General features: G+C 58.5%; 52 protein-coding genes (2 of these 52 cut by a window edge). 28 read left to right on the plus strand and 24 right to left on the minus strand.

What is annotated here, in order from left to right; all coding sequences use genetic code 11:
- From ppc to NLU14_RS17160, 7 genes are all read left to right on the plus strand, one after another.
- Positions 1-1394, plus strand: partial view of a phosphoenolpyruvate carboxylase gene (gene ppc, locus NLU14_RS17130; protein WP_275708760.1) — the 3' portion only. Its footprint begins 1252 nt before the window's first position; the window shows 1394 of its 2646 coding nt (coding positions 1253-2646); its start codon lies off the left edge, out of view; it ends in the stop codon at positions 1392-1394.
- Between the two features lie 24 nt (positions 1395-1418).
- The gene (locus tag NLU14_RS17135; RefSeq protein WP_275708762.1) at positions 1419-2789 is read left to right on the plus strand and encodes an HDOD domain-containing protein; all 1371 of its coding nucleotides are present in this window, start codon (positions 1419-1421) and stop codon (positions 2787-2789) included.
- 220 nt (positions 2790-3009) lie between these two features.
- Positions 3010-3663: an adenylate kinase gene (adk, locus tag NLU14_RS17140; RefSeq protein ID WP_275708764.1), complete on the plus strand. Its 654-nt coding sequence runs from the start codon at positions 3010-3012 to the stop codon at positions 3661-3663.
- A gap of 4 nt (positions 3664-3667) precedes the next feature.
- Entirely contained in the window at positions 3668-4363 is a 696-nt protein-coding gene (gene tsaB / locus NLU14_RS17145; protein WP_275708766.1) for a tRNA (adenosine(37)-N6)-threonylcarbamoyltransferase complex dimerization subunit type 1 TsaB, read from the plus strand.
- Positions 4364-4396: 33 nt separating this feature from the next.
- Positions 4397-5194, plus strand: a complete 798-nt coding sequence (locus NLU14_RS17150; protein WP_275708768.1) for an undecaprenyl-diphosphate phosphatase — start codon at positions 4397-4399, stop codon at positions 5192-5194.
- Between the two features lie 86 nt (positions 5195-5280).
- On the plus strand, positions 5281-5643 hold the full coding sequence (locus tag NLU14_RS17155) for a UDP pyrophosphate phosphatase (RefSeq protein WP_275708770.1): 363 nt from the start codon (positions 5281-5283) through the stop codon (positions 5641-5643).
- Entirely contained in the window at positions 5643-6452 is an 810-nt protein-coding gene (locus NLU14_RS17160; RefSeq protein WP_275708772.1) for a class I SAM-dependent methyltransferase, read from the plus strand. The genes NLU14_RS17155 and NLU14_RS17160 overlap by 1 nt, the downstream gene beginning before the upstream one ends.
- 18 nt (positions 6453-6470) lie before the next feature.
- Here NLU14_RS17160 and plsB read toward each other — a convergent pair whose 3' ends face one another.
- Positions 6471-8939 carry a glycerol-3-phosphate 1-O-acyltransferase PlsB gene (plsB, locus tag NLU14_RS17165; RefSeq protein WP_275708774.1) on the minus strand — a complete coding sequence of 823 codons (2469 nt, stop codon included), beginning with the start codon at positions 8937-8939 and terminating at the stop codon, positions 6471-6473.
- A 142-nt stretch (positions 8940-9081) separates the two neighbouring features.
- Here plsB and nudC point away from each other — a divergent pair, with 142 nt between their 5' ends.
- Positions 9082-9921 (plus strand): NAD(+) diphosphatase, encoded by an 840-nt coding sequence (gene nudC, locus NLU14_RS17170; RefSeq protein WP_275708776.1) that lies wholly within the window; start codon positions 9082-9084, stop codon positions 9919-9921.
- Positions 9918-10772 carry a glutamate racemase gene (gene murI, locus NLU14_RS17175; protein ID WP_275708778.1) on the plus strand — a complete coding sequence of 285 codons (855 nt, stop codon included), beginning with the start codon at positions 9918-9920 and terminating at the stop codon, positions 10770-10772. Before nudC ends, murI begins: the two co-directional genes overlap by 4 nt.
- Here murI and NLU14_RS17180 read toward each other — a convergent pair.
- The 4 genes from NLU14_RS17180 to NLU14_RS17195 all read right to left on the minus strand — a co-directional run bounded on the left by NLU14_RS17180 (position 10750) and on the right by NLU14_RS17195 (position 16887).
- On the minus strand, positions 10750-11757 hold the full coding sequence (locus tag NLU14_RS17180; protein ID WP_275708780.1) for a DUF2156 domain-containing protein: 1008 nt from the start codon (positions 11755-11757) through the stop codon (positions 10750-10752). The two genes, murI and NLU14_RS17180, sit on opposite strands and share 23 nt — an antisense overlap.
- A 49-nt stretch (positions 11758-11806) precedes the next feature.
- Positions 11807-12460 carry a class I SAM-dependent methyltransferase gene (locus NLU14_RS17185; protein ID WP_275708782.1) on the minus strand — a complete coding sequence of 218 codons (654 nt, stop codon included), beginning with the start codon at positions 12458-12460 and terminating at the stop codon, positions 11807-11809.
- 248 nt (positions 12461-12708) lie between these two features.
- The gene (locus tag NLU14_RS17190; protein WP_275708784.1) at positions 12709-14883 is read right to left on the minus strand and encodes an EAL domain-containing response regulator; all 2175 of its coding nucleotides are present in this window, start codon (positions 14881-14883) and stop codon (positions 12709-12711) included.
- A 24-nt stretch (positions 14884-14907) separates the two neighbouring features.
- On the minus strand, positions 14908-16887 hold the full coding sequence (locus NLU14_RS17195; RefSeq protein WP_275708786.1) for an HDOD domain-containing protein: 1980 nt from the start codon (positions 16885-16887) through the stop codon (positions 14908-14910).
- 319 nt (positions 16888-17206) lie between these two features.
- Between NLU14_RS17195 and NLU14_RS17200 the strand changes: the two genes are divergently transcribed.
- The 4 genes from NLU14_RS17200 (at position 17207) to NLU14_RS17215 (ending at position 23276) form a co-directional block, all read left to right on the plus strand.
- Entirely contained in the window at positions 17207-18523 is a 1317-nt protein-coding gene (locus tag NLU14_RS17200) for an AAA family ATPase (protein ID WP_275708788.1), read from the plus strand.
- A gap of 261 nt (positions 18524-18784) precedes the next feature.
- Positions 18785-20320 carry a fatty acyl-CoA reductase gene (locus NLU14_RS17205; RefSeq protein WP_275708790.1) on the plus strand — a complete coding sequence of 512 codons (1536 nt, stop codon included), beginning with the start codon at positions 18785-18787 and terminating at the stop codon, positions 20318-20320.
- A 299-nt stretch (positions 20321-20619) separates the two neighbouring features.
- Positions 20620-22566, plus strand: coding sequence for an acetate--CoA ligase (acs, locus tag NLU14_RS17210; protein WP_275708792.1), 1947 nt, complete (start codon positions 20620-20622; stop codon positions 22564-22566).
- Positions 22567-22610: 44 nt separating this feature from the next.
- The gene (locus NLU14_RS17215; protein ID WP_027831250.1) at positions 22611-23276 is read left to right on the plus strand and encodes a LuxR C-terminal-related transcriptional regulator; all 666 of its coding nucleotides are present in this window, start codon (positions 22611-22613) and stop codon (positions 23274-23276) included.
- 128 nt (positions 23277-23404) lie between these two features.
- Here NLU14_RS17215 and NLU14_RS17220 read toward each other — a convergent pair whose 3' ends face one another.
- Positions 23405-24385, minus strand: a complete 981-nt coding sequence (locus tag NLU14_RS17220) for a D-2-hydroxyacid dehydrogenase (RefSeq protein ID WP_275708795.1) — start codon at positions 24383-24385, stop codon at positions 23405-23407.
- Positions 24386-24557: 172 nt separating this feature from the next.
- On the opposite strand from NLU14_RS17220, the gene NLU14_RS17225 reads away from it, so the two are divergent.
- The 3 genes from NLU14_RS17225 (at position 24558) to NLU14_RS17235 (ending at position 26657) form a co-directional block, all read left to right on the plus strand.
- Entirely contained in the window at positions 24558-25784 is a 1227-nt protein-coding gene (locus NLU14_RS17225; RefSeq protein WP_275708797.1) for a pyridoxal phosphate-dependent aminotransferase, read from the plus strand.
- A 5-nt stretch (positions 25785-25789) separates the two neighbouring features.
- Positions 25790-25981 carry a CPXCG motif-containing cysteine-rich protein gene (locus tag NLU14_RS17230; RefSeq protein ID WP_275708799.1) on the plus strand — a complete coding sequence of 64 codons (192 nt, stop codon included), beginning with the start codon at positions 25790-25792 and terminating at the stop codon, positions 25979-25981.
- A 106-nt stretch (positions 25982-26087) separates the two neighbouring features.
- Positions 26088-26657: a YceB family lipoprotein gene (locus NLU14_RS17235; protein ID WP_275708801.1), complete on the plus strand. Its 570-nt coding sequence runs from the start codon at positions 26088-26090 to the stop codon at positions 26655-26657.
- Here NLU14_RS17235 and NLU14_RS17240 read toward each other — a convergent pair.
- Positions 26644-27810 (minus strand): isocitrate/isopropylmalate dehydrogenase family protein, encoded by a 1167-nt coding sequence (locus NLU14_RS17240; protein WP_275708803.1) that lies wholly within the window; start codon positions 27808-27810, stop codon positions 26644-26646. The genes NLU14_RS17235 and NLU14_RS17240 overlap by 14 nt on opposite strands.
- A 204-nt stretch (positions 27811-28014) precedes the next feature.
- Here NLU14_RS17240 and NLU14_RS17245 point away from each other — a divergent pair, with 204 nt between their 5' ends.
- On the plus strand, positions 28015-28371 hold the full coding sequence (locus NLU14_RS17245; protein ID WP_275708804.1) for a hypothetical protein: 357 nt from the start codon (positions 28015-28017) through the stop codon (positions 28369-28371).
- Here NLU14_RS17245 and NLU14_RS17250 read toward each other — a convergent pair whose 3' ends face one another.
- Positions 28372-29265, minus strand: coding sequence for a LysR family transcriptional regulator (locus NLU14_RS17250; RefSeq protein ID WP_275708806.1), 894 nt, complete (start codon positions 29263-29265; stop codon positions 28372-28374).
- 119 nt (positions 29266-29384) lie between these two features.
- Here NLU14_RS17250 and NLU14_RS17255 point away from each other — a divergent pair, with 119 nt between their 5' ends.
- The 5 genes from NLU14_RS17255 to NLU14_RS17275 all read left to right on the plus strand — a co-directional run bounded on the left by NLU14_RS17255 (position 29385) and on the right by NLU14_RS17275 (position 34500).
- Entirely contained in the window at positions 29385-30596 is a 1212-nt protein-coding gene (locus tag NLU14_RS17255; protein WP_275708809.1) for an acyl-CoA dehydrogenase family protein, read from the plus strand.
- Between the two features lie 390 nt (positions 30597-30986).
- Positions 30987-31802 (plus strand): SDR family oxidoreductase, encoded by an 816-nt coding sequence (locus NLU14_RS17260; RefSeq protein WP_275708811.1) that lies wholly within the window; start codon positions 30987-30989, stop codon positions 31800-31802.
- Positions 31803-31959: 157 nt separating this feature from the next.
- A complete protein-coding gene (locus NLU14_RS17265; protein WP_275708813.1) occupies positions 31960-33024 on the plus strand; it encodes a phosphotransferase family protein in 1065 nt (354 codons plus the stop codon).
- Positions 33024-33713, plus strand: a complete 690-nt coding sequence (locus NLU14_RS17270; protein ID WP_275708815.1) for a histidine phosphatase family protein — start codon at positions 33024-33026, stop codon at positions 33711-33713. Before NLU14_RS17265 ends, NLU14_RS17270 begins: the two co-directional genes overlap by 1 nt.
- Before the next feature lie 16 nt (positions 33714-33729).
- Entirely contained in the window at positions 33730-34500 is a 771-nt protein-coding gene (locus NLU14_RS17275) for an SDR family oxidoreductase (RefSeq protein WP_275708817.1), read from the plus strand.
- 157 nt (positions 34501-34657) lie between these two features.
- Here the strand turns inward: NLU14_RS17275 and NLU14_RS17280 are convergent, their stop codons facing one another.
- The 3 genes from NLU14_RS17280 to dacB form a co-directional block, all read right to left on the minus strand.
- The gene (locus tag NLU14_RS17280; protein WP_275708819.1) at positions 34658-35473 is read right to left on the minus strand and encodes an OmpA family protein; all 816 of its coding nucleotides are present in this window, start codon (positions 35471-35473) and stop codon (positions 34658-34660) included.
- Between the two features lie 26 nt (positions 35474-35499).
- Positions 35500-35874 (minus strand): DUF4398 domain-containing protein, encoded by a 375-nt coding sequence (locus tag NLU14_RS17285; RefSeq protein WP_275708821.1) that lies wholly within the window; start codon positions 35872-35874, stop codon positions 35500-35502.
- Positions 35875-36182: 308 nt separating this feature from the next.
- Positions 36183-37772, minus strand: a complete 1590-nt coding sequence (gene dacB / locus NLU14_RS17290) for a D-alanyl-D-alanine carboxypeptidase/D-alanyl-D-alanine endopeptidase (RefSeq protein ID WP_275708824.1) — start codon at positions 37770-37772, stop codon at positions 36183-36185.
- 265 nt (positions 37773-38037) lie between these two features.
- Here dacB and NLU14_RS17295 point away from each other — a divergent pair, with 265 nt between their 5' ends.
- A complete protein-coding gene (locus NLU14_RS17295) occupies positions 38038-38961 on the plus strand; it encodes an aldo/keto reductase (protein WP_275708826.1) in 924 nt (307 codons plus the stop codon).
- Complete coding sequence (locus tag NLU14_RS17300) at positions 38961-39647, plus strand: DUF6064 family protein (RefSeq protein ID WP_275708828.1); 687 nt, start codon at positions 38961-38963, stop codon at positions 39645-39647. Before NLU14_RS17295 ends, NLU14_RS17300 begins: the two co-directional genes overlap by 1 nt.
- On the opposite strand, the gene dkgB is transcribed toward NLU14_RS17300, so the two are convergent.
- Positions 39616-40425, minus strand: a complete 810-nt coding sequence (dkgB, locus tag NLU14_RS17305; protein ID WP_275708830.1) for a 2,5-didehydrogluconate reductase DkgB — start codon at positions 40423-40425, stop codon at positions 39616-39618. The two genes, NLU14_RS17300 and dkgB, sit on opposite strands and share 32 nt — an antisense overlap.
- A gap of 123 nt (positions 40426-40548) precedes the next feature.
- Here dkgB and NLU14_RS17310 point away from each other — a divergent pair, with 123 nt between their 5' ends.
- Positions 40549-40962 (plus strand): GFA family protein, encoded by a 414-nt coding sequence (locus NLU14_RS17310; protein ID WP_275708832.1) that lies wholly within the window; start codon positions 40549-40551, stop codon positions 40960-40962.
- 10 nt (positions 40963-40972) lie between these two features.
- Here the strand turns inward: NLU14_RS17310 and NLU14_RS17315 are convergent, their stop codons facing one another.
- The 8 genes from NLU14_RS17315 to NLU14_RS17350 all read right to left on the minus strand — a co-directional run bounded on the left by NLU14_RS17315 (position 40973) and on the right by NLU14_RS17350 (position 50447).
- Positions 40973-42100: a PQQ-dependent sugar dehydrogenase gene (locus NLU14_RS17315; protein ID WP_275708834.1), complete on the minus strand. Its 1128-nt coding sequence runs from the start codon at positions 42098-42100 to the stop codon at positions 40973-40975.
- A gap of 317 nt (positions 42101-42417) precedes the next feature.
- Positions 42418-44445 (minus strand): Fe(3+)-hydroxamate ABC transporter permease FhuB, encoded by a 2028-nt coding sequence (gene fhuB / locus NLU14_RS17320; RefSeq protein WP_275708837.1) that lies wholly within the window; start codon positions 44443-44445, stop codon positions 42418-42420.
- Complete coding sequence (locus NLU14_RS17325) at positions 44435-45367, minus strand: iron-siderophore ABC transporter substrate-binding protein (protein ID WP_275708839.1); 933 nt, start codon at positions 45365-45367, stop codon at positions 44435-44437. Before NLU14_RS17325 ends, fhuB begins: the two co-directional genes overlap by 11 nt.
- A complete protein-coding gene (locus NLU14_RS17330) occupies positions 45357-46130 on the minus strand; it encodes an ABC transporter ATP-binding protein (RefSeq protein WP_275708841.1) in 774 nt (257 codons plus the stop codon). The genes NLU14_RS17325 and NLU14_RS17330 overlap by 11 nt, the downstream gene beginning before the upstream one ends.
- Positions 46131-46229: 99 nt before the next feature.
- The gene (locus NLU14_RS17335; RefSeq protein WP_275708843.1) at positions 46230-48020 is read right to left on the minus strand and encodes an ABC transporter ATP-binding protein; all 1791 of its coding nucleotides are present in this window, start codon (positions 48018-48020) and stop codon (positions 46230-46232) included.
- Between the two features lie 119 nt (positions 48021-48139).
- Entirely contained in the window at positions 48140-48799 is a 660-nt protein-coding gene (locus NLU14_RS17340) for a NirD/YgiW/YdeI family stress tolerance protein (protein WP_275708845.1), read from the minus strand.
- Between the two features lie 159 nt (positions 48800-48958).
- The gene (locus NLU14_RS17345; RefSeq protein ID WP_275708847.1) at positions 48959-49921 is read right to left on the minus strand and encodes a hypothetical protein; all 963 of its coding nucleotides are present in this window, start codon (positions 49919-49921) and stop codon (positions 48959-48961) included.
- A gap of 73 nt (positions 49922-49994) precedes the next feature.
- Positions 49995-50447, minus strand: a complete 453-nt coding sequence (locus NLU14_RS17350; RefSeq protein WP_275708849.1) for a YaiI/YqxD family protein — start codon at positions 50445-50447, stop codon at positions 49995-49997.
- Positions 50448-50721: 274 nt separating this feature from the next.
- Here NLU14_RS17350 and NLU14_RS17355 point away from each other — a divergent pair, with 274 nt between their 5' ends.
- Positions 50722-51306: a histidine phosphatase family protein gene (locus tag NLU14_RS17355; RefSeq protein ID WP_275708851.1), complete on the plus strand. Its 585-nt coding sequence runs from the start codon at positions 50722-50724 to the stop codon at positions 51304-51306.
- On the opposite strand, the gene NLU14_RS17360 is transcribed toward NLU14_RS17355, so the two are convergent.
- From NLU14_RS17360 to NLU14_RS17375, 4 genes are read right to left on the minus strand one after another with little or no spacing between them, the layout of a single operon-like run.
- Positions 51303-51944, minus strand: a complete 642-nt coding sequence (locus NLU14_RS17360; protein WP_275708853.1) for a tellurite resistance TerB family protein — start codon at positions 51942-51944, stop codon at positions 51303-51305. The two genes, NLU14_RS17355 and NLU14_RS17360, sit on opposite strands and share 4 nt — an antisense overlap.
- Before the next feature lie 4 nt (positions 51945-51948).
- Positions 51949-53256: a sensor histidine kinase gene (locus NLU14_RS17365; protein ID WP_275708855.1), complete on the minus strand. Its 1308-nt coding sequence runs from the start codon at positions 53254-53256 to the stop codon at positions 51949-51951.
- Entirely contained in the window at positions 53253-53957 is a 705-nt protein-coding gene (locus tag NLU14_RS17370) for a response regulator transcription factor (RefSeq protein ID WP_275708857.1), read from the minus strand. The genes NLU14_RS17365 and NLU14_RS17370 overlap by 4 nt, the downstream gene beginning before the upstream one ends.
- A gap of 16 nt (positions 53958-53973) precedes the next feature.
- On the minus strand, positions 53974-54978 hold the full coding sequence (locus tag NLU14_RS17375) for a glycosyl transferase family 90 (protein ID WP_275708859.1): 1005 nt from the start codon (positions 54976-54978) through the stop codon (positions 53974-53976).
- Positions 54979-55084: 106 nt separating this feature from the next.
- Here NLU14_RS17375 and NLU14_RS17380 point away from each other — a divergent pair, with 106 nt between their 5' ends.
- Both NLU14_RS17380 and NLU14_RS17385 read left to right on the plus strand, forming a co-directional pair.
- Positions 55085-57040, plus strand: a complete 1956-nt coding sequence (locus NLU14_RS17380; RefSeq protein WP_275708860.1) for an alkaline phosphatase D family protein — start codon at positions 55085-55087, stop codon at positions 57038-57040.
- 87 nt (positions 57041-57127) lie between these two features.
- A protein-coding gene (locus tag NLU14_RS17385) for a copper chaperone PCu(A)C (RefSeq protein WP_275708862.1) crosses the window boundary here: on the plus strand, positions 57128-57464 show its 5' portion. 167 nt of this gene lie beyond the right edge of the window; only the first 337 of its 504 coding nucleotides appear in the window; the start codon lies at positions 57128-57130; its stop codon lies beyond the right edge, outside the window.

Here is a 57464-nt window from a genome sequence, read left to right on the forward strand (position 1 = left end):
CCTGGTCGGAACAGGAACGCCAGGAATTCCTGGTGCGCGAACTCAAGGGCCGGCGCCCATTGGTTCCCAGAAACTGGCAGCCCTCGGAAGAAGTCGCCGAGGTGTTGGCAACCTGTGAAGTGGTGGCGCAACAGACACCGGAGGCCCTGGGTTCCTACGTTATCTCCATGGCCAGCAAACCCTCGGACGTGCTGAACGTGATACTGCTTCTCCGCGAAGCGGGTATGAAGAACCCGATGCGGGTGGTGCCGCTGTTTGAGACCCTCGACGACCTGCGTGGTGCCCCGGACAGCATGGCGGCACTCTACAATGTGGACTGGTACCGGGAGTACTGCGAGGGCCGCCAGGAAGTAATGATCGGCTACTCGGACTCCTCCAAGGACGCCGGCCAGATGATGGCGGCCTGGGCCCAGTACCAGGCCCAGGAACAGCTCACCGAAGTGGCCAACCAGCACGGGGTCCACCTGACACTGTTCCACGGCCGCGGTGGCACCGTTGGCCGTGGTGGCGGCCCCGCCAATCGTGCAATCCTGTCCCAGCCTCCCGGGTCGGTCAACGGCAGTTTCCGCATTACCGAGCAGGGGGAAATGATCCGCTTCAAGTTTGGCCTGCCCCGGCTGGCGGAACAGAGCCTGACGCTGTACACCACCGCCGTGGTGGAAGCCACCCTGGCGCCACCTCGTGGCCCCGAGCCGGAATGGCGTGAAGTCATGGACTGGCTGACGGAGCGGTCCCTGAAAGCCTACCGCGACGTGGTTCGGGATAACCCGGATTTCGTGCCCTATTTCCGCCAGGTCACTCCCGAGCAGGCCCTAGGCAAACTCGCCCTGGGCAGCCGCCCTGCACGTCGCAAACCCGGCGGCGGCGTGGAAAGCCTGCGGGCTATTCCCTGGATTTTCGCCTGGACCCAGATGCGCCTGATGCTGCCAAGCTGGCTGGGCAGTGACGTGGCGTTGGCGGAAGCCTTCCGCAATGACCGTGTGCCGGTGTTGCGGGAAATGATGCAAAAATGGCCGTTCTTTAAAACCTACGTGGATATGCTGGAGATGGTACTGGCAAAATCCGACCTGCGAATTGCCAGCTATTACGAGCAGACACTGGTAGATGATCCGAAGCTGCTGGCACTGGGCAAAGACCTGCGCGAACGCCTGCAGGGTTGTATCCGCCACTTGCTGGAACTGAAAGAGCAGGACACACTCCTGGAACAGGAACCTGTATTTGCCCATTCCATGCGTGTACGCAATCCGTATACTGACCCGCTACACTATCTACAAGCCGAACTGTTGAAGCGCGACCGCGAAAGTGAAGGGAAGGGTGAAGTGCATGACAGGGTAGAACGTTCCCTGAAGGTCACTATGGCGGGTATCTCGGCTGGCATGCGTAATACTGGCTAGTAAACAAAAAACAGGAGTAGAGCCGTGGCGTTAGCGGCAAGATTGGAGCGCTTTCTGACTCGAAAGGGCATCGCATATCGGGAACTGGCAATCGATCAGGTGCTCAACTTTGATGCCGCGGTTATGGCATCCGCCCGGCCCCAGGACGAGTTTATCCGGGCTACACCATTGATTGATATTAGCGGTGTGGTCATGGCTGTCCATGGATATAACACAAGCCTGGACATGGAGCTGGTGTTCAAGCTGACCGGCAGGCGCCTGCAACCGCTGACTGCTCGTCAGTCTGCCCGGCTTTTCGCAGACTGCGATCCGGGCTTTCAGCCCCCAGTCGGGGCCGCCTATGACATACCGGTTCTGGTAGACGAAGATGTATTAGGCTACCCACGCACCTTGATGTGCTGCGGTACCGACAACACCCTGCTGGAGCTGGACCGTACTTCGCTGGCCAGGGCGTTGGCCGATGCGACACAGGGGCACCTGGTAATCCGTGGGCAGAACAATGAAGAGCGCGAGGCCCTGACACTGGAAGAAGTGGCCGACAAGCTGCAGAAACTGTATCGCCTGCCGCCCATGCCGGCGTTGGCGCTGCGCCTCCTCAGGCTAACCGCCAATACCGAAGCCACGGCGCGGGAACTGGCGGAACTGATTGAATTCGACCCCAGCCTCACAGCCCAGATCATGCGCTATGCCCGTTCCGCACTGTTCAATTACCCCGGCCAGATCAATTCCGTTCAGGAAGCGGTAACACGGGTTCTCGGCTTTGACCGCGTGGCACACATTGCGCTGGGCATTGTCTCGGTGCGGGCTTTCGAAGTGCCCCGCCATGGCATGTTGGGTATGGACCAGTTCTGGCGGCACTCGCTGTATTGTGCCTTCCTGTGTCAACGTATGGCGCCCAAGTGCAACTCCGACAAGGGCCTGGCGTACCTGTGTGGATTGCTTCACAACTTTGGTCTGCTGTTGATTGGCCACCTGTTTCCCCAGGAGTTCGAGGAACTGAATACCCTGCGCGAAGCCAATCCGGAAGCCAGTATGCACTCTCTGGAGCAGCAGGTGTTTGGTGCCGGTAACGACCAGCAGATGCTGGCGGTCGGCCATGGTGCCATTGGCGGTATCCTGCACCGTTTGTGGGAGCTGCCGGATCCGGTGGTGAAAGCTGCCGGCATGCACCAGCAGGATGGCTATCATGGCGAGCATGAAAATTATGTGCTGATGGTTCAACTGGCCAACGGGCTGTTGAAAGAAAAGGGCATCGGGGATGAATTTAACCCGGACGACCTGTCCTCCCTGGCATCCCCCCTTGGGCTTTCGGATGAGGATGTCATCAGTCTGAGCGACGAGATTGACAGCGTTTCCGGAGATCTGGACGCACTGGCGCTTTCCCTGTCATCCTGACACCCTTTCACCCTGGGCCCTACGGGGTAGTGGCCCACAGCCTGATGTAACCTTTTGGTGCATGCTACGGAGGTCCACTTTCTATGAGGGGGCTGAGTTCGTATAATGCGCCTTCCTTGGCAGGGGCTGCAGGCTCGTTGCTGCCGAGAAGCTGTCGCAAAGCCGCGGGGTTTTGCCACAGCTTTTCAAATGATAATGACTACAACGGGAGCACAGCGTTATGAGAATCATCATGTTAGGCGCGCCAGGCGCAGGCAAGGGTACGCAGGCCCAGTTCATCACTGAACGGTTTGGTATTCCCCAGATTTCCACCGGCGACATGCTGCGCGCGGCGGTGAAGGCCGAGTCAGAGCTTGGCAAGCAGGTCAAGGAAGTGATGGCCTCTGGTGGCCTGGTGTCTGATGACATTATCATTGCGCTGATCGAAGAGCGGGTTAAGCAGTCGGACTGCAAGAATGGTTTCCTGCTGGACGGCTTCCCGCGCACCATTCCCCAGGCCGAAGCCCTGAAAGACCAGGGAATCGTGATCGATTACGTGGTTGAAATTGCCGTTGATGACGAGGAAATCGTAAGCCGTCTGTCCGGGCGTCGTGTGCATGAAGGCAGCGGTCGTATCTATCATGTGAAGTACGATCCCCCCAAGACCGAAGGCAAGGACGACGATACGGGTGACGCGCTTATCCAGCGTGAGGACGACAAGGAAGAGACGGTTCGCAAGCGCCTGAAAATCTATCACGAGCAGACTGCACCGCTGGTCGGCTACTATCAGGACTGGGCGAAGAAAGATCCCGCAGCCGCCCCGAAATATGTGCGTGTTGAAGGTGTAGGTAGCCTGGATGACATTCGCGACCAGATCCTTACCCAACTGAAGTAACCCCGTGAAACTACTGGCACTGGATACCTCATCGGAGGGCTGCTCGGCGGCCCTGCTGGTGGACGATAGCGTGGCGGAGCGGTTTGAACTGGCTCCCAGGGGCCACACCCGCCTGCTGATGCCGATGATCCGCGAGCTTCTCGCAGAACAGAATCTGGTGCCGGCGGACCTGGACGCGCTGGCGTTTGCCTGTGGGCCGGGTTCTTTCACCGGTCTTCGTATCGCCACTGGCGTTATCCAGGGCCTGGCCTATGGCCTCGATATTCCTGTCATTCCGGTTTCCTCCCTGGCAGCGGTTGCGGAGGATGCGATCGCGCAGCAGAACCTGGCGGATGGCGACGGCCTGGCGGTGGCATTTGATGCCCGCATGGGAGAGGTCTACTGGGCCAACTATGTCTGTCGCGGCGGCCAGCCGGAGCTGATGGGGGGCGAACAGGTGTGTACCCCCGGGTCGGTTACCCTGGCGCCGGGTGTTTCCCGCTGGTTTGGGGTTGGCCAGGGTTGGAGTCTGAGAGAGGGCTTCCCCAAGGGCGTGACTGGAGCCATGGAAACGATTGACGACACGTTGGTGCCGAGGGCCTCCAGAGTCGCGGGAATCGCTGCACGGGCGTTCCGCGCGGGTGCTGGCGTAGCGGCCGAACAGGCGCAACCGGTTTATATTCGTGATGAAGTGGCCTGGAAGAAATTGCCCGGCCGTTGACAACCTCCTTGCTACCACCCGGAATCACTGCCCATGGAACTGTGGCAAATTATTGTATTGGCCATTATACAGGGGCTGACGGAGTTTCTTCCGATCAGCAGTTCGGCCCACCTGATCCTTCCTTCACAGGTACTTGGCTGGCCGGATCAGGGGCTGGCATTCGATGTGGCTGTCCACGTGGGCACCCTGGCCGCTGTAGTCTGGTATTTCCGCAGTGAGGTGTTTCGCCTTACCGCTGCCTGGGCCGGGGATACCGTCCGTGGCCGTGTGGGGCAGGACAGTGGCCTTGCCTGGGCAGTGATTGCCGGTACCGTTCCGGCGGGGCTGGCGGGCCTGTTGCTCAATGATTTCATTGAAACCTCCTTGCGCTCCGGGCTGGTGATTGCGGTATCAACCATTGGCTTTGGCCTGGTGCTGTGGTGGTCCGATGCCGTGGGTCGCCGCAACAGGGAGCTTCCGGCCCTGACCATGAAAGACGCACTGATCATAGGTGTGGCGCAGGCATTGGCATTGATTCCCGGTACGTCCCGTTCCGGAATCACCATTACCGCGGCATTGTTTCTCGGTTTTGGTCGGGAGGCGGCTGCGCGGTTTTCCTTCCTGTTATCCATCCCCCTCATCCTTGCGGCTGGCCTGCTGAAAACCCTGGAACTGGTCGGGCAGGGTGGCGCAACCGACTGGGCCGCCATCGCTCTGGGTGCCGCGCTGTCTTTTGTCAGTGCGGTGATCTGTATTCACCTGTTCCTGACATTCCTGGAGCGCCTCGGCCTCATGCCGTTCGTGATCTATCGCATGGTGCTGGGTGTGTTGCTGCTTTTCATGCTTTGGTAGGATAAAAATTGATCGATTTGCTTTAAAATTAGTGTGGGATCTTCCATAATCCGTGTTCAGTAGTCCTCTAATCCGGTGTGTCCTGAATGATTGGTGGTGTTAACCCGAACAGCGGTCTTCCTTTCCAGTCCGGCAACAATAGCCCGGTCCGCGAGCGCAGTGATGTGGCTCGCGCGCCCGCGTCCGCACCGGATAACGACAGCCAGTCGGTACGCCGGGATCTCACCGACGCTCGTTCTCCCAATGCCGAGCAGCGGCCGGTTCCCTCGGCCGAGTCACTGGAACGCCGGATCGAGGCCCGTCAGGCAGCAGAAGATGTACGCCTGGAGCGTTTTCGCGCCGATGAAATCCCTCTGAATACTTCCCGAGCCCTGTCTACGTTTGCCGATGTGGCTGCCCGCGGCGATGTTGCTGATGCCGGTCTTTCCGGTATTGATATCCTGGTTTGATGCTCCCTGAATACAACCTGTCCGGGCTGGCGGTTGCCTGTAGTCCCCTCGGGGATCTTCACGCTGCGCGATCACTGGCGGAAGCTTTGTCATTGCCTTTTCTGGGTAAGGTTCGGCCCCGGGATGTGCGGGAGTACCCGGTGTTGCTGTTTTCGGACGAGAACGGCCTGGGCCTGCAACTGACTGGCAAGGGGGCCCCGGGGCCGGTCAGGTCGGAATTCGTTACCGGCAAGGCGGGATACCGCAGGGAGCATGGTGGCGGGACCGGCCAGCTAATCGCAAAGGCGGTTGGCCTGCAGAAAACCCGGCAGCCTCTGCACGTTCTGGATGCGACTGCCGGTCTTGGGCAGGATGCGTTTGTACTGGCTTCCCTCGGTTGCCGGGTAACCCTTTTCGAGCGGTCGCCAGCCATTCACGCATTGCTCAGTGATGGCCTTGCCAGGGCGGCCATGAACGAACAGAGCGCACCCCTGGTTGCCCGCATGGCGCTGCAGCCGGGTAACAGCATTGACTGGCTGGCACAGGCCGGGGCGGGCGCCGCGGACGTTATCTACCTGGACCCCATGTTCCCCCACCGCGACAAGTCAGCGCTGGTGAAAAAAGAGATGCAGGTCTTCCGTACCGTAGTGGGTGATGACGATGACTCACCAGAGCTGCTGTCAGCGGCGTTGGCCGTGGCAACCTACCGGGTCGTGGTCAAGCGCCCCCGCAAGGCAGAACCGGTCAGCGGCCCGGAGCCCACCACCCGTATCGAGGGTAAGAGCAGCCGCTATGACGTCTATTCCATCAAGGCGCTGCCCACCGGATAATCGGTCTTGTGAGGGCAATCAGGCCCCGAGCATGGTGACTTGCTGGATGGCCTGGCGTTTTTCCACGCTCAGCACCAGCCTTGCATCTTCCGCCACTTCATCCAGACCTTCGCTATAACACAGCAACCCGTTCTCATCCGTGGTGATAACCCCGTTGTGCTGCATGTTGGCAATGAAGTTGCGGAACAGGGTCTTGTCGAAAAATTCCGGGGCGTTCAGGCCAAACAGGATCGACATGCGCTCCGCCAGCAGGGTGCTCTGTTCTTCCAGTTCGCCGGCAGTGATTTTGCCGGAGCCGTACTTGCGCAGGATGCCGATGGCGATGTGATAGCGCTCCAGGGTCTGGATGATAAACCGGGACAGCACCCGCAGGCGCAGCATGGCGTCGGTGCCTTCCTCCGGGCGGCTGATCCGGTCGTCCTCTTCCTCGAACAACAGCCCCTTGGAAACCAGGACATCAATCCACTGGTTGATCACCCCGGCGATCTCTTCGGTATCGTATTTGAGGAACAGTTCCGACTTGAGGTAGGGGTAGGCCACGCTGGCCAGGAATTCAATCTTGTCCCGGCGCAGGGAGTCCTTGTTCTCGAACAGGCTGGCAATCAGTGATGGCAACGCAAACAGGTGCTGTATGTTGTTGCGGTAATAGGTCATCAGGATGGCGTTGCTGCCTTCCAGCGCAATGATGTCCCCCAGTTTTTGAGGTTGGCGGGTGATCAGCCCCATGTTTTCGCAGTAGTCGACCCAATCCTTGCCGCTGCCTTCCGGAAGGGTAATGGTTTCGGCGTAGGGGAAGGCTTTCAACAGGTCCGCATACTGGTCCATCAGGCGGATAAGCTGGCCCTCATCCATGGCCAGGCGGTCGGTGCCGAGCAAGGCTGTGGCCGTCATGCCAATGGGGTTGACCGCTACCGATGCGTTGATGTGAGACGCCACCCGATTGGACAGTTCGGACACGGCGTTGTTGAGCCAGTGTGGGCGATAATCGGGATCATAGGCTTCGTCCTTCCAGCTTGGATGCACTTCATCGAGCACGTCGGCGAGGGGGATGGCCTCGCCAAAGTTGACGGCTACCCGGCCAAAAGAATTGCTCAGCTTCCGAACTGTCTTGGCAATTGCGAAGATGCTTTCTTTCTGCTTTTTCTTGCCACGCAATTCACCAAGATAGGAGCGACCCTCCATCACCTTCTCGTAGCCAATGTACACCGGCACGAACACGATCGGCTTACGATGGTCGCGCAGGTAGCTGCGCACGGTCATCGAGAGCATGCCGGGCCTTGGCTGCAGCATGCGTCCGGTGCGGCTGCGCCCGCCTTCAACAAAGTATTCAACGGAGTAGCCCCGCGAGAACATCACGTGCATGTATTCGTTGAACACAGTGGCGTACAGCGGATTGTCGCGGAAGCTGCGGCGCATGAAGAAGGCGCCGCCACGCCTCAGAATGGGGCCGACAAGGGGCATGTTCAGGTTGATGCCCGCAGCAATGTGTGGCGGCATCAGCCCGTTTTTATAGAGCACATAGGACAGCAGCAGGTAGTCAATGTGGGAGCGATGGCAGGGAACGTAGACCACGGCGTTGTCCTGGGCCACTTCCTTGGCAACCCGGATGTTGTTGATGGCAATGCCGTTGTAGATACGGTTCCATAGTCGGGACAGCACCACTTCCAGGACACGGATGGTAACAACAGACATGTTTGCGGCGATCTCATCCGCGTACTTGTAGGCCTTGGCGCGAACCTTTTCCGGAGGAATGTCGTCCTTGCGGGACGTTTCCCGGATGGCTTCCTTGACCGCCTGGGTACGAACCAGGCCGCCGACGAGCGTGCGGCGATGGGACAGGTCCGGGCCAAGCACCGCCTGGCGCACGCGGCGGAAATGGGTGCGGAGAATCCGCGCGAGTTTGCGGTTGGCGCGTTCCTCGCTGTGGCGGTATTCATCAATCACCTGCCGCAGGGACAGGGGCTGATTAAACTGCACGTAGGTACTGCGACCGTGAACCATGATGATCAGGAATTTCTGCAACCGTCCGGCTACCGACCAGGTGTCGGATAACAGCAGCTTGACCAGCGACCTTTCCTTGTCTGGTGAGCGCCCCCAGAACAGCGACACGGGGATAATCTGCACATCCTGTTCCGGGTGTTCCAGGCCGTAGCGAACCAGTGCACGGAATTCATTGGTGGGAACGGGGGTCTGACGGCGCCGGAACAGCCCTCCAATCCGGCGGTACAGGAAAAAGAACGAATGGTTGGGGCCATTCTTGACCGGCAGTGAGGATTCGGCACCGGGCAGGCCGGCTCTCAGCACTTCCTGTTCCAGCACCAGGCGGCTGGAAAGCGAACTGTACTGGAGTACGTAGCAAACCGGCTTTTCCGGGTCCACTCCCAGGGCTTCCGTGCTGTTACCGCTGACGTCTGTCCGGACCCACAAAAACAGGATCTTGCGAAAAAGGGTCAGGATCAGGCTGCGAAGGCCCAGGAAAAAACGCATAAATGGTCGCTCCGGTTCACAAAACAGGCGCTAAGTTTACTTGGTTGCGCACGGTGCGGAAAGCCGCGCGGCCGTTCTGTTGTGTTGCACCGCTGTGATACATTTCCGACAGTGCTTTTATAATAGCTTCTGGATCCGGAATATGACGTTATGGACACCCGGCTGGTCTCCAAAAGGGCCCGGCAACAACGATTTTGTGCTGGCCATTGCCGGTGATGCGGTACTGAAGCCTGATAACGGCTGGCTGAGGCCCTGGCAACAGGTTTCTCCGTTTGTACGCGGCGATACCGGCCCGGTTTATGTTGGCCTTCTGGACCAGAAGCCCGTGTACGTCGCCGAGGCTGATGCGGATGCCCTGGCAGGGTCAGCCGAGCCAGTGCCCTTGCGGGAAGCCATCCTGATGATGGAGGACGCGCCTGCGGAAATGCTGGGCACGGCGTTTCAGGTTCACCAGTGGTGGCGGGATCACCGGTTCTGTGGCCGCTGTGGAGAAGTGACCGGCCTACACCCGCTGGAGCGGGCAAAGTGGTGTGAAGCCTGCGGCATTCCGTGGTATCCGCGAGTGGCCCCCTGTGTGATTGTGGTTATCCGCCGTGATGACCGGATGTTGCTGGCGCGCTCGTCGCGGGTGAAGCGCCGCTTCTTCAGTCTGATTGCGGGTTTTGTAGAGCCGGGTGAGAATGTCGAGGCAGCCGTTGCCCGGGAGGTGAAAGAGGAGACCGGTCTTGAGATCAGCGGAATCCGCTACCACTCATCCCAGCCCTGGCCTTTCCCCCACCAACTGATGCTCGGCTTCTTTGCGGATTACGCCGGTGGCGAGTTGGTTCTGCAGGAAGACGAAATTGCGGAGGCAGACTGGTTCCTGCCCGGAGACATGCCACCGGTTCCGCCAGTGACGACCATATCCGGAAGCCTGATTCAGGCCATGGTGAAGGAGATTGAAGGGGTGAAGGAAGCTGAAGGGCAGGGAGCGCGGCCATGACAACGCCGAGGGTGCTGGTCTTTGATTCCGGTGTCGGCGGGTTGAGTGTCGCAGACTGTATCCACCGGAAACTGCCGGGGGTGAGGCTGGTATACCTGGCCGACAATGCGGGCTTCCCCTACGGCGGACAACCGGAATCGGTGGTGATCGAGCGTAGCCAGTCGCTGATCAGTCAGGCCTTGGCAGAGCTTCCCTGCGATGTGATCGTGGTGGCCTGCAATACCGCCAGTACGGTGGTGCTGCCGCATTTGCGCGCGATGACACCAACGCCGGTGATTGGTGTGGTCCCGGCGGTAAAGCCGGCCGCCGCAGTGTCTGAAAATCGCCGTATCGGTGTGCTGGCAACCCCTGCCACTGTCCGGCGCCCCTACCTTAACGATCTGATCAACGAATTTGCCAGTGACTGTGCGGTTGAGCGGCTGGGGGTTCCTGACCTGGTTCAGTGGATCGAGAACCTGGTCACCGGTACGCCGGTCCCTGAGCAGGCGCTGTCCAGGGCATTGCAGCCGTTCCGGGATGCCGGTGTGGATACCGTGGTACTCGGTTGCACCCATTACCCCCTGATAAAAGATCTGTTGCAGCGCCACCTGCCAGAGGTAAAGCACTGGGTTGATTCCGGGGAAGCGATTGCCCGCCGGGCGGCCTGGTGGCTTGATCAGCAGGGACATCCTCTGGACAGCCTGTTATCAAACGCCAGCGATGCAGGCGAGCCGGTTGATGCGGCCCTGTTTTCCGGTGACACGCCCGAGGGTGCCGTACCCTTCATGGAGCGGCTGGGGCTGGGTGCTGTCAGAACCCGGGGGCACTGGCCTGTGCCGGCAGCAGGTTTTACAGCAGCCGGGTCAGTTTGAACATGGCCAGGAATTCCAGTGCTGGTAATGATCGGCGGTGGCAGCAATAGGTCTTGAAATTGTCACCGCGGAAACGCGACTTGGTGAATTCCAGCCCTTTGAAGTTGTAGAGGAAGTTACCCCGCTGATACAGGCCGTGCATAATGCGCTTCAAAAGCCGGCTTTCCTGGTGTTCAGTCGCCTGGTCCAGAGACAGGGGGATGAGACCCAGGTCCAGGTAGGGCACGCCCTCGGCCTTGAATTCGCTCATGGCATGGGCCATCAGGGTGTAGAAAATACCCTGGCGAAAGTCTGCATTGGCCCGTGAAATATTGGGTACGTAGCTGATAATCTCGTTGTTGCGATAGATGGGGTCAAAGTAGATAAAACCCACCGCCTTGCCATCCTGGTAAGCGTAAAAATGGCGCTCGTTCTCTCGATATTCCATTTCCATGGGGCGAATCAGGAAACGAATTTCCTTACTCTTGCACTTGCGGGTGCGAATCCAGGCATCGGAAATTTCCCGTGTGTGGTCATCGCTGAAGCGCTCCATCACGGTAATGCCGTTCTTCTCGGCCTGATTAAGGGCGGTGCGCAGGATTTGCTTCTTTTTACCGCTCAATGACCAGTTTTTCAGGCTGATTCGGGATTCGCTGCCAAACTGTGTGCCGAACAGACCAAAGCGGCGGTAAAGGTAGTCCACCACCGGTTTGGAAACCTGGATATAGCAGGCGTTGGGGAAGCGCTGGTGAAACTGTTCCAGAATAGTCTCGAAGTGCTCTGGCGCGGTGACCGGGTCCGACAGCACAAAAGTGCCTCCCCACTTGCGCATATACGCCAGATAACCCATGCCGGGAACATCGAAGTACTGCATTCCCGGTTGCAGTGTCGAAAAGGACTGGGAGTGGGTGCCGTACTTTTTCAGGTAACTGATTCGCTCGGGGAAGGTAAAGGCGCCTTCTTCCAGTGAGCTAATACTGTCGAGTGAAAGGATCTGGTCTGACATTGTGTAACTCCCCCGTTTATTGTTTTAGAGCCGGCGTGAGATCCCGTGTCTATGCCTGTTTCCGTCCCAGGATTGACCAGTAGCAATTCATGTTCAGCAGCTTGAAGTGCTTTTTCTCGGTCACCTGCAGGCCGAGGCGCTGCATGTGCTCGGGGTAGTTGTAGATCTTGTGGAAGGCGTTGTTGGCGAACAGCCAGAAGATAAACACGGCCATATACCAGTACATTTTCTTGAACAGACGAGCCACGATGTTGCCGGTGGGGTAGCAGAAGTCGCCCACCACAACCCTGGCGTCAGCCTTGCCCAGACGGATCAGGTGCTCCAGAACCCGCACCATCATGTCCTCATCGAACACGTTGAGGAAAAAGTTGGCCACCACCATGTCGTAGTGCTCGAACTCTTCCACCTTCATGATGTCGCTGTGGATGCGGCGGATGGTCAGGTGCGGGGCTTCTTTTTCCTGGGCTTCGGCAAACTTGCGCAGCATGGTTTCGGACAGGTCCACAACGGTAACGTCTGCGCCCAGTTCAGCAGCGCGGATCGCATCGCGGCCATGGCCAACGCCGGCGAACAGGATGCGGGCTCCGGGCTTCACGGTTTCCACGTCCAGCATGGCGGTCTTGCATCGATGGATGTTCTTGCCGCTATAGAGGTTGCTCAGAAAATCGTAAACCGGACCAATGTATTTGTATTTATCGCGCATGGTGCCTTTCGCCTGTCCAGATCCTGTGGATGCCGCCATCATTTTTGTGATTGTTGGTTCACCCGAAGGTGATCTGATGGAAGCGCCTTATGGATTTGAGCTTAGAGAAGGCGAGGGGGGAATTATGTGCAGTAACGCGCATTTCCAGATACACAAAGTAACGAACTGAAACACTTTGCAAACCAGATCAACATTTTAGATCTGACTGTCAGACAATGGAGTATCGAAAGATAAGGAGGGGTAAGGATTCAGAAGGCGACAGCGCGCACTGGCACATGTCCGAGGGTCTTGGCGATCACGTCGGCGGGTCTTGCCGGGCCGTAGAAGAATCCCTGTACCTGATGGCAGCCCAGGCTTTTGAGGTAGGCCAGTTGTTCATCCGTTTCCACGCCTTCGGCTACAATTTCCAGCTTCAGGCCATGGGCCATGGCAATAATGGCGTTAACGATACAGGCGCCATCCTCGCCACTGCGGATGGCTTTCACAAACGACTGGTCCACCTTCAGGGTGTGGATGGGCAGCCGGTGGATGTAGTTCAGGGACGAATAGCCGGTGCCGAAATCATCAATGGCAATCCTGACACCGAATGAAGCCAACTCCCGGAGTTTCTGACTGATCTGCTCAAGATCGTTCATGATCACGTTTTCCGTGATCTCGATTTCCAGGTTCTGGGGTGGGAATCCGTGGGCGTGGATCTGTCCCATCAGGGTTTCCACGAAACGGGGATGTTCCACCTGAACGGGTGACAGATTGACGGCCAGGCGCAGGTCGCTGTGGCCTTCGCGAATCCACTGGCCGACGTCGTGGCAGGCCTGGTCCAGTACGCATTCACTGAGCTTGGCGATCAGCTTGGTTTCTTCGGCCAGTGGCAGGAAGTCCCGCGGATAGAGCAGTCCCCTTTCCGGGTGTTGCCACCGTACCAGGGCCTCCAGGCCGACGACGCGATTGGTGGAGGAGCAGACCTGGGGCTGATAGAACACCCGCAGCTCGTCACGCTCCAGCGCCAGCCGCAGGTCCCTTTCCAGGCTCAGGCGATTGGCGGTATCAATGCTCATGCTCTCGGAGTAGAAACGGTAGCCGTCCTTGCCCCTGGCCTTGACGTGGTACATGGCGATGTCGGCATTCTGGATCAGGTGATCCATGGATTCGCCAGCGTCCGGGTAGATGGCAATGCCGATGCTTACACCAACGAAGACCTCATGTTCGCCTAACTGGAAAGGCGCACGCAGGGCCTTGATCAGCTTTTTCGAGATCTGTCGCGCGTCCTCGTGGTTGTGAATGGAGGGCAGCAGCAGGGTGAACTCATCACCACCGAAGCGGGACAGGGTGTCGCCCTTGCGAAGGCAACGTTCCAGTCGCTGTGTGACTGCTTGCAGCAGGCGGTCGCCCATGGCATGGCCTAGGGTGTCATTGATGACCTTGAAGCGGTCCAGATCGAGGAACATCACCGCCAGCTTCTGGTCGCTGCGACGGGCATGGGTAATGGCCAGATCCAGCCGGTCCTTGAACAGGGCGCGGTTCGGCAGTCGGGTCAGCAGGTCGTGGTAGGCCTGGAAATTGATAAAGGCTTCTGCTTCCTTACGCTCGGTGACATCGCGGGCGGTGCCGTAATATCGGGCGTCGCGACCGCTGTATTTGCCATCCTCGTCGTTGGAATGGGGCCAGGTTTCCGGATCAATGGGAAAGGCGGTGATTTCGAAATGCCGGGTGGCCTTGCGGCTGCCCCGGGTTTTCAGGCGCACTTCCAGTGTACGGGGGTTGTCTGCTGTTATGTTGGGGCCCTTGAGGGCATAGGTGCCCCGCGCAATGTCCCGGTCATCCAGTATGTGACGAAAGTGACGGCCACAGAGTTCAGCGGGCTGGTAGCCAAGCAGGCTTTCGATCTTGCTGTTCACGAAGCAGAAATGGCCATCGCCATCGAGCATGAACACAATATCGGGTGAGCTGTTGACGATGTAGCGGTGAAGTTCTTCCGACTTCTCCAGGCGCATGCGAATGTGTTCGTGGGCGCGGATCAGTGATCGCTTGCCGAGAACGCCGTCGACGGTCGCCAGCAGTTCTTCCGGGTCGAAAGGTTTGCGGATGTAGTCCAGCGCCCCCCTTCGCAGGGCGCGGCTGACGGAACTGAACGAGCTCTCCCCGCTGACAACGATCACTCCACAGTCGGGTTGCCCGGAAGAGAGGCGTTCCATGACATCGAATCCGTCCACATCGGGCATGCGCAGATCCAGCATTGCCAGGTCGAAGGATTCCTCCTCAAGAATGCGGCACGCCATGCGGCCACCTTCTGCTTCGGTGACTTCATATCCCTTACTCCTGAGCAGTGATGCCAGGCCGGATAGCAGTCTCGGGTCGTCATCGACGACAAGGATACGTGCCGTTGCTCCGTTACCGGAAGTCCATTCGGTGCTCGCAGGTTTCATGTCAGTATGCCCGTCGCTTCTTCGTCATTCGTCATCGTTTTTTTTATTTGCCGCCGCGGGGAACAGTATTCTGAACGCTGTCCCTCCACGCCCTGTGCGGCAATTAATGATGCCCTCCATGTCATCAATAAGCTGTTTGACTACGCTCAGGCCCAGGCCGCTATGGCCCTTGCCCTTGGTGGACCGAACCGGCGAAAACAGGTTTTTGCGAACGTCGGCAGGAATTCCATTGCCTGTGTCCGACACCTCCAGTTCAACCCAGGTTTTTCCGCTTTGCCAAACTGGGGCGAGCGTGTGAATAGACACTTCGCCACCTCTGGCAAGGCACTCTGCCGCATTGCGAACCAGGTTAATAACCACCTGCCGGATGACCGCGCCAGGCACGGCGACATCGGTCGGGTCTTCGCAAAGCTCCAGTTCCAGCGTCTTTTCCTCTCCACTGAACAGGCTGTCTTCCAGCAGGTCCCTCAGAATTCGCAGTTCGTCGTTAAGATTGCAGACACCAGTGGGCTCCGCCATGTCATGGTTTGGCGAGCGACTGATCTGCAGCAGCAGATCTCCGGCCCGGTCTAGCTCGTCCCGTATGACGTCCAGTTCTTCCTGTACCTCGTCATCGTCCAGGCGGTTGCGCAGCTGATAGATATACTGGCGAATGATGGTCAGCGGGTTGCTTACCTCATGGACCTGGCGACGGATGGCCTGTCGGGCCAGCTCTGCCTCCATGCCGTCCTGGTTGCTTCCGCTATCGGACAGCGTGGCAGCCACGGCTGCGGACAGTTTTTCACTGAACAGACGCCCCAGCTCTTCCGTCTGCCCCGAGCTTTCACTGTCAGTGCCCACGATAAACACGCCGGCGCATTGTTCTTCGCCATTCACCGGGATGGCCACCAGTGAAGGGGTTTTCAGTAGCGAAAGCAACTGGCGGTCGAGTACCGTTGGTGAGCGGTCGTCGAGGCACAACGTGTTACCGCTGCTGAATGCCTCGGTCAGTACGCTGTCGGCTGGCCCGCTGGCCACTGTGAGATCGGGAATATCGCCATTGCTGGCGGACAGCAGCGTGAGCCCATCTCCGGCCTGGCCAAAATAGAGGGCCGGCAGGCCGGTGATCAGTGTCAGGCTGCTGACGGTTGCGGCCAGGCATTCCTGGGCGCTGCCACGGATCGGCGACAGTTCCAGCGCCTGGCTCGCCATGGCCTGCTTAAGAATGGTCTGCTTGAGCTTGTGGTTGGAGTGGCTGGCGTCGTATTCCTCGGACAGCGGAATACCCAGCGATTCGGCCACGCCGCTTACTTCCTGGTCGATGCGGCGGTTGATTTCCCGTGTCAGCTCTTCGTTGAGGCCAAATATCGTTCCGGCCGCAGCAATACCGGCAGCATCGGACAGTGCCAGTCGAGTCGCCAGGCTGATCAATTTAACCAGATGCCCCGCATCGCGGATTTCAGTGGGCATGGCCTGCTGGTAACGCATGGCATCAACCGCCATTGGGCCCAGGCCCCAGGAGTTGACCAGTTCCGCGGCAATGTCGGACTGGTGGTCAAAATAGAATTGTTGGGTTTCTCCCGGCGGAGTTTTGAGTGCAATCAGTTCACCAACGTTGTGAAGCATACCCAGCATGAAGGCCTGATCGGGCTCCGGGTAGCGTGTCAGTGTTGCCAGGGCTCTTGCGGTGAGGGCGGTGGTCAGGGAGTGGCGCCAGAAATCCCGTAGCTGTTGCCACTGGTCCGCCCCGAGTTCGTAAAGGATCTGGCGCAGGGCTGCTGTCAGTACCAGGGTATGGAAGCGTCGTGTACCCAGCCTGAGCAGGGCCTGGTCGATGGATCGGATTTGGGCGGCGGGGCCGTAAAGTGCCGAATTGGCCAGTGCGAGAACCCGTGTAACCAGGGCGGTGTCTGCGGAAACAATGTCACTTATCCGGCGATAGCTTTCCTCCTGATGACAGGCTTCCAGCGCCCTGAGAGTAACCTCCGGGAGACTTGGTAGCTGTATGTCAGGGGCAATATGCATAGGCTTGCCTGTGTGCCGTGTCAGATAAGTCGTCAGTTTCTGACGGTTTGTTCATAAACACTGATCGGAATGAGCTTAGACAATAAGCCGCATTTATTAAATAGTTATTGTTCCTTTTTTAGGCAAAGTATTACCTGTGTTGTGATGTGTGTAAACTTTTTACAGGTTAAATGTCGTCAATTCACCCATGATTGGTCGGCCAAACGGCATGTTTTTGTCTACAGTTAGAACCCTGTCCGGGTTACACTTTGACACAGTACTCAAATTTCCACCCGGATTACGTGTTAGTCAACGGACCAGACAGCGCCTATAAGCATTCATGACGGACTCCCGCACTTCCAGGCACATTCCGAAACAGCCCAGGACACTGGCCATTACCGGTGGCAAGGGTGGCGTCGGTAAAACATCGGTGGCCCTGAATCTTTCCCTGACACTTGCAAGGGAGGGTTACAGGGTTTTGTTGCTGGATGGTGACACCGACCTGGCCAACGTTAGTATCATGCTGGGGCGCTATCCGGAACGCACCCTCGCCAACGTTATGGCAGGCGATTGCGGGCTGCGGGACGTGATCATGGAGGCCGAGTGGGGGTTGCATATCATTCCCGGTGCATCGGGGGTTGAGCAATGCGTTGACATGGCCGCGGAGGAAAGCCTTCGGGTGCTCAAGGCGCTCTCCCGGCTGGAGAAGGATTACGATTATGTGATCACGGATACCGCCTCCGGTTTGCAGAAGACCGGTATGCACATGATCGCTGCGGCGGAACTGGCCTGTGTGGTGGTGACGCCAGACCCCGCTTCGCTGACCGACGCTTTCTCCCTGATCAAGCTGCTGATTCGCCGCGGCTATCGCAGAACGCCCAGTGTGCTGGTGAATATGGCCCAGGGCGCCAGCCAGGCCCGTTCGGTATTCCAGCGCCTTGACGCAGCCGCGCAGCGGCACTTGGGATTGCAGTTACACTATCTTGGCGCGATCTGGCGGGACGAAACCCTGCGCCAGTCGGTACTGAACCAGCGCCCGGTAGCACTGATGCCGGCCTCCGATCCGTCCAGCCGTCAGTTTCGCACACTGGCCGACATGCTGAACGTGAGGCTGCGCCAGTTGCCACCGCGCAAGGCCGGGATTGCAGCATACTGGCACCGGGTGTCTTCCGGGGCTACGGAACAGGTGCAATCAACTGGCAGTAAACAACCGAAAGTGCCGGTGGACCCGGCACAGGAATGCAAGCGGCTGACTGCGGAACTCGGCGAAATACTTGCAGGGAGTAATGATAAGCCTCTGCTGCGTTATGAAGCGTTTCAGGGGCTGTTTGCACTGTTGGGGCGCAGGATGGATGCGGATACAATTGAGATCATCCAGACCGGCCTGGGGTCCCTTGACTGGGATAAACTGGATAAGGAACAAAGGGAGCATATGGCGACCCATCTCCGCCATCTGGCAGCCCAGGTCGCCCCCGGGGTTGCCCGGCATGAGGCAGAAGAACCCGCAAGACCCAGGAAAGAGCGGGAACCCTATTACGATCGCATCAGCTTTGGTGAGCAGAGCCGTTTGATCAGGGCGCTCAAGGAACAGCCCTCCAACATCTCCCTGGACCAGCTCCTGCGCTCTCTGGCGGGCACGGACAAGAACGGCTCCTGACTGTTTTTTACCTGCTTTTCACCCACTTTTTTTCACTTCCTTTTTCCGTGCCGAGTCACCTTATTTAATTGTCATATTATTGATGCAATTTGTAGCGTAACTTTGCTCTATGTCACCGCACTGTCATTCCGTCTGTGCAAAAATTAGCCTTATTCCCGGAATCGTGGCCCGCAAAATGCAGTGGTCAGGCGAAGCAGTTTCTAACCTGAAAACCGACTGCACTTGATGGCTACACAGTAAATTTGAGAAGGAGTTCCCGCCATGGCACAACAGCAGCAATACGGAGCGTCAGCGTCCGGTGTTCTTGAACAATTACGCGGAAAGCACGTGCTGATAACCGGTACCACCGGATTTCTTGGCAAGGTGGTGCTGGAAAAACTGATTCGCACGGTGCCGGATATTGGTGGTATTCACCTTTTGATCCGTGGCAACAAAAGATACCCCGGAGCACGGGAGCGGTTCCTCAATGAGATTGCCAGTTCTTCGGTTTTTGAGCGTCTTCGACACGACGACAACGAGGCGTTTGAAACCTTTCTCGATGAGCGCGTCCACTGCATTACCGGCGAGGTGACCGAGCCCCGTTTCGGGCTCGTGCCGGATCGATTCCGGGCGCTTGCCGGCCAGGTGGATGCATTTATCAATTCCGCGGCCAGTGTGAATTTCCGTGAAGAGCTCGATAAGGCCTTGAAAATAAACACCCTGTGCCTTGAGAACATTGCCGCACTGGCTGAGCTCAACAGCAGGATGGCGGTTATCCAGGTGTCCACCTGCTACGTGAATGGCAAGAATTCCGGCCAGGTTACCGAGTCCGTGATCAAACCGGCTGGCGAGACCGTTCCCCGTAACCCTGATGGCTACTATGAAATTGAAGAACTTCTGCATCTGCTGCAGGACAAGATATCCGATGTCCAGGCCCGATACTCCGGCAAAGTGCTGGAAAAGAAACTGGTGGACCTGGGGATTCGCGAAGCCAACACCTACGGCTGGAGTGACACCTACACCTTCACCAAGTGGCTGGGTGAGCAATTGCTGATGAAAGCGCTGGCGGGTCGTTCCCTGACGATAGTGCGCCCGTCCATAATTGAGAGCGCACTGGAAGAGCCTTCTCCGGGCTGGATAGAAGGCGTGAAGGTGGCCGACGCCATTATCCTCGCTTATGCCCGAGAGAAAGTGTCGTTGTTCCCGGGTAAACGCAGCGGCATCATTGACGTCATTCCCGTGGACCTGGTCGCCAACACCATCGTTCTGTCGCTGGCCGAAGCCATTTCCCAGTCGGGACAACGTCGCATCTATCAATGCTGCAGTGGCAGTTCCAACCCGATTTCACTGGGGGAGTTCATTGACCACCTGATGGCGGAGGCCAAGTCCAACTACGCCGAGTACGACCAGTTGTTCTATCGCCAACCCACCAAACCCTTTATTGCGGTAAACCGCAAACTGTTCGATGTTGTGGTTGGCGGAATGCGTGTGCCATTGTCGATTGCTGGCAAGGTGCTAAGGCTGGCTGGCCAGAACCGGGAACTGAAAGTGCTGAAGAACCTCGATACCACCCGGTCACTGGCAACCATATTTGGCTTCTACACGGCGCCGGACTATATCTTCCGCAACGATAAGCTGATGGCGCTGTCTTCCCGGATGGGCGAACTGGACCGGATGTTGTTCCCGGTGGATGCGCGCCAGATCGACTGGCAGCTATACCTGCGCAAGATCCACCTTGGTGGCCTTAACCGTTATGCCCTCAATGAGAGGAAGCTGTATAGCCTGCGCACCACCCAGGCTCGCAGGAAAGCTGCGTAACACTCGGTCATTCGGCTCTCGGTTCATCCGGCCCCCCTGGCCCCAGGGGTCGGTCTTCCACTTGTTGTTTCTGTCAGTGGGGCTATCCTGTAAGTCAGGCCCCAGCTCAACAGGGTTACCCCTCGTGAAACCGTCATTTTGGCTAAAAGTGCTGGCATGTTAGGACGTTAGTCTAATTCATTGTTCACTGGCACGCATGTTGAACTATGGGTATCCGTCTTCAGGGCTTTTTTTGCCCGGCACGCTCTTTATTAAAAAACCGATAATGACAACAGACTCTGACTATAAGGGGGAGCACAATGACTGATAAACAGGTTTATCCGGTAACTCCGGACGTGGCCAAACGGGCCCTGCTAAACCGGGATCAGTACGAGAAGATGTATAACCAGTCGGTGGAAGACCCGGAAACCTTCTGGGCCGAACACGGTAAGCGGCTGGACTGGATCAAGCCTTTCTCAAAGGTGAAGAACACCACTTACGATTACGACAACCTTTCCATCAAGTGGTTTGAAGACGGCCAGCTGAACGCCGCCGCCAACTGCCTGGACCGTCACCTGGAAAAGCGTGGCGACCAGACGGCGATTATTTTCGAAGGTGACGATCCCGCCGATTCCCGCAATGTGACCTACCGCGAACTGTATGAAGAAACCTGTAAGTTCGCCAATGTCCTGAAATCCCAGGGTGTGAAGAAAGGCGATGTGGTCACCATCTACATGCCGATGATCGTTGAAACGGGTGTTGCCATGCTGGCCTGTGCCCGTATCGGTGCCATTCACTCTGTTGTCTTCGGTGGCTTCTCACCGGAAGCACTCGGTGCCCGCATTGCCAACGGCAAGTCCCGTTTTGTGGTAACCGCTGATGAAGGCGTTCGCGGTGGCCGCAAGATCCCGCTCAAGAAAAACGTCGACGCGGCCCTGAACAATGAGGCCGGCGCCAATGTGGACAAGGTCATTGTAGTCAAGCGCACCGGCGGCGATGTGCCCTGGAAAGACGGCCGCGACCAGAGCTATGAAGAACTCATGAAGGGCGCATCGACAGACTGCCCCGCCGAGCCCATGAACGCGGAAGATCCGCTGTTCATGCTGTACACCTCCGGTTCCACCGGCGCGCCGAAAGGCGTGCTGCACACCACCGGCGGTTACATGGTCTTCACCTCCATGACCCATGAATACGTCTTCGACTACCACGATGGCGACATTTACTGGTGTACGGCGGATTTCGGCTGGGTCACCGGCCATAGCTACATCCTGTACGGCCCGCTTGCCAACGGTGCGGTTACCGTGTTGTTCGAGGGTGTGCCCAACTATCCGGACACCTCCCGCATGGGCCAGGTGGTGGACAAGCACAAGGTAAATATCCTGTACACAGCGCCCACCGCCATTCGTGCCCTGATGGCCGAAGGCGAGTCGTGCATGGACGGTACCAAACGTGAAAGCCTGCGCCTGCTGGGCTCGGTGGGTGAACCAATCAACCCCGAAGCCTGGGAGTGGTACCACCGCGTGATTGGCAACAGCAAGTGCCCGATTGTGGACACCTGGTGGCAGACCGAAACCGGCGGTATCCTGATTTCGCCGCTGCCGGGCGCGATTGATCTCAAGCCTGGCTCCGCCACTGTTCCGTTCTTCGGTGTGAAGCCGGCGCTGGTGGACAATGATGGCAAGATTCTGGAGGGCAAGACCGAGGGTAACCTGGTTATCCTGGACAGCTGGCCGGGCCAGATGCGCACCATCTTTGGCGATCATGAGCGTTTCAAACAGACCTACTTCAGTACTTACAAAGGTATGTACTTCACCGGTGACGGCGCCCGTCGCGATGAAGATGGCTACTACTGGATCACCGGCCGCGTGGACGACGTACTGAACGTGTCCGGTCACCGCCTGGGTACGGCTGAGGTAGAGAGCGCCCTGGTGGCTCACGACAAGGTCGCTGAAGCCGCTGTGGTAGGCTACCCCCATGAGATCAAGGGGCAGGGCATCTATGTCTACGTGACCCTGGTTCACGGCGAGGAGCCCACCGACGAGCTGAAAAAGGAACTGGTCCAGTGGGTGCGTAAGGAAATTGGTCCGATTGCGTCTCCGGATGTGATCCAGTGGGCGCCTGGACTGCCCAAGACCCGTTCTGGCAAGATTATGCGTCGGATTTTGCGTAAGATTGCATCCAACGAGCACGATCAGTTGGGAGACACCTCCACCCTGGCGGACCCGGGTGTGGTGGATGACCTGATCAGCGGTCGTGCCAACAAGTAAGGCCTGCTTGTTATCAGGCTGTGTACCTGTGAGGAAACTGTTGAATGACACAAACCATTATCGTCGCCGATGATCACCCGCTGTTTCGGGCAGCTTTGAAACAGGCGGTCAGTCAGGCGGTACCTGATGCCAGAACAGTGGAAGTGGACAGCATCAAGGCGCTGCAGGCGGCGGTGGAGTCGCATCCGGATGCGGATCTGGTGTTGCTGGATCTGAATATGCCGGGCGCCCATGGTTTCTCGGGGCTCGTGTTCATGCGCGGGCAGTATCCCGGGTTGCCCGTGGTGGTTGTGTCAGGATCGGAGGAAATGCAGGTGATGCGCCGTTCGATCGACTACGGGGCGTCTGGCTTCATTCCGAAGTCCGCGCCCTTGCCGACCATCACCGAGGCGATTCAGGCGGTCCTGGAAGGGGATGTCTGGCTGCCGGAGGGAGTGGCGGACAAGATCGAGCGGATGCATTCGGACATGACGGATTTTTCCGAAAAGCTGGCGTCGCTGACGCCGCAGCAGTTCCGGGTGCTGGGTATGCTGGCCGAGGGGCTCCTGAACAAACAGATCGCCTATGATCTGGACGTGTCGGAGGCCACCATCAAGGCGCATATCACGGCGGTGTTCCGGAAGCTGGGAGTTCGCAACCGGACCCAGGCGGTGATTGCGATCCAGCAGATGGAGATTGACCCTTCGGATACGTCATTGTCTGGTAGCTGATTGGCCTGAAGGTTTCGTCGGATTACGCCTTCGGCTAATCCGACCTACGTTTGCGGGCCTGCTTCTCTTGTAGGTCGGATTAGGCAAAGCCGTAATCCGACAACCCAGCCAGCGTTAACCCTCCAGGCTCACTTACTGGCATATCCCAGTTTCTTATCCACCAGATTGAACAGCTCCTCACCCTGGTGCCACCGGTCCAGGTTCTCCAGGAACTGGTCGGTCAACGCCCGTTTCCAGCCGATGAAATCCCCGGACATATGGGGGGTCATGATGACGTTTTCCATGCTCCAGAGAGGGTGATCCTCCGGCAGGGGCTCTTCTTCAAACACGTCAAGGGCTGCGCCGGCGATGTCGCCGTTTTTCAGGGCGGCAATCAGGTCGTCGGTCTTGACCACCGGGCCGCGGCCGATGTTGATCAGGCGGGCGGTTTTGCGCATGGACTTGAAGGCTTTCTCATTGAACAGACCTTCGGTCTGCGGTGTCAGCGGCGCGGCGATGACCACAAAGTCCGCGAGGCCAAGCTGCTCGGTCAGGTCGTCATTGCCATGGACTGCAATAAAGTCAGGGTCGTCATGGCGGGGCTTGCGGGCGATGCCGTGGGGTTTCAGACCCGCAGCCCTGCACAGGCGGGCGATCTGGCCGCCAATGGAGCCAGCGCCAACGATGAGAACCTGTTTGCCTTCGGCTCTCTCCGTTTCCCTGTGCTGCCATTTGTGGTCCGCCTGCAGGCGCAGTGAATGGGGAAAGTCCTTGGCGAACATCAGAATTGTGCACAGCACGTATTCGGCAATGGTGCGATCAAAGATACCCCGCGCGTTGGTAACAATCACATCGCCATCGATCAGGTCAGGGAACATCAGCGCATCAACGCCGGCACTGGTGGCGTGAATCCACTTCAGTTTGTCCGCGGAAGGCCATGCAGCAGCCAGTGCTTCGGTACGGAAGTCCGTCACCATCATCACCTCGGTGCCCGGCAGGGTGTCCCTGAGGGTGGGCTCATCCGAGGCAAAACGAACCTCTGCCCGTGCGCGTAACGCATCCATGCCAGGTGGCTCATTTTCTCCGGGTGCTGTCAGAACGGTCACAACCGGTTTGCTGTGTCGGGTCATCTGTCCTCCGCCAATGAAGTTTGTCCGCGTCCGGTCGCGGTGATCGACAGTCCGGATGTCTGCCTGACAGTCTGGTATCTGAGCGTGAAGTGGTCAAATGTCTTGTACGCCCCCTGTTTACTGACTAACCTGCAGGGGTAGCTATTATTTTGCCCCGTTTCAGGAGGTGTTTATGGCAGAAGCCGCCAATAAAGAGACCGGCCAGACCAAACCGCGTAAAGTGAAATACCGGAAGAACAAGGCCAGTTGGAACCCGGCGATGCAGGCGGTTCCGGTGCCGGGCATTCGTCGCATGGTGAATATGGCGGCCACCATGAAGGATGTCATTCATCTTTCCATCGGTCAGCCGGATTTGCCGACACCCAAGCACGTCATTGATGCCTACATCGATGCGCTCAATGCCGGGCAGACGGGTTACACCATGGATGCGGGCCTGCCCGAGTTGCTGGTCGCTCTGCGGGACTATTATGGCGCCCGTTATGATCGCAAGCTGACCCGGGACAATATCCTGATTACCAGCGGGGCCACCGAGGCCATGTACCTGGCGATTTCGGCAACTTCCGCGCCCGGGCGGCAGTTCATCGTGACAGACCCCTCCTTCCTGCTGTACGCGCCCCTGATCCGCATGAATGGTGGAGAGGTCAAGTTTGTACCCACCCGCGCCGACAACGATCACCAACTGGACCCGGATGAAGTGATCCGCGCCATGGGGCCCCGTACTTTTGCGCTGATCCTGAACAACCCCAATAACCCGACAGGGGCGGTCTACCCGCGCAGTACCGTTGAGACCATCCTTGAAGAATGTGCCTACCGTGGTATCCAGGTGTACGCGGATGAGGTCTACGACCATCTCATTTTTGATGATGACGACTTCGCCAGCGTGCTGAACTGTTCGATGGACCTGGACAACATCATGTGCATCAGCAGTTTCTCGAAAACCTACAGCATGGCCGGGTTGCGGGTAGGCTGGGTGATTTCGAGCCAGGCAGCGATCAAGTCGCTCCGGCGGCTTCACATGTTCACGACTTCGGTTGCCAACACGCCTTCCCAGTTTGCCGGCGTGGCGGCCCTTACTGGCGACCAGCAGTGCGTCAGGAACATGGTGGACATCTACCGCGAACGCCGCGACAAGGTCGTGGAGCTGATAGACCAGACACCCTACCTGACCGGTTACAAACCCGGCGGGGCCTTCTTTGCCTTCCCGGATCTTCCGCCCCATGTGGACGGCTCTGACCTGGCGCTGCGCATGCTCAAGGAAACCGGTGTTTGCCTGGTGCCCGGTGATGCGTTTGGTGAGGGCTGCACCAATGCCGTTCGTATCAGTTTCTCCACAACCTGTGAGAAGCTGGACGAAGCGTTTGACCGGATCATCCCCTGGATGGCCAAACAGCAGTTCTGACGACCATGTCGGCCCTGGACTCGGTGCTTGTTCAATGCCCCTACTGTTGGGAGACGCTGGAACTCAGCGTCGACCCTTCGGTGGCGGATCAGGAATATGTGGAAGATTGCCAGGTGTGCTGCCAGCCCATCGTGGTCCATGTGGTCCTCGACGAAAACCTGACACCCACGGTGGATGTCCGGGCCGAGAACGAATAGCGCCTCCTGGCGTGCCCGCCTTTTCCTGAAGGATCGTTAATCTGGCCAGCTTGCCCAGGCAGCCCGGTTCGCGCAGGATATGGCGATCTTTAAAGGAGAGTCCCCGATGTTCCCAACAACGTCCCGACTGTTATCGGTATTTGTTCTGGTTTCCCTGGCGTTACTCGGCGGCTGCGCCAGCCTGTCTCCCTATTCCATTTCCGAGGCAACGCTGGAGCGGCACCTTCAGGATACCGTGAGCGATTTCGATCGCCAGCAGTTGCAGAGTGGTTCGCCACTCAGCCTCAACCTGAGCAACGCGGATATCACCCTCGGGCCGGATGGCCGTGATGTGGCGGTGATTGATTTGCGTGGCCAGGTGGCCCTGAATGCCCTGATGGCAAAGCTGCCTGTGGATATTGCCCTGAAAGTCGAGGGGGCACCGGTGTACGACAGTGAGGAAAAGGCGATCTATATCAGGCGCCTGCAGCTACTGGAAAGCAGCATCGATTCGCCGTTTTTCAAGGGGGATCTCAAGCCGGTGACGGACACCGTTATGCGTGCCGTGGCACAGATGCTGGAAACCATGCCGGTGTACCGCCTGGATGAAGCGGACTTCACCCAGCGGATGTTTGGCATGGTTCCCATGGACGTGAGGGTGGCGCCCGGACGGCTTGAATTTATTATGGCCGAGTAAGTTTCTCCAGGCGCTCGCGCACGGCCTGGCCGATCTCCTGGGTACCTCGCCGGCTTCCGGCGTTCTCCGCAAGGTCCGCAGCAACGGCGTCGAATAGCTCCCGCCCGGCGGTAGCCACCGCTGGGTCTTTCCGCCCCAGCCACTCCAGCATCCGTGCGGTGGTAAACAACATGGCGGTCGGGTCGGCGAGCCCCTGGCCGGCGATGTCTGGCGCGCTGCCGTGAGTGGGCTCGAACATGGAGGGCATGCCGGAATCGTCCGGATTCAGGTTACAGGAAGGTGCCACGCCCATGCCGCCGGAGAGCACAGCCGCAAGGTCGGTGAGAATGTCACCCTGCAGGTTGCTGGCGACAACCACATCAAAGGCCCACGGAGCCTGAACAAACTTCATGCAGGCGGCATCCACCAACTCATGGTGGGTGGCCACATCCGGGTATTGTTTCGCCATCTCCTCAAAGGCTTCGGTATACATATCCCCCCAATAACGTAGTGCATTACGTTTGGTCACGATGCATACCTGGCTCTCGCAGGTCTTGCCATCCAGCGTGCGGAACTGGCGGGTTCTACCTTCTTCGGCACGGACGGCCGCCCGCAGGCGGGCCTGTTCGAAGCCATAGCGAATAATACGGTCGGTTGCCCGGCGGGTGAACACTTCCATCTGGGTTGCCACTTCGTCGGGTGAACCTTTGCGAAGTCTTCCGCCCTGGCTGACATACTCGCCCTCGCTGTTCTCGCGGATAACCAGCATGTCGATGTCTTTGGCGCGCTCGTCGGCAAGGTACTGACGGGCGCCGGGAAGCAGCCGGGCCGGTCGTTCGCAGACCCACTGGTCAAACCCCTTGCGCATATCCAGCAGGGGCGCCAGGGAGATGCTGTCTGGCAGCAGGTAGCGGTCAGGATCGTCAACCGGGCCGGGGTCGCCCAGGGCGCCCAGGAGAATGGCATCGTAATGCTTCAGCTGATCCAGCGCATCCGCAGGCATGGACTCGCCGTTTTCCTCGTGCCAGGCATGGGAGGGCCAGGGGAAGCGTGTCCACTCCATTGGAAGGTTGTGTCGTTTGCGCAGTGCCTCCAGGCAGTGTACAGCCTCGGCAACCACTTCAGGGCCGATGCCGTCACCGGGGGTTACAGCAATACGGGTTTTCTGGGCCATTCCGGGTACTCCTTCCTGTTGCCGCGATCGTAGAGTCAGCTGTGTGATTCAGTGTAGTCATGTGGCACTGGGATTCCACACGATTTAACAGAGGGTTAGTTTTACCAGTTATGGATTGCTGGTTATAGTGCAGTCAGAAACCGGGATTTGAGGTCCTTGCTGAGCCATACTTCCCGGACTATCCATTCCAATTGAGGGTTTGCCTTGTTCTATCGCCTGATTACCATCGTTGGCGGACTGATTTTCGTCGTTATCCTGTTCTCCCTGATCTGGTTCTTCTGCAAACAGTTCCTGCTTCGCCACGGTGTGAAGGAGCAGGTATCCGACCGCGCCACGGTACTGGCCACCTGGACGTTTGCCGGTGTGAGTGTGGGGCTGGTGTTTGCGGTGCTGGGCGCCTTTATCCTTGGCCCCTGGGCCTTTTACCGTACATTGCGGGGCCATGACGCACCGGTCTCTGACGGTGCGGCCATCTGGTGGGGGTTCGGTATCGTTGCTGCATCACTGGGTATCACGGCGGCTGGCTTCTTCGGTTTCCTCAAGCTGTTAGGCGCGTATTAGTCAGACAATGCTGTTCAGTTGCTCCCGGAACCAGATCAGCGCCGGCTCCCTTTCATAGGCCTTGTGCCAATATAAATGCACATCGATAGCGGGCAGGTCCGCAGGGGCCGTATGGATATCGATATCGGCCCGCTCGGCAATCATGCGGGCGTAGTTCTCCGGCATGGTCAATAACAGGTCGGTTCCTTCCGCCACCCGACAAGCGGCGTAATAATGCTGGCACCGCAGCCGGATGTTTCGCTGCACACCGAACCGCGACAACTCAAAATCCTCAATGCCTGGCCCCTCGGAGCGGGACGACACCAGAACGTGCTTCGCCTCAAGGTACTTGTCCATGGTCAGCCCACTGCCGATTAATGGGTGCCCCTTTCTCGCCAGCACCACCAGCCGGTCCCGCCGTAGCAACTCATGGGCGGTCTGGTTGCTGACCGGCAACAGCACATCCACCGCAAAATCCAGCTTGCCGGCCGCCAGTTGGGTCTCCATATCCCGCCTGGGTACCCTCTGGCTGGTGATTTCCAGCTCCGGGTAGCTTTCCAACCGCCCCATCAGTTTGGGCAAAAAGGTGGACTCCAGAATATCCCGCAGCGCCAGCGAGTAGGTTTTGCGCTGGTTGGCGGGGTCGAAGGCATGGAACTGGTTAACCGCACTCTGTACCTGGGTCAGGCCCGGGCGCATGGATTCCAGGAAGCGGCGGGCCAGGGGCGTTGGCACCATCTGGTTACCCTGCCGGCTGAACAGTGGGTCGTCAAAATGTTCCCGCAACCGTGACAGGGAATGGCTGACCGCGGGCTGGGTCAGGTGCAGGGCCTTGGCCGCGCGGGTCAGGCTGCCTTCCCGGTAGATAGTGTCGAATACGTGCAGCAGGTTCAGGTCCAGCCGGTTGAGTGCCATTGGCGCCTCCTGTTGGTGAATAAGAAATTCTTATAATAGATGATAAGAATAATTCAGTCGCGTAATAGTATAGGGAAATCTAGACTGGCCGATATCGGTCAAACCACGAGGATACGGCGATGGATTTCAATATTTCCGAGAGAGGCCAGGACTATCTCAAGCGCGTCAAAACCTTCATGAAGGAAGAAATCTTCCCCATCGAAGAGCAGTACCACAAGGAACTGATGGCGCAGGAAAACCGCTGGGTTGTGCTGCCCATCATCAAGGAACTGAAGGAAAAGGCCAAAGCTCAGGGCCTGTGGAACATGTTCTTCCCGGACGAAAAACACGGGTGTGGTCTGCTGAACTCCGATTACGCGCTGATTGCCGAAGAAACTGGCCGCAGCTTTATTGCCCCGGAAATCTTCAACTGCAACGCGCCGGACACCGGCAATATGGAAGTGCTGATCCACTACGGTTCCGAGGAACAGAAAGCCGAATGGCTGCCCCGCCTGCAAAGCGGCGAAGTACGCTCCGCTTTCTGCATGACGGAGCCGGCTGTCGCCTCGTCAGACGCCACCAACATGGAAGCGACTGCCGTTGTAGACGGCGACGAAGTGGTCCTCAACGGCCGCAAGTGGTGGAGCACCGGTGTGGGCCATCCGGACTGCAAGGTCGCCATCTTCATGGGCCTGACCGACCCGGACGCCCACAAACACCGCCGCCACTCCATGGTGCTGGTACCCCTGGACACCCCGGGCGTCAAAATCGAGCGCATGCTGCCGGTATTCGGCGCCTACGACGAGCCCTACGGCCACGGTGTTGTCTCTTTCGAGAACGTGCGCCTGCCCAAGAGCGCCTTCATCGCCGGCCCGGGCCGCGGTTTCGAGATCGCACAGGGCCGTCTCGGGCCTGGCCGCGTACACCATTGCATGCGGGCCATCGGTGCGGCGGAACGCACCCTGGAACTGTTGATCAAACGCGCCACCAGCCGCGAGGCGTTCGGTCGCCCCATCGCTAAACTGGGCGGTAACCCGGACATCATCGCCAATGCCCGCATGTCGATTGAGCAGGCGCGGTTGCTGACGTTGAAATGTGCCTGGGCGTTGGATACCAAGGGTATCTCTGGTGCCTTGCAGGAAGTCTCGATGATCAAGGCGGTGATTCCGAAGATGCTTCAGCAGATTGTGGACGAGGCGATTCAGATCCACGGTGGTGCCGGTGTCAGCGATGACGACTTCCCGCTGACCCAGCTGTTCGCCTATGCTCGGGTTCTGCGCCTGGCCGATGGCCCCGACGAGGTTCATCGTGCAATGGTTGCCCGGTTGGAGCTGGCCAAGTATCGGAGCTGAGGTGCTTGTACCATGGTCCTCTGATTGGGTGCATGGAGCCGGCGGGAGGATGTTTCAGAAACACGCTCCTTCGGCACATCCATGTGACGCTTGGACTCCGCCATCCATGGCTCCGTACAGTTTCTGAAACATCCTCCCGCCGTCTCCTGCGGACTTTCGGAGTAGGCCTGTGAGGGAAAGCCAGGTAATTGATGAGCCTTCTGGAAGAATGGATCGGCTAACTGAAAGTTTCGGGAGTCGGCGACGGGGACATCCTTCTGAAACCCTGCGGAGCCATGGATGGCGGAGCGGAGCGTACAGGGACGTATTCACAGCGTGTTTCAGAAGGATGTCCTCGTCGACGGCTCATGCACCGAATTCAAAATCACGAAAACACAGCGGAAAATAACGATGACACAGCGAGTATTTATAACCGGCGGGGCAAGTGGCCTGGGCCGGGCGATTGCCTTGAGGTATGCCAAGAAGGGCGCCAGGGTCTGCATTGGGGACATTAACCCGGAACAGGGTGTTGCCGTAGAGCAGGAGATCAATAACGCCGGTGGCGAAGGGTACTTCGTTGAGTGCGATGTGCGTCGGCTGACGGATCTGGAGAAGATCTGTGCGGATCTGACCGGCAAATGGGGTGGGGTAGACGTTGTGGTCAACAACGCTGGCGTTGCCTCCGCAGGTTCCATCGAAGACACCACCATGGCCGATTGGGAATGGATCATGGACATCAACGTGCTGGGTGTTGTTCGGGGCTGTAAGGCCTTTACTCCGCAGTTCAAGAAGCAGGGCAGCGGTGCGTTTGTGAACATCGCCTCCATGGCCGGGCTGATGCTTGCGCCGCTGATGGACAGCTACAATGTATCCAAGGCCGGTGTGATTGCACTCTCGGAAACCCTGAGCCAGGAACTGAGAGACTCCGGTATACACGTCAGCTGCGTGTGCCCGGCGTTTTTCCAGACCAACCTGACCAGCAGCATGCGGTCGGATATTCCCGGCATTCAGCAGAACGTGAACAAGCTGATGAAGCGCTCCACCATCACCGCCGAAAACGTGGCCGACGATATTGTCCGCTCGGTGGAGAAGGGCGATTTCTGGGTGCTTCCCCACGCCAGGGAGCGCCGTATGTGGGTGCTCAAGCGCCATGCGCCCAGGGCGTTTGACTGGCTGATGCACCAGGAAAGCAAGCGCTGGATGAAGAAAATGGGCGGTAAGGCTTAAGTCACCGTTTAACACAGAATCAGGAAGTAAGGGGGCAGGTCTTTCCAGAACCCTGCGGAGCCATGGATGGCGGAGCGGAGCGTACAGGGACGTATTTACAGCGTGTTCTGGAAAGACCTGCTCCCTTGCTGACGTCTGGATAGTAAAGGAGAGCTGAATGACCCAGATCGACCAGGCTGTTGATATCCGCGAAGGCGAAGAGCTGGATGTCGCGGCTGTTGACCGCTTCATGAAGCAGGCCATTCCGGACCTGGAAGGCCAGCCGGATATCAAGCAGTACCCCGGTGGTGCTTCCAACCTGACGTACCAGGTGGATTACGACGACCGTTCCTACGTGTTGCGTCGCCCGCCGTTCGGCCATATCGCCAAGTCCGCCCACGACATGCTGCGGGAAGCAAAGGTGATGCGGGCACTCAAGCCCGAGTTTCCCTACGTCCCCAACATCGTCGCCATCTGTGACGATCATGACGTACTGGGCTGCGATTTCTACGTGATGGAGCGACTCAAAGGCATCATCTTGCGTCAGGATTTCCCCAAGGACTTTGAGCTCAGCGAGGCGGATACCCGCAAACTGTGCCTGAACGTCATCGACAAGCTGGTGGATCTTCACAATGTCGACGCCAAGGCCACCGGTCTGGACAAGCTGGGCAAGGGCGCGGGTTATGTGCAGCGCCAGATTGGCGGCTGGAGTGACCGTTTCCGCAAGGCCAAAACCGATGACGTGGGCGATTTCGAAACCGTTATGGGCTGGCTGAACGACAAGATGCCTGACGATATTGCGCAGGTCGTTATTCACAACGACTACCGTTTCGATAACGTAGTTCTGAACCCGGACAACCCGTTTGAGGTTGTAGGTGTGCTGGACTGGGAAATGGCCACCATTGGTGACCCGCTGATGGACCTGGGCAACAGCCTGGCGTATTGGATCGAGGCAGACGATGAAGGCCCGTTCCAGATGTTGCGCCGGCAACCGACCCACCGCCCGGGCATGCTGACCCGCAAGGAAGTGGTCGCTTACTACGCCGAGAAATCCGGCCTGAAAATCGACAACTTCGACTTCTACGAAATCTATGGCCTGTTCCGGCTGGCGGTGATTGTTCAGCAGATCTATTACCGCTACTACCATGGCCAGACCAAGGACAAGCGTTTTGCTTCGTTTGGGCATGCCGCCAACTACCTGGAAAAGCGCTGCCAGCGACTGATTGAGGCGAGTGACCTGTAATGGCAACGATCTATCTGATTCGCCACGGGCAGGCCAGTTTCGGCAAGGAGAACTACGACCAGCTCTCGCCCCGTGGCTGGGAGCAGGGCCGTGTGCTGGGCCACTGGTTTGCCGGCAAAATAAAGCCCAGCGCCGTGTTCGGCGGCAATATGGAGCGCCATCGGGAAACTGTTGAAGCGATTGCCAGTGGTTACGGCGACACCCTACCGGATATGCAGGCCGTTGAGGGTTTCAACGAGTTTGACCATACCCAGTTGGTGGAATGTCTGCGCCCGGAATGGGCGGACCGTGAGCGTATGGCGCGGGACCTGGCTTCATTCCCCAAGCCCGCCCGAGCCTTTCAGCAGGTATTCGAGGAAGCCATGGTCCGCTGGGTCGGTGGCGAGCACGATGACGAATACGCCGAGTCGTGGGGCGATTTCCGCAACCGGGTGATCACATCCCTGGAGCGGCTGATCGAATACGCAGATGGCGGCGATACCCTGGTGTCCACTTCCGGCGGCCCCATTGCAGTTATGGCGCAACATCTGCTGCAGCTGAGTGATCGCAAAACACTGGACATGAATTCCGTCATTGCCAACACCAGCGTCACCCGCATCCTGCATTCAGGGGGCCGTCGCAGCCTCGCGGTGTTCAACAACTACAGTCACCTGGAAGCCGAAGACGCCTCCCTGGTGACCTTCCGATAACGAATTGAGGTGAAGAATGAGTAAACAAGACCTGTTTGACCTGAACGGCAAAGTAGCCCTGATTACCGGCGCCAGCCGTGGTATTGGTGAGAGCATTGCCCGTACCCTGGCCAACTACGGCGCCCACGTGATTGTCAGCAGCCGTAAGATCGATGGCTGTGAGGCCGTGGCCAGCAGCATTCGTGAAGCCGGCGGCAGCGCCGAGGCCTATGCCTGCCACATTGGTGAGATGGACCAGATTGAAGACATCTGGCGGCACATCGAATCTAAGCACGGCAAGCTGGATATCCTGGTGAACAACGCGGCAGCCAACCCCTATTTTGGCCCCATCGAAGACACAGACCTGGGCGCCTACCACAAGACCGTGGATGTGAACATTCGCGGCTATTTCTTCATGTGTGCACGGGGTGCGCAAATCATGAAGAAGAATGGTGGTGGTTCCATCATCAACGTCGCGTCGGTGAATGGTGTTAATCCGGGCCACTTCCAGGGCATCTACTCGGTGACCAAGGCGGCGGTGATCTCCATGACCAAATCCTTCGCCATGGAACTGGGGCAGCAGAAGGTGAGGGTGAATGCGTTGTTGCCGGGGCTGACTGATACCAAATTCGCCAGCGCCCTGACCAGCAACGAAGCCATCAAGAAGCAGGCCATGGCCCATATCCCCATGAAGCGGGTGGCAGACCCCGACGAAATGGCCGGCACAGTGCTTTACCTGGCTTCCGGTGCCTCCAGCTACACCACGGGCACCTGCATCAATGTGGATGGCGGCTACCTGACCATCTGAGCCGGGATTCCTGCTCGGAGGTAGCCAAACTGATCCATAAGGGATGAATAACGTATAACACGTCAGAATCAGGTGAAAGCGTTGATTCTTTGCATCTTTGAAAAAACTTGCCCCGGTTGAACCGGGGCTTTTTTTTGGGCAAGTGTCAGCCGGGCGATCAATTTTCCCGTGTTTCGATATTGCCCTCCTCATCAGAGATGACTATCTCAACACGGCGGTTTTGTTGTCGCCCGCCGGAGCTGTCGTTGCTGGCAACAGGGAACTGCTCACCGAACCCTTTTGTCTCCACGCGGCTTCTGCTGATGCCCATGTCTACCAGCGTATCGCGAACGGTTTGCGCCCGGCGTTCGGAAAGGCCCTGATTGTAAGAGGCCTCGCCGGTGCTGTCGGTGTAGCCTTCGACGCGTACCCGCCGGTTTTCATACTCATTCATGAACTCAGCCAGGCGTCTGACCGTTGACTCTCCGGAAGACTTCAGTTCTGCTCGATTCAGGTCGAACAGCACATCTCCGAGCGTCAATACCATTCCGCGATCGGTTTGCTCGGCCTGCATTGCCTCCATTTGCAGGCGAAGCTCTTTCGCTTCGCGCCTGGCCTGTTGTGCTTCATTGGCGCGCATCTGCAACTCCAACTCCTTGCGACGCTCTTCGGCGGAATCGATCTGCTGCTGCAGTTCGGCGTGTTTGCCTTGCTCGCCGGCGATTTGCGCATGCCGGTTGGCCAGGTAGGCTGCATGCTCAATCCTGACGATTTCAGCGCCCTCATCCAGCAGATTCTCCGCTCGTGTAAGTTCCTCCCTTGCGTCGCTCAGTTGGCGATCTCCGCTGCGGACAACGTCAGGGTCATTCTTGATTTCATCATAGGCAGCTCTGGCCTCGTCGACTTTCGCGTTGTCCTGAGGTGTACTGGCGCATCCGGCCATGAGTACGGAAAAGCTGACAGCAATGCCCAATGTCATGTTGCGCTTGTTCATAACGATCTCCTGTTTCCGTAGAGGCCTTACTGGCGCTGATCAACTTGCTGGCGAAGAGATTCAATGCTGTTATTGATCTCCTCCACCGCCTGTTTCGCCTTCGCGGTATCTGCCCTGGCACCTGCCAGTTGAGCATCAACCGATGCCTTCTCCAACTGTCTGCGTGCTTCGAGGTATTGTTCCTGCTCGATCAATTCCCTGGCGTCTGCAATCCGGTTTTGGGCCTCGTTCAGAAGTACAGGCTCGAATTCTCTGGCACCTGAGGACACGGCCTTTTCGACGGCAGATTCGGCTGATTGGAGCTTGCCGTCAGGGCGCTCGACGGAACTGGCGCAGCCACCGGCGAGAACAGCGATGCTGATGACGCCTGCAGCACCTAACATCGACGTATGCTTGTTCATGCATTTTCTCCTTCCACGAAAGAACGGGACCGATCATGTCCTGTTCGTATACTGGTTATGCTCACGGCTATGGAGGTTAGCAGGAGGATGCCGCAGCCCACATGAAGATCTGGAAAGGAATGGCACAACAGAGCGACGACAGGAGTGAGCAGCACTGGGCTGAAATCGGAGTGGACGATGGCAGCCCTGGCCGTAAGTCCTACTGATTGCTCCTGCGCCGTTTACGAAGCGGGCACGGCGAGTTTTGATCAGTGGGGTGAAAAAATTGTAACCGCCGAGGCGCAAAGCTACAGGCGTTTTATTGCGCCTCAGCGTATTTTGGTGCCGCTGGATTGTGCCTGGGAAAGGGTGGTTCCTGTCGGTGGCCGATAGTGAAGAGAGTAGATAATTCGATCCAGCACAGCCTGACCATTCCACGCCGGGTCGTTATTCACCATGCCGACAATGGCCCAGGTGGTATCGGTGTCATCGCGGGTGTAGCCGGCAATGGAGCGTACGTTCTCAAGGTAGCCGGTCTTGATGCGCCCTTTGCCATCCAGCCCGGAATTCTGTAGCCGTCTGGCCATGGTGCCGTCCATTGCAATCAATGGCATGGACGCCATCAGGTCCGAGGAGAAGGGACTGTTCCAGGCATGCTGGAGAATCTGGGCACCCTGGCGGGCAGTAATACGCCCGTCGCGGGTCAGGCCGGCCCCATTTTCAATAACCATGCCGGCAGTGTTAACACCCTTGTTCTGGAGCCACTCGTAGATCACCCGGATACCGGCGATGCGGTCATCCTCGTCGTCTTCCAAGCGGTGCTCGGCGCCAATGGTCAGCAGCAACTGGCGGGCCATCACATTGCTGCTCCACTTGTTGATGTCCCGGACCATGGTCACCAGATCCGGAGAGGTGGTTCTCAGCAACAGTCGGGCGTCGTCCGGTGTGTTGGCCAGCAGGCTCTTGCCGGTAACCTCGATGCCCATATCTGAAAGCAGCGACCGAATCAGCGACGCCGTATACTGTTCGTGGGGCAGAAGTGACAGGTAGGCCGTGGTTCGGCAGCCCTGGGGCAGTTCGCCAGTCACACGCACGGTGACCCGGTGATCCTCATGGAAAAACGGTTCCCAGGTAAAGCGCCTGCGTGCCGGACAGGGCCCCTCAGCGGTGGCCGTCACCCGGTTGTCAATAACCACGTCGTTCAGCGACGGCGCGCTCCAGGCTTGGGTTCCGCGCTCGTCCGCACGCACCTGAAAGTGTACCAGGTTCAGGTTGGTCAGGTACGGCGACGGCTTTACCAGGAACGGGGCATGAGGGTTGTCGCCGTTGTCGTCAAAAGTTGGCAGGCCGTTGGTCAGGCTGAACACGTCCCCGTCCAGTACCAGATTGCCATTGATAGCGCTGATGCCCATGCCGCGCAGTTCATTCAGGGTGCTCCAGAGCCGCTCAATGGTCAGCTTCGGATCTCCGCCCATATCGACGTAGAAGTTGCCATTGAGGGTGTCGCCAACAAGCTCGCCGTCGGTGTAGAAGTTGGTATTCCAGTGATAGGTAGGCCCCAGGATCTCCAGCGCGGCGTAGGTGGTGATCAGTTTGATAATGGAGCCCGGGCTCATCAAGGCATCGGCGTTTATGTATTGCTCGATGCCCGGTCCGTTCAGGGGGATGGCCGCCATGCTCAGCGCATGCTCATCGTTCAGGGATTCGGTGGCGTAATCCCGCACCTGGTTGCTCCAGGTTTTATTGGATGTGCCCGTTATACCGTGATCATTCCCAGGCTCGGAAGAGAATGCGCAGGCAGACCCGAAAGACAGGGCTGCGGTCACGGTGGCAACCAGCACACGTCGCGCCATTCGACCATGCCGGCGGATAGTTCCCTTGGAGGATGTGTTCAGGTGGCTTCGTGCCGTTAGCAACATGGTGCAGCGCTCATCAAATACAAGTGCATTAACAATAGCCCATATTTCGGGCTCATACTATGTGAAAAGCCTCTACATGACGTTAAAAAATGCCAGTAGGGTCGTTGTTTATATTGCGTTTTTGTTAAGGGATGTAAGCTCTCATACTAATCAACAGGTTAGCTTTTGCACAACCTTAGGCGTTACGATCAGTACACGGCACGGAACCCGAACACCCACTGGTTCGTAACCAGAACAGGTCGTGAATACACGTACCGGAGGCAGCATGGCAACTGAGCTCACCCGAAGAAAATTCCTGATGGCATTGGCGGCTACCGGTCTTTCACTGCGCCTCCCATCACTGATGGCTGCCTCTACTGGGGAAACGATAACGCGGACCATCCCTTCCTCCGGCGAAACGCTGCCGGCGATTGGTATGGGAACCTGGCGCACCTTCAATGTGGGTGGCGACCAGTACCTGATTGACCAGCGCACCGATGTGCTGAAGACCTTTTTCGACCTGGGCGGCACCCTGGTGGATTCATCGCCCATGTATGGTTCCGCAGCCGAGGTGATGGGTGAAGCGCTGGACACGCTGAATGCCCGTGACAAACTGTTCTCCGCCACCAAGATATGGACCGGAGATGGCGACGCTACCCGGGAGCAGGACCGGGCCTCGCGCAGAAAGTGGGGCATTGAGCGCTTTGACCTGCAACAGGTTCACAATCTGGTCGCCTGGCAGGCACACCTGGAGACGTTGCAGCAAATGAAGGCCAACGGCGAAGTGCGCTATGTTGGTATCACTACCTCCCATGGTCGCAGGCACGGGGATTTCGAGCGGATTATGGAAGCCGAACCGCTGGATTTCGTTCAGTTGACCTATAACGTACTGGACCGGGAAGCAGAGGAGAGATTGTTGCCGCTGGCAAGGGAGCGCGGTATCGCTGTTATTGTAAACCGGCCGTTCCAGGGCGGTAGCCTGTTCCAGCGCTTTCAGTCCGAGCCCCTGCCATCCTGGGCCGGCGAGGCAGGCTGTGGCAACTGGGCGGAGTTTTTCCTGAAGTTCATCCTGTCCCATCCGGCGGTAACCTGTGCCATTCCAGCCACAACCAAGGTGGAACATATGAAGGAGAACATGGGCGCAATGGTTGGCCCGCTACCGGATGAGCAACAACGCTCCCAAATGGCCGACTACGTCGCCGGGCTGTGATGGACTCCAACTGGCTCAGCTACTCCCTGTCGGACTTCCTGATGTTCGGCCCCGAGGTATTTCTGCGTCTCTTTGTCCGCATCAACCAGGATATCTGGCCCTGGCAGGGCATTGCCGTGATCATGGTGGTGGCCATCGGAGCCCTGCTGGTACGTGGGGATATCCTGGCAAGGCGGGGAATCCTGCTGCTGATGGCCGCTGCCTGGCTTTGGAGCGGGGCCGGCTTCCTGATGGAGTACTACGGGCCAGTGAATTTACCGGCCACCTGGTTCGGCTGGGCCTTTGTGCTTCAGGGGGCGTTGCTGACCGTGGTTGCTCTGGTCTGGCGTTGGGATACGGTGGCTGAACAGTCAGCCATGGCACGCTGGTCATCCGGGATTGGCTGGGTGGTGATTATGGGGCTGTCGCCACTGCTGACGGTTGCGCAATCAGGAAACTGGCACTCCGTGGCTCTGTTTGCGGTCACACCCCACGTGACCGCGTTGGGGGCAGTACCCTGCATGCTGGTGTTGCCCAGGCGGATACGCTGGCTGTTTCTGCTGCTACCGTTGGTATGGGGTCTGTTCAGCGTGGCAACGCTCTGGACGCTCGGCACCAGGGTGCTGGTTGTCATCCCGGCCGCCACGCTGGCTCTGGCGGTTCTGGCGTTGCTGTTCAGTCCCAGGCGGGCGCAAAATCGGGGTTAGCGATTCGCTCGCCACGGTCCAGCTTGTCTATCTCCGCGATCTCTTCAGCGCTGAGGGTGATGTTGAGCGCGTCCAGATTGGCCATCTGGTGCTTTGGCCGGGTTGAGGACGGAATCGGTACCACCCCACGGGAAGCCACCCAGGCGATGGCAATCTGCGCCGCCGATGCATTGTGCTGCCGGCCGATACGAGCCAGTGTCTCGTCTTCCATGACCTTGCCCACTGCCAGGGGCATGTAGCCGGTCACGGTAATACCCAGTTTCTGGGCATGCTCCACCACCTCACGATTGGCCAGGAAAGGGTGCACCTCCACCTGATTGGTGAAAATCGGCGTGTCACCGAATATCTCCTTTGCCTGGTCCATCTGGGCGCAGGTGAAGTTGGACAGCCCGATATGGGTTGTCAGTCCTTCACGTTGAGCATCCCTCAACGCCCCCAGATATTCTGCCATGGGTACTTCATCACCCGGTGAAGGCCAGTGGATCAGGGCAAGGTCAACATGGTCTGTTTTAAGGCGGGTCAGGCTGTCATGCAGGCTGTTGATCAGGTCGCTGCGCTTAAGCTGGTCATGCCAGACTTTAGTGGTCAGGAAGATCTCACGACGAGGGATGCCGCTGGAGGTAATGCCATCGCCCACTTCAGCCTCGTTTTCGTAGATCTGGGCTGTATCGATATGGCGGTAGCCGAGGGAAAGGGCGCTTTTGACCGCGTCTCTTGCGTCATTGCCCTTCAGGCGAAAAGTGCCCATACCGATTTCCGGAAGTGTGCTGAATGCCATAGTGTCCTCCTTTGCGAACGCTGTGACTGATATGTGGTGCCCGCCTGCTGGTTCTTCAAGTGGCTGGTGGTTATCATACCGCCCTTCGGAACACCACAAGCGAAAGTTGGTTGAGGTCAAATTATGCTGACAGGGCAATGCCTGTGTGGCGATATCAAACTGGAATACGACGGCCCCCTGGGGCCCATTGCCCTGTGTCACTGCAGCCAGTGTCGCCGTGCCCACGGCAGCGCGTTCTCCGCCAGTGCGCCACTGCAAAAGATCCACACCCGTTTTACGGCGGGTGAAGAGCTGATCCGTGAATACGAGTCCCGCCCGGGAAAGTATCGCGGGTTCTGCCCACGCTGCGGAAGCCAACTCTACAGCCGGGTGGATGCCATTCCTGGTATTTTGCGCCTGCGGGTGGGTGTGATCAATGAACCTCTGGAAAAGGGCCCGGCCTCACACGTTTACGTTGGCTCCAAGTCTGACTGGTATACCATCACCGATGATATCCCGCAGTTTGAGAAAACCGAAAGGGCCAACGACCCGCACTAGCCCACAGACACTATTCCACTGGTACTATCCGGTAAACCTTGCCGTTATCGGCATCCGTCAGCAGCCATAAAGCGCCGTCGGGGCCCATGCGCACATCGCGGATGCGCGCCCCGAGGTCTTCCAGTAGATCCTCTTCCTCTTTCACCTCTTCGTTCTCAATGTTCAGGCGCACCAGCTTTTGCATTTTCAGTGCCCCCACGAACAGGTCACCCCGCCATTCGGGAAACTTATCACCGGTGTAGAAGGCCATGCCGGATGGCGCAATGGACGGATCCCAGTAATGCAGCGGGTCGGTCACGCCCTCCATGGTGGTCTTGTCGGTGATGGGTATCCCTGAATAGTCGATGCCGTAGGTCACGTCTGGCCACCCGTAGTTGTTGCCCGCGCGGATGATGTTGATTTCGTCGCCACCCCTGGGGCCATGTTCGTGGCTCCAGATCTCACCGGTCTCCGGGTGAATCGTCATGCCCTGGATGTTGCGGTTGCCGTAGGTAAAGAAGGTATCGTTCACGGACGGGTCATCGAGAAAGGGATTGCCCGGCGCGGGCTCCCCGTCGACCGTCAGCCGGTGAACACCGCCGGCATCGTCGTCAGTGGCCTGGGCGCGGTCCATCTCGCCCCGGTCGCCCACGGCAATGTACAGGTTGCCCTCGCTGTCAAACTCCATGCGCCCGGCAAAGTGGCGGCTGGTGTCACCACGGGGCAGGGCCTCGAAAATAACCTCAACGTCCGATAGCCGGTTACCGTCCAGTATCGCCCGGGCTACCCGGGTGGTCATGCCCTCACGGCTTTTTTTGTGGGCGTAACTCAGGAACAGGGTGCGGTTGTTTTCGAAATCCGGGTGCAGGATCACGTCCAGCAGGCCACCCTGGCCTGATACCACCAGCTCGGGTACACCGGCAATGGGCTCTTCCTGAAGCTTGCCATTCTCGATGCGGCGCAACCGGCCTTCACGTTCGGTCACCAGTTGGGAGCCGCCAGGGAGGAAGGCCAGGCTCCAGGGATGTTCCAGGCCCTCGGCGACCGTTTCCAGGCGAAAGTCAGTTTTGTCGGAACTGAAGATCTGGCCTGAGGCAAAGCCCGTGGTTGCCACGCCAGCCAGGGCCAGGGACGTCAGGATTCTGCCGATTCGGTTCATGGGATGTTCTCTCCGTTCGGAATATCTGCCAAGGCATATGCTATGGCTGCAGTCTAGCAGTCAGCACGAAGGGAAGGGCGAACAGTATCAGAATATCCCATTACCAAAATGTTAATGAGAACTATTAACATTTGTCGATTTGTGGTGTAGATTGTAGTTACCGGCATCAACGGGAACTATCGTCAATCAATGTAGACAAGGAGGCGTGCAATGACCCCCGAAGAAGAAGCGATCGAAGGACTGAAACTGGCGGCCGGCTCTGGTGTGTTTATTCTGGTACTGGCCAGCATTCTCTTGCTCTGGTAACGGGACCATCACTACTTGCCGTGGCGGCTTAATCCCCACAGGAAGTAAACGCCGCCGACCAGGGCTGCCAGCAAGCCTGCGGGCAGCTGGTTGGGAAAGACTACAATTCGGGACAGGTAATCCGCTACCGCAAGCAGAAGCCCACCCACCAACGCTGCCACAATCAATTGCCGGCCCACGGTCTGCTGCCCCAACACCCTTGCCAGGTGTGGTGCAATCAGCCCAACAAAACTCAGCGGGCCAATCACCACCGTAGCCGAGGCAGTAAGCACCGCTGCCAGCATCAGCAGTAGCAGGCGGGCCCTGACAACCGGTAACCCGAGGGAGGAGGCAGAGGTTTCGCCCAACGGCAGGATGGTCAGCGGCCGTACGATCAGCAACAGCAGGGCACAGATCAGCACGATAAAGCCCATCAGGCCGAAAGCCTCATTTTCGGAGACCAGCCAGGTGGAGCCGTACATCCAGTTCAACAGTTGTGACGCCACGGTGCCGCCGGAGGCCATCACCAATCGCAACCCGGCATCCATAAACACATACAGGGCCAGGCCGCCGAGCAGGAGCTGGTTGCCGGCAAACCGGTGTTTGCGGGCCAGCAGAAGCAGAAGCCCGAGGGCACCGGCGGCCCCAAGGGTGGCTGCGCCCAACTGGCCAAGTCGGCTAACCTCAGTACCCGAGAGCACAAGCAACACCATAACCAACGCGGCCCCACCGCTGATGCCCAGCATTTCCGGGCTGCCCATGGGGTTACCTGTCATCCTCTGAATCAGCGTGCCGGCCAGCCCCAGTGCAACGCCGGCAAGCATCGCCGCCAACATCCGCGGGCCGCGCCAGACCCAGGCCTGGTCCCATTGCGTAACGGAGGTCCAGTTCCAGCCATCCAGCCCCGGAGCCCAGCCCATGGAGACAATCAGGGTGATTGCCAGTAGGGCGGTAACCGCGCCACTCACAAGCAACGGTGACCGGCGATTGGGCATAAAGTCGCCCGGATTGGACGCCTGGCCCGGCATGTGGTGGGTGTTTCTGAAACCTTGCAGGGCCATCAGGATGACCGGGCCGCCGATCAGCGCGGTGGTGGTCCCCGTGGGTACCAGCGAGCCGTCGCCCCAGGTGGATGCCCAGTGCGCCAGGGTGTCTGCCAGTAACAGTAAACCGCCACCCATGAGTGTGCTCCACAGCAGGCGGCTGGCCAGTGTGCGGGCGCCCAGAAGGCGGGCCAGTACCGGTGCCGCCAGGCCCACAAAGGCCACCACGCCAACCCGGCTGACCACGGTAGCCGTCATCAGCACCACCAGGAACAGCGCCAGTGCACGGACAAGCCCAACCTTTGCGCCCAGCGAACTGGCGGAAGACTGCCCCAGTTGCAGCACCTGCAAGGGCCGCATCAGCAGCAACATCAGGATGGCAATCACCAGCACCTTGGGCCACAGGTCCATAAACGGGCCCCAGTTATTCTGTACCAGAGAACCGGCGCCCCAGATAAAGAGATTGCCCAGCCACTCGCCTTTCAGCAGCAGGAACGCCATGTTCATGGCGCCCAGGAAGAAGGTGATGACCAGCCCGGCGAGGATGACCGTAACGGGCGAGAAACCCAGCCGCCAGGTCAGGGCAATCACCATTCCAATGGCCAGCAGCCCGCCGCCAATCGCGACCAGGTCCGGGCTGAAGGCCAGCAGGCCGGGCGCGAACAGCGTGGCAACGGTGACGCCGAACTGGCCGCCGGCTTCCACGCCAAGGGTGGTGGGTGAGGCCAGTGGGTTGCCAAGAACCTGTTGTGTAACGGCGCCGGCAAGCCCTAACCCACAACCGATCAGGATGGCGATGGACACGCGGGGTGCCCAGCTGAAGTGGGCCAGTACCGAGGAATAATCGTCCGGATTAAACGTCCAGAAGACGGACACCAGGGCGCCGACGTTGAGTTCACCAAGCCACGGGGTCGCGCTGGCAAACAGGGCACCGAACCATAGAATAATCGCCGCCACGGGAAGCCTGGCTGGAATGACAGGGCGGGAAACCAGTGGGCTCGAAGCATCAGCGTACATTGTCTGAACCCCCTTCCAGCAGGCTGTCCGTCAGCATGGTCGCCAGGCGTTTCACCGGGTAAACACCGCCGAATGGCCAGATGGCGCCAATTTCGTACACCTGGTTGCGCTTGACCGCCGGCAGGTAAGTCCAGAACGGGCTGTTGGCCAGGGTGTCTGCAAGCCCGGGGAGGGTCGGGGCAATGACCACAATGCGGCTGTCTTCGTAGGGGGCAATGGATTCCAGCCCGACGACAGAAAAGCCCCAGAAATTGCCTTCCCGGGGCCAGGCGTTTTCCAGCCCGAGGGCGTTCAGGGCGCTTTGGTACAGACCATTGGGGGCATAAATCCGCACGTGGCGGTCATCCATGAAATTGACCAGTGCCACCGGCCTGTCTGTCATGCCGGCTTCTTCAAGCCGGTGGCGCTGGGTTTCCAGGGTGGCGTCGATGTCTGCCAGAATCGACTCGGCGCGGGCTTCGCGACCCAGCATCTCGCCCAGGGTGGTCAGCATCTCACTGGCTTTTTCGAAGGGTTGTCTGCCTTCTGCGTACACACTGATCACGTAGGTAGGGGCTATACGCTCCAGCAGTTTTGCGGCGGGTGCCATTTCCGCACTGGTGACGATCAGGTCCGGTTTCAGTTCGGCAATGGCTTCCAGGCTGGGAGCCACACGGGTGCCAACATTGGGAACGCTGTCTGGAAGCTCCGGTTCATTCACCCACACATCGTAGCCGTCGCGGTCGGCCACGCCCACGGGTGTCACACCCAGCAACAGCAGGGCTTCGGTGGCCGCCCAGTTCAGAGCGACAACCCGTTCAGGCATTTCATCAAGGGTGAGGGTGCCGCCTTCGTGCTGCCAGGTTTCCGCGTTGGCCTGCAAAGACAGGGCGCTGACGATCAGTAGAGCGACCAGGGCTCTGACAGAAGGCCTAATGCACATACGAGACCCACTGGCCCGGCGCTCGCTCCATCACTCCCATGGGGACACCGTAGATGGATTCCAGAACCCCGGAGTCCATGATGTCATGCGGGGTGCCGTCCGCGATCAAGCGGCCGGCCTTGAGGGCTACCAAGCGGTCGCAGAAACGTGCGGCCAAGTCTACATCGTGCAGTACCACGATTACGGTCAGTTCCCGTTCTTCCGCCAGGCGGTGTACCAGGCGCAGGGTTTCCACCTGGTGTTTCACATCCAGCGCGGAAATCGGCTCATCAAGAAGCAGGCAGCGGGTTTGCTGCGCCAGCAGCATGGCAATCCAGGCACGTTGACGTTCGCCCCCTGAAAGAGTGTCGACGGAGCGATGCTGGAAGGGATTGAGTCCGGTGTCGGCAATGGCCTGGTCGATAAGCCGGTGGTCTTCACTGTTGTAGCGGCCGAGCGGCCCGCGCCAGGGATACCGGCCAAGGGCGACGAGTTCCCGTACCGTGAGGCCGTCCGTGCCCGGCGGGTGCTGGGGCAGGTACCCGACTGTACGGGCAAATTGTCGCGCTCCGGTGGTGCGGAATGAGCTGCCAAGCAGGCTGGCATTGCCGGAAGAGGGCGATAGCTGGCGGGCCAGCACTTTCAACAACGTGGATTTGCCGGAGCCATTGTGACCCAGCAGGGCGGTAACCTCGCCTTCACGAAACTCGATGTTGATATTGTGAAGGATGGCAGCGTCACCGATGTGCACGCCCAGGCTGGATACTTCGAAGAACGCAGACATGCAGGCTCCCGTAATTCTGAGGGCCTGCAGAATAATCTAAATGCGAATTACTATCAATATTTGCATGGGGATAGTAGGAGTGAAGGGTGCCGGCCGGCTTTATGCCTGGCCGGTCTGGACCCTCCACTGGGCGGAGTAGGGGCCGTTGTTCTCCAACAGCTCTTCATGGCGGCCGAACTCCAGAATGCGGCCACCCTCCACCACGGCGATGGTATCCGCATCCACGATCGTAGACAGCCGGTGGGCGATCATGATCACGGTACGATTGTGCCCGATCCGCTTCAGCGAACGCTGGATCGCCGCCTCGGTTTCGTTGTCCACGGCGCTGGTGGCTTCGTCGAGCACCAGGATGGGCGGGTCCTTCAGCAGTGCGCGGGCCAGGGAAAGGCGCTGGCGCTGGCCGCCGGAAAGCCTTACCCCGCGCTCGCCCACGGCCGTGGATAGCCCCTCGGGAAGAGCTTCAATAAAGGACAGTGCCTCAGCGGTTTTCGCGGCCTCAATGATCTGTTCGTCACTGGCACCGGGGGAACCGTAAGCGAGATTGTCACGGATGCTGCCCTCGAACAGATACACGTCCTGGCTGACCAGCCCGATGGCTTCCCGCAGGGATTTCAGGCTGACGGACTGAATGGGCTGGCCGTCGATAAGGATCTGGCCGCCGGTGGGGTCATAAAAACGCAGCAATAGCTTGATCAGCGTGGACTTGCCGGAACCGGTGGCGCCAACCAGCGCCAGGGTGTTTCCGGCCGGTACCTGAACAGAAATGTTGTCGATACCGGCGCCGCTGGAAGGATAGTGAAAGCTCACATCCTCGAAGCTAACTTCCCCTTTCACTGGCTGCTCCAGCGTAGCGCTTGAATCATCCCGAACGTGTACCGGTTCGGCCAGCAGGTCGAGAATACGGCGGGTGCTGGCCATGGCCCGTTCAAACAGGTCGATCACTTCCGCAAGGCCGGTCAGGGGCCACAGCAGGCGCTGGGTGAGGAAGACCAGTACGCCGTAGGCACCAACGTTCAGCGTACCTTCCAGGGCCATCATGCCGCCCACCGTAAAGGTGGCCAGGAAGCCGGCCAGGATTGCCATACGGATGACCGGGATAAACGCGGAACTGATGCGGATAGCCCTGCGGTTGGCATCCACATACGCCTCGCTGCTGGCTTTCAGGCGCTCCGCTTCGCGCTGCTCGGCGGTGAAACTCTTGATGGTGGCGATACCACCCAGGTTGTTGGCCAGGCGGCTGGACAGGTCACCCACCTTTTCACGGACATCCGCGTACAGCGGGCCGGCTTTGCGCTGGAAGTAGAAGGCACCCCAGATAATCAGCGGAATCGGCGAGAACGCCAGCAGCGCAATAAGGGGTGACAGTACAAAGAACACCGCTCCAACGGCTACCACGGTAACCACTACCTGAATCATGGCGTTGGCGCCGCCATCCAGGAAACGCTCAAGCTGGTTGACGTCGTCGTTCATGGTGGCAACCAGCTGGCCGGAGCTGCGGGCCTCAAAGAAACTCATGTCCAGCTTCTGGGCGTGCTCGTAAGCATCCTGCCGCAGGTCGGACTGTAGGCGCTGGGCCAGGTTGCGCCAGAGGATCTGGAAGAGGTACTCGAATATGGATTCGCCCGCCCAGATGAAAAAAGTAAGGACAGCAAGAATGGTGATCTGCTCCTGGGCGGTATCGAAGCCCAGGCCGGCAACAAAACTTTCTTCCTTGTTCACCACCACATCAATGGCGATACCGATCAGGATTTCCGGCGCAATGTCGAAAAGCTTGTTGATAATGGAACAGGTGGTGGCTGCAATGATCTGGCGCCTGTAACCGCGGGCATACCTCAGCAAGCGGCCAAGGGCGGAAAAACTGCTGGTGGTATGAGGGGAAGGGTCAGTCATGATTCGCTCCGCTTGCGCCAGAAAGCGGCAAGGGTAGCGGATTTGTTCTCCGGTTCAAAGAGAATCATTATCACAAAACCCCGCTAAAACGCGGGGCTTTGTGATTAAAGCGCGGGCAGTCAGGAGCTATCCTCCCTGTCGTCGTCGAGCGTGACAACGCTTTCCGCCATCAGTTCCTGCTTTTCGAAGGTGTCGTACTCAGTGTTACCGGTGACTGTTACAAAGTCGCCTTTGTCGATATTTTGATAACCCTCGTCGTCCATCGGGTTATACGACATGAAAGTCGTATCCACCTTCATCTGCTGTGCGGCGGAGTCAATCGTGAACTCCCGCCCGTCAACGGATTCAACGGTACCCGTTATGGTCAGGTCACCAACATCAACAGGTACGGTTGGTGTGACGTCGAGATCGTTGAAGTTTTCTTCGTCTTTGGCACTTGCGAAGAAGTATGTGCCGAGGTTTTCAACATAGACACTGCTGGCTTCGATTTTCGTGTTTTCGAAGGTGTCATCATCCACTTCGCCGTAGACAGTTACCTTGTCTCCGGAGAGGATCTCGCCATCTTCTTCATACCAGTCCCAATCATCCATTTCTACGGTGACAAGTCCGCCGCCGTAGTCCAGCTTGAATGTTTCGGCGGCCGTGCTGGTTACGGTGCCACTCAGGGTAATCCACGACCCATCTGATTGAAGGTATGGGGACTCCGTGGCGGCAAGCACTGCCGTTGGTGCTGCAACCAACGCTGACGAAATGGCGAGCGAAAGTGCAGTACGTTTCATCGTCAGACCTCCTTACACTTATTGTTGGGTGCCTGATGAATGTATGGATATGGTAATGAGTGAACTTTTTGCCATACCCATCGCCTCACTACCACTGTGTGCTCGAAGGCTTGAAAATAAAGGGCCATTTAAGTTTGTTAATGTTCCGGTAATTACCTGCTACAGAATTTCCACGCCCTCACACTTGTAGCGGCCGACCAATGTGTCTTCCTGCAGAACCTCACCGTCCAGATTGAAAGAGAATAGCCACGTCTCGGTGTGGTCTCCAATTTCAACACTCTTCAGGCCCACGCATTCGTTGGGGTAGCCCGGAATGACCTTGAACGAGGATATTCCTCGTTCCGGCACGCGTTCGCCGATTGTGAGAGTGCGTATATTGCTGAAACCCTCATCCGCAATGATCAGGGTATTGGCCCCGCGTTCCCGCTCGTCGACCGGCTCGTCGAAGGGTTCCGTTGAAATCTTGCGCGGGAAGAACAGCCACTCCTTGCGATAGGGGTGCCATTCCGCGGCCTCATGAATCACGTAGCCGTCCGGGCCCACGGCCAGGGTATCCCGGATACGCTGGTAATGCTCCCGCCAATCGACGCTTCTCAGCCCGTAGTGGCGGTCGAGTACCTTGATCCACTCTTCCTGGGGCTTTTTGCCGTGGCTGCCGACAATCATGTCTTCACCTTTGAGGGTAGCCCACTCGCTTTTGAAGCCCTTGAACTTCTCGTCACCGCTGCCGGTCATCAGGATGTGTCTGGGAATAAGCTGGTTCTCATTGCGGATTTCGCACACCAGGCCCGTACGGTCGTCGAAGGTGACCAGCCGCTTGCCAAACTGGACCAGTTCGGAGAATTCCGCACCACGGCCGCCTTCGGCTATCAGGCTGATCAACTGGTGTTCGCCGCCTTCTTCCTCCGGGATCTCTTCCAGGCGATAGCTGACTTTGCCGGTGTCCGGATGCACGTCACGATAGAGCTTGTCGTAGCGGAGGGTGGACTTCCAGGCGGTCTGGCCGTCCTCCAGTTCTACCTGGGAGGCGTGGTCCTCGTCGGTGATGATGGCGAGGGTGTATTCACTGGTTCCCGGCGCGTAGCGTTCGAGGCGGGCCAAATCGGCGGGTTTCTGGTTCATGATGATCCTCCCGGCGTTGGATGGGCTTTCCCGTACCTTGGATGATGGTTCCGTTGATTGCCAGCCCTGCCAATTAACGTTTCTTATTCTGTTGCAGCCAGCGGTCCAGCTTGTCGGCGAATTCCTTGCGGTCGGTCTGGCTGAAGGGCGCGGGGCCGCCCGTCACCTGGCCGGCGTTGCGCATTTCCTCCATGAAGTTGCGCATGGCCAGGCGCTGGCGGATATTTTCTTTGGTGAAGGCCTGGCCACGGGGGTTGAACACATCAGCGCCTTTTTCGATGGCTTCGGCCGCCAGGGGGATGTCCTGGGTGATGACCAGGTCGCCTTTTACCATCTGGTCCATAATGTCGTTGTCAGCCACATCAAAGCCCTGGGGCACCTGGCGGCGCTTGATGTAGGGGCTTGGGGGCAGGTTGATGGCGTGGTTGGCAATGAAGGTGGTATCTACCTGCCAGCGGGTGGCGGCGCGGCAGATGATTTCCCGGATGGGGACAGGGCAGGCGTCGGCGTCGACCCAGATTGGCATGGCGGGTTCCTTCTTGGTTCGGTTCTTGATGGAGTTTACCTTTTGTTTTTGTGAGCCTGGAAGAGGTGATCCGCGTATTGTTTTCTGGGTCTTCAGGTTTGGCGGGCGGCGCTATTGGGAGGGGCTTTCCAAAAAACGCTACGAGCACATCCCTGTGCGCTTGATTCCGGCCATCCATGGCCTCCAACATTTTTGGAAAGCCCCTCCCAATGGCTCGAGCGTACTACGGAGTAATCGCCGCGGAGTGAGTTACGGGAAGAGGATATAAGAGCTTATGAAAAGAAACAGTGTTTCAACAGTCCTCTTCGCTCTGGTTCTGGGCCTGGTTCCCTTTTTCGCTGGGACTGCGCACGCCAATGAATCAGAAGCTTGGGAGGCCCTCCGGGAAGGACGGGCGGTTCTGATGCTACGTCACGCCCTGGCGCCGGGAACGGGAGACCCCGCTAACTTTGACGTGGACGACTGCTCAACACAGCGAAACCTGAACGACACTGGCCGGCAGCAGGCGCGGGCGTGGAAGCCATTTCTGGCGGAGCAGGGTATTGATAAGGCGCGGGTGTTCAGCAGCCAGTGGTGCCGTTGCCTGGATACCGCACGGGAAATGGATGTGGGGCCGGTGGAGGAAATGCAGTCGCTGAACTCATTTTTCGGCAACCGCGGCTACGAGGCGATGCAAACATCGCAGACGATTGCGATTGTGAATGAGCTGGAACCCGGCCCTCCGGTTATCCTGGTGTCTCACCAGGTGAATATTACGGCACTGGCGGATGTATTCCCCTCGTCGAGCGAGGGGGTAGTGATGGCACTGCCGTTGTCTGAAAACCCAACCATACTGGCGCGGGTATCGCCGGAAAACTAGCCGTTCGCGTTCAGTACCTGGTGCTCCAGTTCGGCAGCCAGGGGTGGCTCCAGTTTCAGGGCACTGGCCAGTTGGTCCAGCCAGGCGCGCTCCATGGGGTTCTGGTCGTCAATCATGGCCACGCTGACCACGTAGATTTCCCGGCTGGCCTGGGGTGAATCTGCGTTGCGGGCCAGGGCGTTGGCGTCCAGTGGGGCGTCGAACTGCTGCTGGATCCAGGCATGGAGCTCGTCGTCCGGGCCCAGGTTTTCGATTTCCTGTGTCAGCATCGCGCGCTCATTGCCATCAACGTGGCCATCGGCGCGGGCCGCCATGATCATGGCCTGGAGTATTTCCAGCCCCCGCTGTTCCTGGGCGCTGCCTTGCAGTTGCTCCAACGGTTGGCCTTCCTGGATGTTGTTCCCCGGCGCCGCAGCCTGGGTGGCCGATTGCGACTGGTAATTCTGGTAGGCCTTCCACGCCAGCACACCAACGCCAGCGAGGGCGCCGTACTTCAGTGCCGTGCCGCCCATTTTGCGCCCACGCTTCGACCCCACCATCATCCCCAGGGCACCGCCACCGAGCAGGCTTTTAACATCAATGCCGCCGCTGCCGGAGGCCTGCTTCATCAACTGATTGAGAATGTTCATGGCGTTCATCTGTTCACTCCTGCTCCGCCTGTGCGGATGGGTCGGTGGATTCCTGGTGGAATACGATTTGGATATTAGTGCCTTTGTTACCGCTGTGGCTAACGTGAAGCCTCCATTTCAGCCGTTCGCAAATCAGGCGCACGATGAACAGGCCCAGCCCGTCCGCGGGAACCGATTGTTCATCGTTGTTGCCGTCCAGCCGTGCTCGAACGTGCGACGGCAGCCCTTCGCCGGCGTCTGAAATGCTGAGCCGGTCATCTTCAATGCCGATGTAGACCAGGCCCTGGGTGTGACGCAGGGCATTCTGGACCAGGTTGCGCATCAGCATGTGCACGAGTGTCTGGTCGGCCTCAATGGTGGCCGGGTGTCTGGTGACGGCCTGCTTCACCCTTCCGACATATTGGGGCGCGCTGTTTTCCAGCTCCGTTACTACCCGGCGGGCGCAAACCTCAAGATCAACGACATCCGCTTTGTCATGCCCGGAGGCACGATGAGCGAGCTTCAGCAGGGCGTCAACATCCGCCTGCATCTTGTCCGTTGCCTGCCGGATCCTGTCCAGTGTCTTGCGATTGGTTGGGTCAGCCGGGCTGCGCTGGTCAATGACATCCAACGCACCGGATATGACAGCAATGGGCGTACGTAGTTCATGGCTCGCCAGGCTTACCAGGGCCTTCTCGCGGCGCACGTAGGTGTCCAGTGCCTTCAGCAGGTCGTTCAACACCCTGGCGATTTCGTTGAGCTCCTCGTCGGCGTAGTGGGCGGGTATACGCTTGAACGAGCTGTCTGGCTGTATCTTCCGTATCTGGCTGGAGAGGTTTTGCAGGGGGCGGATAATCCGGGTGGAGCCGAGCCGGGCGATGATCAGACTGATGGCGAGCATGCCGACGACGAAAACAACGAAGCCTACCTCCTGGAACCAGTCTTCCCGATTCTCCAGTATAGATATGTCCTGGGCCAGATACAGCACGCCCGGCACGCTTTCCGTCGGCGCAATCGAAAGCAGGTAGGTTTCATCCTCCAGATCGACCTCCGCGGCATAGGGCACAGGCCTGCCACGGAACATATGGGGAAGCTCCACATTTTCTTCCCCTTCCGGAACAAAGAACGCGGTCAACAGCGCGGAGCTCCACGAGGCCACTTCGTCCCCGGCAATACGCTCTTCAAAGTAGGCACGTTCGTCGGCCAGGCCGATGGTCAGGCTGGTTTCCTCGATGTCTTCGTAGATCAGCTCGGTGGCCACCATTGTGATGGCGGCATTGATGATGCCGATCAGAAGCATGGTGCGGAACAGTCGGCCTGACAGCGATCCCTTGCGTGTCACTGCGCCACTTCTCCGCCGCCTGAGTGCGGAAGCTCAAGCCGGTAGCCCCGGCCGTGAATGGAGCGCACCATGGAGTGGCCAAACTCCTTCTGCAGTGTCTTGCGCAGGGTGTAAACGTGGGTGCGAAGGGTGTGGGTGTCGCCGTCGTCGATGCCCCAGATCACATTGCTCAGTTCCTCATGGGAGACAAACTTCGGGTAGCTGCGGATCAGCAACTCAAGGATGCGGCACGATGCGCCCGACAGTTCAACGGCATGCAGGCCACGATAACTGGCCTGGAGCGTGTCCGGATTGTAAGAAAGGTCTCCGGCGGTGAGCCCGGCGTTGCCGGCAGTGCCACGGCGGGATAACGCGTCGATCCGCAGTTGCAGCTCCCGCAGGGCAAAGGGTTTGACCAGGTAATCATCACCGCCCAGTTCAAAGCCCTCTTCCTTATCCGGCAGGTCGCCCTTTGCCGTCATGAAAATGATGGGGGTACTACAGTTCAAATCCTGCCGCATGCGTTTGCAGAGCTCGAAGCCGGTCAAACCGGGCAGCATCACATCCAGCACAACCACATCATAGGTTCGGCTGGACAGCAGGTGCAGGGCGGTCAGCCCGTCTGCCGCAAAGTCGAGGGCGTAGTGGGTTTCACCCAGAAACTCGAACAGGTTCTCCGCCAGGGCGGTCTGGTCTTCAACAATCAGTAATCGGGTTTGCACGTATCCGTTTACCTTTTCAACTGGCCTTGAGACTGGGGAGGTCGTACACCTCCTGTCCGCTCAGTTGAAGGTATTTCTGTATCACCAACAGTGCAATGGTTTGTTCCATTTGTTGGTCATAAAATTTCTTAACATACCGGTTGGCGTTGGCAATGATCGCCTCCGCTTCGTCCGGGTGGTCCTGGTAGTAGCGAATTTTTTCCGGCAGGTCGGAATGGTCATCGGCCAGCTCAACGTAGTGGTAACCGGGCACCAGCACCCCTTCCATAAACCAGGTCTCGAAACGGGGCCGGCGCATCAGGCACAGGGAGTTGGAGGCCATGATCCACTTCAGGTTCGTCGCCACATCAATGCCTTCCACGCTCACCACGAACTGGTGTTGCAGCTGTTCCTCAATACACATGAAGTCTTTGTGGTAGGGCTGGGCCTCGGGTTCCTTATGCTGGGTACAACCAATATCGCACAGTGGGTGACCGATAAAACGGGTGGCGAAATCAATGCGATGCTGGCGGTTGGACTTGCCGCGCCATACCGCCAGGGGCTTCTTCTGGCGAAATGGGGTGGGGTCCTCAACGAATTGGTAATGCCGAACCGAGTTGAGTTTGAGCAATACTGAATTGCGATTGGTGGCATCGCGACGAACGGGGCGGCTCTTCACAAAACGAGGCTCGTCCGGAATCTCGGTGACGTCCCCGAACTGGTAATCCACTTTGCGGTCCCGGGGGAAACACTGGATAAGGTTGCGAAAGTCGAAGCAATAGGCGCTACTCTTACCAGCAAAGGTGAAATCGCCGGCGGGTTCGGCCGTCGAGGGCAACGTGAACGGCACCGACATTCGATTGTAGTAGGCAACCCTCGCCTCAATGGCGGCCTTGCGTTCGGGTGTTTCGGCCTCGTACGCTGCCATCAGCAGGTCGCATTGGCGTTGCCAGTAGGCTCGGGGAACCAGAGAGCGTACCGCATTCCCGGAGTAGTAACCCAGTTTGTGCAGGTTCTTGGAAAAATTGTCACCGACTCGCATTGTTGTCACCGGACGTTGATTGAGACGCCCCTACCGTAACCGGGCAAGGTTCAAGGAAATGTCAGGTAAACATCAATAAAACATCAAAGTGTGTCAGGAGGATTAAATGAGCGAACGGTCTTTGCAGTCCCTGCCGCCGGTGCTGGCCGGGCCGATTCTCAGGCACGCCACTTTCAACAGGGTGACCTTCTGGCTGGTAGGGTCCTGTTCGCTGGCCCTGCGGATGTGCCTTTATCGGGATGATGCAGACGAGCCGTGGTTTGACCGGGTGCTCACCGAAAAGGAAGTCACCAGGGTAAGGTTCGGAGCATCTGCCTACCTGCATCTGATCGACGTTGAAACAGACGATGCGTTGCCCGCAAACACCCGTATCGGCTACGACCTGGGCGTGTCCGGTTTCGAATCGGACGGGAATGCCAGCAGTGATGAATCCTGGATACGGGAATGGGCACCACACCTGTGCATGCCGGGCGCACAACGGCCCGATTTCGTGATCCGGGAAAAGCTGGACCGGCTGCTCCATGGCTCATGCCGGCGCCCGCATTCCGCAGCAGCCGACGGGCTGGTGAGGGTGGACGAGACGCTGGTGGATACCCGGGCCGACATTACAAAGCGCCCAGCCCTGATGCTGATGACCGGCGACCAGATTTACGCAGACGATGTTGCCGGCCCCATGCTGCGAGCCATACACAGCCTGATCGACTGCCTGGGCCTGTACGAGGAAGTGATCAGCGGCAGCTCGGTCAGCGACAGCAAGGCACTGAGGGCGAGCCCGGACACCTACTTTCACCGGGAAAAGCTGCTACCGGATATCAGCAGCAACGCGGCACTGCTGGAGCGTTTCTTCGGTGGTGTCAAAAAGCCGGTATTCACCACCGCCAACGCCCATAACCACCTGATTGCCCTCAACGAAGTCATGGCCATGTACCTGTTGGTCTGGTCGCCGGTGTGCTGGCGCCTGGTCACCATGGAGCAACCGACCCTGTCCGCGGAAGATGCAACCGCCTACCAGCAACAGCAGGCTGCCATTGATGACTTCGTAGCCGGGCTGCCCCAAGCGGCACGGGCACTGGCGCACCTGCCCAGCTACATGATCTTCGACGACCACGACGTAACGGACGACTGGAACCTGTCCGCCCTGTGGGAGAGCACAACCTACGAACACCCGTTCTCCCGCCGCATTGTGGGCAATGCCCTGATTGCCTACCTGCTGTGCCAGGGTTGGGGCAACAACCCTGATGCCTTCGACGAGATCATGCCAGCCATCCGGGAACTGGCGGCATCGGCAGAGCAGGGCGCCCTCTACGACCAAACCGGGCAGGATCAACTGATCGATACCCTGCTGCAGTTCCAGAACTGGCACTACAACCTGCAGACCTCACCCCGCATCGTGGTGTTGGACACCCGCACCCGCCGCTGGCGCAGCGAGCTCAACCGCGCCAGGCCGTCGGGCCTGCTCGACTGGGAAGCGTTGACCGAATTCCAGCAGGACATCATGGGCGAGAAGTCCGTGATCGTGGTGTCTCCCGCGCCCATGTTCGGCGTGAAACTGATCGAAGCCATCCAGAGCGTGTTCACCTTCATCGGCAAACCATTGGTAGTGGACGCTGAAAACTGGATGGCCCACCGTGGGGCCGCCAACGTACTGCTGAACATCTTTGGCCACTCCCGCACCCCGGAAACCTTCGTGATCCTCTCCGGCGACGTTCACTATTCCTTCGCCTACGACGTGCGCCTGCGCCACCGGCCGGACCGCCCCAGAATCTGGCAGATCACCAGCAGCGGCATCAAGAACGAATTCCCACCCACCCTTATGGAGTGGCTGGATCGGATCAACCGCTGGCTCTATGCCCCCTGGTCGCCACTGAACTGGTTTACCAAGCGCCGGCGCATGCGGGTAACCCCAAGGGAGCCCGAAGGCCGCGACGCCGGCGAACGGCTGTGGAACAACGCCGGCATTGGCATGGTGGAGCTGGACGAAGAAGGAGCGCCCACAAACATCGAACAACGGAACTCCCGCTCCGGCGGCACAAGGTTCCTGAAGCCGGACCAGCACCAATAAGCGCTTGCGATCACCGAACACAGAGGCAACACTGTTGCCCTTAAACTATTTCTCTTTGAAACATCCATTTACGAGGCAAAACACACCATGAACCCGCTCTCCAGACTGGCCGCCACCGCACTGATCGCCTGCAGCACCCTGATCGCCACCCCCGCCATGGCCCACGAATACGCCACAGGAAACGTCACCATCGACCACCCCTGGAGCCGCCCGACACCCCCAGGCGTACCCGTGGGCGTTGGCTACATGGCCATCACCAACCACGGCGACAGCGACATCACCTTTACCAGTGCCAGCACCCCCAGGGCAGAAAGCGTCTCCATCCATGAAAGCACCATGAACGACGGCACCATGAGCATGCGCCCATTAAAGGATGGTCTGACCATCCCCGCCGGCGAAACCGTGGAACTGAAACCCCACAGCT

The organism is Marinobacter iranensis (assembly GCF_029207565.1).
GTDB classification, from domain to species: Bacteria; Pseudomonadota; Gammaproteobacteria; order Pseudomonadales; family Oleiphilaceae; genus Marinobacter; species Marinobacter iranensis.

Bases quoted from the DNA above. Each gene is read 5' to 3' on its own strand.
- adk (WP_275708764.1), top strand. From the start codon at position 3,010: ATGAGAATCATCATGTTAGGCGCGCCAGGCGCAGGCAAGGGTACGCAG.
- NLU14_RS17150 (WP_275708768.1), top strand. From the start codon at position 4,397: ATGGAACTGTGGCAAATTATTGTATTGGCCATTATACAGGGGCTGACG.
- NLU14_RS17155 (WP_275708770.1), top strand. From the start codon at position 5,281: ATGATTGGTGGTGTTAACCCGAACAGCGGTCTTCCTTTCCAGTCCGGC.
- NLU14_RS17160 (WP_275708772.1), top strand. From the start codon at position 5,643: ATGCTCCCTGAATACAACCTGTCCGGGCTGGCGGTTGCCTGTAGTCCC.
- plsB (WP_275708774.1), bottom strand. From the start codon at position 8,939: ATGCGTTTTTTCCTGGGCCTTCGCAGCCTGATCCTGACCCTTTTTCGC.
- nudC (WP_275708776.1), top strand. From the start codon at position 9,082: ATGACGTTATGGACACCCGGCTGGTCTCCAAAAGGGCCCGGCAACAAC.
- murI (WP_275708778.1), top strand. From the start codon at position 9,918: ATGACAACGCCGAGGGTGCTGGTCTTTGATTCCGGTGTCGGCGGGTTG.
- NLU14_RS17180 (WP_275708780.1), bottom strand. From the start codon at position 11,757: ATGTCAGACCAGATCCTTTCACTCGACAGTATTAGCTCACTGGAAGAA.
- NLU14_RS17185 (WP_275708782.1), bottom strand. From the start codon at position 12,460: ATGCGCGATAAATACAAATACATTGGTCCGGTTTACGATTTTCTGAGC.
- NLU14_RS17190 (WP_275708784.1), bottom strand. From the start codon at position 14,883: ATGAAACCTGCGAGCACCGAATGGACTTCCGGTAACGGAGCAACGGCA.
- NLU14_RS17195 (WP_275708786.1), bottom strand. From the start codon at position 16,887: ATGCATATTGCCCCTGACATACAGCTACCAAGTCTCCCGGAGGTTACT.
- NLU14_RS17200 (WP_275708788.1), top strand. From the start codon at position 17,207: ATGACGGACTCCCGCACTTCCAGGCACATTCCGAAACAGCCCAGGACA.
- NLU14_RS17205 (WP_275708790.1), top strand. From the start codon at position 18,785: ATGGCACAACAGCAGCAATACGGAGCGTCAGCGTCCGGTGTTCTTGAA.
- acs (WP_275708792.1), top strand. From the start codon at position 20,620: ATGACTGATAAACAGGTTTATCCGGTAACTCCGGACGTGGCCAAACGG.
- NLU14_RS17215 (WP_027831250.1), top strand. From the start codon at position 22,611: ATGACACAAACCATTATCGTCGCCGATGATCACCCGCTGTTTCGGGCA.
- NLU14_RS17220 (WP_275708795.1), bottom strand. From the start codon at position 24,385: ATGACCCGACACAGCAAACCGGTTGTGACCGTTCTGACAGCACCCGGA.
- NLU14_RS17225 (WP_275708797.1), top strand. From the start codon at position 24,558: ATGGCAGAAGCCGCCAATAAAGAGACCGGCCAGACCAAACCGCGTAAA.
- NLU14_RS17230 (WP_275708799.1), top strand. From the start codon at position 25,790: ATGTCGGCCCTGGACTCGGTGCTTGTTCAATGCCCCTACTGTTGGGAG.
- NLU14_RS17235 (WP_275708801.1), top strand. From the start codon at position 26,088: ATGTTCCCAACAACGTCCCGACTGTTATCGGTATTTGTTCTGGTTTCC.
- NLU14_RS17240 (WP_275708803.1), bottom strand. From the start codon at position 27,810: ATGGCCCAGAAAACCCGTATTGCTGTAACCCCCGGTGACGGCATCGGC.
- NLU14_RS17250 (WP_275708806.1), bottom strand. From the start codon at position 29,265: ATGGCACTCAACCGGCTGGACCTGAACCTGCTGCACGTATTCGACACT.
- NLU14_RS17255 (WP_275708809.1), top strand. From the start codon at position 29,385: ATGGATTTCAATATTTCCGAGAGAGGCCAGGACTATCTCAAGCGCGTC.
- NLU14_RS17260 (WP_275708811.1), top strand. From the start codon at position 30,987: ATGACACAGCGAGTATTTATAACCGGCGGGGCAAGTGGCCTGGGCCGG.
- NLU14_RS17265 (WP_275708813.1), top strand. From the start codon at position 31,960: ATGACCCAGATCGACCAGGCTGTTGATATCCGCGAAGGCGAAGAGCTG.
- NLU14_RS17270 (WP_275708815.1), top strand. From the start codon at position 33,024: ATGGCAACGATCTATCTGATTCGCCACGGGCAGGCCAGTTTCGGCAAG.
- NLU14_RS17275 (WP_275708817.1), top strand. From the start codon at position 33,730: ATGAGTAAACAAGACCTGTTTGACCTGAACGGCAAAGTAGCCCTGATT.
- NLU14_RS17280 (WP_275708819.1), bottom strand. From the start codon at position 35,473: ATGAACAAGCGCAACATGACATTGGGCATTGCTGTCAGCTTTTCCGTA.
- NLU14_RS17285 (WP_275708821.1), bottom strand. From the start codon at position 35,874: ATGAACAAGCATACGTCGATGTTAGGTGCTGCAGGCGTCATCAGCATC.
- dacB (WP_275708824.1), bottom strand. From the start codon at position 37,772: ATGTTGCTAACGGCACGAAGCCACCTGAACACATCCTCCAAGGGAACT.
- NLU14_RS17295 (WP_275708826.1), top strand. From the start codon at position 38,038: ATGGCAACTGAGCTCACCCGAAGAAAATTCCTGATGGCATTGGCGGCT.
- NLU14_RS17300 (WP_275708828.1), top strand. From the start codon at position 38,961: ATGGACTCCAACTGGCTCAGCTACTCCCTGTCGGACTTCCTGATGTTC.
- dkgB (WP_275708830.1), bottom strand. From the start codon at position 40,425: ATGGCATTCAGCACACTTCCGGAAATCGGTATGGGCACTTTTCGCCTG.
- NLU14_RS17310 (WP_275708832.1), top strand. From the start codon at position 40,549: ATGCTGACAGGGCAATGCCTGTGTGGCGATATCAAACTGGAATACGAC.
- NLU14_RS17315 (WP_275708834.1), bottom strand. From the start codon at position 42,100: ATGAACCGAATCGGCAGAATCCTGACGTCCCTGGCCCTGGCTGGCGTG.
- fhuB (WP_275708837.1), bottom strand. From the start codon at position 44,445: ATGTACGCTGATGCTTCGAGCCCACTGGTTTCCCGCCCTGTCATTCCA.
- NLU14_RS17325 (WP_275708839.1), bottom strand. From the start codon at position 45,367: ATGTGCATTAGGCCTTCTGTCAGAGCCCTGGTCGCTCTACTGATCGTC.
- NLU14_RS17330 (WP_275708841.1), bottom strand. From the start codon at position 46,130: ATGTCTGCGTTCTTCGAAGTATCCAGCCTGGGCGTGCACATCGGTGAC.
- NLU14_RS17335 (WP_275708843.1), bottom strand. From the start codon at position 48,020: ATGACTGACCCTTCCCCTCATACCACCAGCAGTTTTTCCGCCCTTGGC.
- NLU14_RS17340 (WP_275708845.1), bottom strand. From the start codon at position 48,799: ATGAAACGTACTGCACTTTCGCTCGCCATTTCGTCAGCGTTGGTTGCA.
- NLU14_RS17345 (WP_275708847.1), bottom strand. From the start codon at position 49,921: ATGAACCAGAAACCCGCCGATTTGGCCCGCCTCGAACGCTACGCGCCG.
- NLU14_RS17350 (WP_275708849.1), bottom strand. From the start codon at position 50,447: ATGCCAATCTGGGTCGACGCCGACGCCTGCCCTGTCCCCATCCGGGAA.
- NLU14_RS17355 (WP_275708851.1), top strand. From the start codon at position 50,722: ATGAAAAGAAACAGTGTTTCAACAGTCCTCTTCGCTCTGGTTCTGGGC.
- NLU14_RS17360 (WP_275708853.1), bottom strand. From the start codon at position 51,944: ATGAACGCCATGAACATTCTCAATCAGTTGATGAAGCAGGCCTCCGGC.
- NLU14_RS17375 (WP_275708859.1), bottom strand. From the start codon at position 54,978: ATGCGAGTCGGTGACAATTTTTCCAAGAACCTGCACAAACTGGGTTAC.
- NLU14_RS17380 (WP_275708860.1), top strand. From the start codon at position 55,085: ATGAGCGAACGGTCTTTGCAGTCCCTGCCGCCGGTGCTGGCCGGGCCG.